The following is a 57,671-nucleotide window of genomic DNA, read 5'->3' on the forward strand; positions in this document are numbered from 1 at the left end:
TCCGGTCACTCCGGTCGAAGCCACGCTCGCGGTCGCGGTCACGGTCGAAGCCGCGGTCACGGTCGAAGCCACGGCCACCGCGGTCGCCACGGTCGCCACGGTCGTCGCGGCGGAAGCCGCCCCGGTCGCCACGGTCACTCCGGTCACTCCGGTCACTCCGGTCACTCCGGTCGAAGCCACGCTCGCGGTCGCGGTCACGGTCGAAGCCGCGGTCACGGTCGAAGCCACGGCCACCGCGGTCGCCACGGTCGCCCCGGTCGTCGCGGCGGAAGCCGCCCCGGTCGCCACGGTCACTCCGGTCGAAGCCACGCTCGCGGTCGCGGTCCCGGTCGCGGTTGAAGCCGCCCCGGTCGTCGCGCCGCTCGAAGGAACGGCCACCACGCTCACGGTCGCGGTCGAAGGAACGCTCGCGGTCGAACGTACGCCCGCCCCGCTCGTCCCGGCGGTCGCGGCGGTCGTACGACGACGCGGGCGCCGTACGCTCCTCACGCTCGCCGCGCTCGGCACGCTCCACGTGGTCGACGTCCTCGGCCGCCGGCTGCTCCGGCACCGACACCTCGGCCGTCCGCTCGGCCGCCGCCTGCGCCTCGGCCACCGCCGTCTCGGGGTCCTCGCCCCGCTCACGGGCGACCCGGGCGATCAGCCGGTCGGCCTCCTCACGCAGCTCGGACGCGCGCCGCTGGGCCCGCTCCAGCTGCTTGGTGAGGTGGGCGACCTCACGCTCGGCCTGCTGCGCGGCGTTGCCCGCGGACTCCGCCTGCACCTCGGTCATGGACCGGGCACCGGTGATCTCGGCGACCTCCGGGTCGAAGGCCGCGCCGCCCTGGATGATGTGGCGCGAGGCGTCCACGCCCGCGTCCTCCATCAGACGGAAGATCTGGCGCCGCTGGTGCGGCAGCGACAGGGACACGACCGTGCCGGTCCGGCCCGCGCGGGCCGTGCGGCCGGCGCGGTGCAGGTAGTCCTTGTGGTCGCCGGCCGGGTCGACGTTCAGAACGAGGTCGATGCCGTCGACGTGGATGCCGCGCGCGGCGACGTCCGTGGCGACCAGGACGTTGACGTACCCGTCCTTGAAGTCGGCCAGGGTCCGGGTGCGGGCGCCCTGGGTCATCCCGCCGTGCAGTGCGTCGGCCTTGGCGCCGGCGTCGCGCAGCTGTTCGGCCACGCGGTCGGCGCCGAGCTGGGTGCGCACGAAGATGATGGTGCGGCCCTTGCGGGAGGCGATGGCCGCGGTGACCGGCGCCTTGTCCTTGGGCTTCACGATCAGGATGTGGTGCGACATGGTCGTCACCGCGCCCTGCGCCGCGTCGACCTCGTGGCTGACCGGGTCGGTCAGGTAACGGTCGACGAGGGTCTTGATCTCGTTCTCCATGGTCGCGGAGAACAGCATCCGCTGACCGCCGGCCGGAACCTGGTCGAGCAGCTCGGTGACCTCGGGCAGGAAGCCAAGGTCGGACATCTGGTCGGCCTCGTCGAGGACCGCGATCCGCACGTCCTCGAGCGAGCAGGCGCCGCGGTTGATGATGTCGCGCAGCCGGCCCGGGGTGGCGACAAGGACGTCGACGCCCTTCTCCAGGGCGTAGATCTGGTTGCCCATCGAGGTGCCGCCGCAGACGACCTTCATCTTCAGGCCGAGGACGTCGCCGTAGGGCTGGAGGGCGTCCGCGACCTGCATGGCGAGCTCGCGGGTCGGGGTGAGGATGACGGCCCGCGGGCGCCTCTTCTCGGTGTGACCGCCGGCCAGCGTGGCCAGGGCCGGCAGGCCGAAGGAGAGGGTCTTGCCGGAGCCGGTGCGGCCACGGCCCAGGATGTCCTTGCCGGCCAGGGCGTCCGGAATGGTCGCGGCCTGGATCGGGAAGGGGGTGGTCACGCCGTTCTGCGCGAGCTTGCGGACGACGCCCTCGGGCAGGCCGAGGTCGGCGAAGCCGGGCTGAGGAGCCTCGGGGGCCTCCTCCGTCCCGCCGTTCTCGGGCAGGACGACGTGATCAGTACTGACAATGGACATGCGAATGCGAAACCTTCCGGAGTCTCGTCGGCACGCGCCCGTCAACTCCGTGTTTCGCACTACGACCGCCTCGATGCGGTCCGCCACGGCAAGGGAGAGTACGCGCCACACGGCGCGCTCTGCGTGGGCGCCGGGCAAATGGGATCAAACGATCTGCCACCATACGCACCCTCCGCCCCCGAAGGCAAACCGAGACCATACCCGCAGGTCATGACCTCGGTCACGTCCTCGGTCACGTCCTCGGTGCCGTCCTGGGTGCCGTCCTGGTCAGACCCGCGTCCCGCGCAGCCGGCCCGGCTACGGCGCCGGCCGCCGCCGCTCCAGCTGGGGCCCCGGGCCCGCGTGCGCCGAGGACGACGGCTCCGCCACCGTCGGATCCGGCGAGGCCGGCGGAGCGGGCGACGACGCAGGCGGCGGCTCCGGTGCGGCACTCGTCTGCGGCGGCACCGGCACCGCCTGCGTCGGCGTCGGATCGCCCGGCTTCGGCGGCACCCCGCGCTGCCCCGGCGGCGCCGCGGAGGCACTGCCCGCGGCCGACGGCGAGGCCGAGGCGGACGGCGACTCGCCGTGCCTGCCCTTGCCTCGGTGACCGTGTCTGCCGTCGCCGGCACCACCGGCGTGCCCGACGACGCCGCCGGACACCGCCGTTCCTCCCTGCGGGGCGTCACCGACCCGCTGTCCCGCGGAGTGCGACGGCCGGGCCCCGCCGTCGGAGGCCTCCCCCACGCTCACGCAGCCGGCGGCGACGGTCACAGCGGCGACCGCGGCAGCGAGACGGACGGATACGTACAAGGGGCGCACGGGCAGCCACCTCCGGGATGAAGAAGTCTCCGTGCCCAACTCCCCGCGCACGCAAGAAGACACGCGCCCGCCGTCCCCGGACCCGCCGAAGACAAACGCCCGCCGCCCCCGGACCCGCCCAAGACACGGTCCCGGCGGGCCCGGGCCTCAGCCGTAGCCCAGGGCGTGCAGACGGGCGTCGTCGATCCCGAAGTGGTGGGCGATCTCGTGCACCACGGTCACCTCGGCCTCCGCGACCACGTCCTCCCGCGTCCCGCACATCCGCAGCGTCGGCCCGCGGTAGATCGTGATCCGGTCCGGCAGCACACCCGCGTACCACTCGCCGCGCTCCGTCAGCGGGGTCCCCTCGTACAGCCCGAGCAGCTCGGGGTCGTCGGCGGGCGGTTCGTCCTCGACGAACACCGCGACGTTGTCCATCAGCCGCGTCAGTTCCGGCGGGATCCGGTCGAGCGCCTCGGCGACCAGTTCCTCGAACTCCTCGCGCGTCATCTCCAGCACACGGCCATTGTCCGGCACGATCCCCGCCCCCACCCCGTACCGATGCCCACCCCGTATCGGTGCCTCTTTCGCGCCGCGCATTTCCGGCTGCGGGCATACAGCGCGCCGCGCATGGGCATACGCGACCAATGGCCCGCGTCCCCGTCGCAGACCTGAACCGCCCGCACCGCATGCCCGGCATACGAAGGGCCGTACGCACCCTCGCCCGCCGCCACCGCGTCCACCGCCACGCCGACGGCCGGCGCCCACTCCGCCCGGACCCCGCCGCCCTGTCACCGGTCCCCGAGCCGCACCCCTGGGTCCGCGCCCTGGGCCTGGTGACCGTGGTGATCGTCGGCGCCTGGCTGGGCCTGCTGATCGTCGGCGACGTGCGGGTCCCGGTCGGCCCCATGAACACGACGATGACCCTGCGCCCGTCCCTCACCGGCGGCACGAAGATCAACGTGTCCCCGCTGGGCGCCCTGGAACTGAACAGCCATGTCGCGCCGGTCCGCCTGGATGTGAACGTCGACCAGCTCGACCCGGAGCGCTCCCAGGCACTGGTCGACCACCCCGAACGCCTCTCCGGTCTCCAGGACGAGGTGGTACGGGACGTCGAGCACGGCACCCTCGACCTGGCCGTACGGTCCTGCGTCGCCGTCGTCTCCGGGGCCACCGCCCTCGGCCTGGCCGTCTACCGCCGCCCGCGCCGCGCCCTGGCCGCCGGCGGCCTGGGCCTGGCCCTGCTCGCCGCGTGCGGGGCGACGGCGTACGCCACCTGGAACCCGAAATCCGTCCTGGAGCCGAAGTTCTCGGGCCTGCTGTCCTCGGCCCCCTCGCTCGTCGGCAACGCGCGCAACATCGTCACCGAGTTCGACGTCTACCAGAAGGAGCTGGCGCGCCTGGTCGCCAACGTGACGAAGCTCTACGACGTCACCTCCACGCTCCCCGCCTACCAGCCGGACCCCACGACCATCCGGGTCCTGCACGTCTCCGACATCCATCTCAACCCGGCAAGCTGGAAGATCATCGCCACGCTGGTGGAGCAGTACAAGGTGGACGTGATCGTCGACTCCGGCGACACGATGGACCACGGCACGGCGGCGGAGAACGGCTTCCTGGACCCGGTCGGGGACCTCGGCGTCGCGTATGTCTGGGTGCGTGGCAACCACGACTCCATGACCACCCAGCACTACCTGGAACGCATGAAGAACGTGCACGTCCTGGACGACGGCCGGGCCGAGACGATCGCCGGCCTGCGCTTCGCCGGCACCGGCGACCCCCAGTTCACCCCCGACCGCTCGGTCGCGGCCGGCGGCGACGCGGCGGAACAGCTGGCCGGCACCCGGCTGGCCTCGGCCCTGCGCGACCAGCGGGCCAAGGGCTCCCCGGTGGACGTCGCCATCGCCCATGAGCCCTCGGCGGCCCGCGAGACGGACGGCACGGTGCCCATGGTCCTGTGCGGACACCTGCACCACGAGGGCACGGAGATCCTGAAGTACGGCACCCGCCTGCGGATGGAGGGCTCCACGGGCGGCAGCGGCCTGCGGGCGGTCGAGCACCAGTCCCCCGCCCCGATCGAGGCGTCGATCCTCTACTTCGACCGGGACAGCCGCCGCCTCCAGGCCTGGGACGAGATCAGGCTGGGGGGCCTGGGCCAGACGACGGCCGAGGTCAGCCGCCACCTCCCGAAAGGATGAATCCGTCGGCGGCCGCGCCGCGTGCGGCCCGGCGGCACCCGGCCCCCCGCATCCCCTCCGCCGCGCCGACTCCGGACCGTAAACGGTTTTGGCGATACCCCCCGCCATCCCATATGCTTCTCACGTCCCCGACGCGCTGAGAAGCGCCCAGGCGGGCCGATAGCCCTCATCGTCTAGCGGCCTAGGACGCCGCCCTTTCAAGGCGGTAGCACGGGTTCGAATCCCGTTGGGGGCACGCAGTACGGTGTGCGACACTTGCTTTCGTAGGTTCGCACACAACCACATGGTCCTGTGGAGCAGTTTGGAGTGCTCGCCACCCTGTCAAGGTGGAGGCCGCGGGTTCAAATCCCGTCAGGACCGCTGAGGTTTCACGTGAAACCTCGCGGCTGGGTAGCTCAGTTGGTACGAGCGTCCGCCTGAAAAGCGGAAGGTCGCCGGTTCGACCCCGGCCCCAGCCACAACCGCCCTCGCCAGGGCACACGGCCCCACCGAAGATCGTTCGGCGGGGCCGCTTTCGTGCCCGTCACGCCCACCGCAACGCCGACTTGCCTAGTGTGCAGGCGTCGGCCCAGTCGGCGTGAGGCCCAGGGATCCGCACCAAGTGAACGGCCCCTGACCAGGTGAAACGATCAGGGGCCGTGGTGCTCCGCGGTGCCCGTTGCCCACCGACTGCCACGGCGATCGGGGAGGCCGTCGAGAGCAGGGTTCACCAGCTATGTCACGCGGACCCATTCGGGGGCGTGGGCATCTGCGTGAAGGTGCAGGGCACCGTGAGCGGCAGCGTCGACGTGCAGACGCCCTGCCACACCTCTCCTGTGTCAGTGAGTTCGGTGACCAGGAGTTCGTTGTCGAACACCGCCAGTGTGGCGTCGAATACGTTGGTCGGGCCTCCCACCAACTGCCAGCCGCCGACAGGGGTGGGCGGGTTCTGACCCGCCTCATTGACGGACAGGACGCGCACCTGCCCGTCACAGATCACCGAGACGTACTTGGTCATCCCCTGGACTGCCGAGTCGATGTCGTTACAGCCCGTGGGTGGCGGCGGCGTCGGTGTCGGCGTGGGCGTGGGCGTCTTGCACTCGTCCTTGCCGTGGTCACCCCCTCCGCCACCCGGGTGGTGACCCGGGTCGTTGTCGCACCTGGGGCCGTCGGCGTGGGTGACGCCCTTGTGGCCGGTCATGCCGTGCGCGAGGGCCGCGGCAGGGGTGACCAGACCGATCGCCACCACCAGCGCGACCGATGCGAGCCGACCGATCTTCTTGTGCTCGCCTCGCGCCGGCAGCCCGAGGGGCGAAGGTGTCCTGTCTTCAGGACTCATGTGTGCTCCTTGTTCAGCCTTCGGATGGCTCCTGCATCCGAGTGCGAGCTTGACCGGAACGTTCCGTAGCATTCTGAATGTTCGGCTTGAACACGCTTATATATCCACAAATCGGGCTAGTGATCCGGATCGGAGATCTGCCGGTGGACGACCCCGTCCGCCTGGCTGCGACCGTGACCCTCTGCCAGTGGTGACCAGCGGAAACAGGGCCGCCCACCTACGCCGCCCGCTAGGCACCCGCCGAAGGCCCGTCCAGCGGGACGGGCCTTCGCCTTGCGAGGTCACAAAAGCGGCGACCCGCCGGCAGCACCGTCAAATCATTCGCGCGCAATTTCCCAGAGGTGAGATCCTGGATCGCGTATGTCTACGCATCCCGCCCTCGGCGCCCTTGCCTCCCGTCTGGACGAGTTGTCGTTGCGCGACGCGCACCGGCTCGGTCGCAGGCTCGAAGGTGCGCGCAAGATCCGTAAGCCGGAGGCGCGCGACGCCGTTCTCGCCGAGATAGAGGGCGAGGTCGGGACGGCCGAGGAACGCATGGCCGCCCGGCGCCTGCGGCTTCCCGCGGTCAGCTATCCCCAGCAGCTGCCGGTCAGCCAGAGGAAGGCCGTGATCGCGGAGGCCATCCGCGATCACCAGGTCGTCATCGTGGCCGGTGAGACCGGGTCCGGGAAGACCACTCAGATCCCGAAGATCTGCATGGAGCTCGGGCGCGGTGTGCGCGGGATGATCGGGCACACCCAGCCGCGCCGTATCGCGGCCCGCACCGTCGCCGAACGGGTGGCCGAGGAGCTGGACACGCCGCTCGGCGAGGCCGTCGGCTGGAAGGTGCGGTTCACCGACCAGGTGGACCCGGACGCCACCTTCGTCAAGCTCATGACGGACGGCATCCTGCTCGCCGAGATCCAGACCGACCGCGAGCTGCGCGCCTACGACACGATCATCATCGACGAGGCCCACGAGCGGTCGCTCAACATCGACTTCCTGCTCGGCTATCTGGCGCAGCTGCTGCCGAGGCGGCCGGATCTCAAGGTCGTCATCACCTCGGCCACCATCGACCCCGAACGCTTCTCCCGGCACTTCGGCGATGCGCCGGTCATCGAGGTCAGCGGGCGGACGTATCCCGTACAGGTGCGCTACCGGCCGCTTCTCGAGGAGGACTCCGACGACGCCGACCGGGACCAGATCACCGCGATCACCGATGCCGTCGAGGAGCTGATGGCCGAGGGCCCCGGGGACATCCTCGTCTTCCTCTCCGGTGAGCGGGAGATCCGCGACACCGCCGACGCACTGCTGAAGAAGAAGTACACGTTCACCGAGGTCCTGCCCCTGTACGCGCGGCTGTCGCACGCCGAGCAGCACCGCGTCTTCCAGCCGCACACCGGCCGCAGGATCGTGCTCGCCACCAACGTCGCCGAGACCTCCCTCACGGTCCCCGGCATCAAGTACGTCATCGACCCCGGCTTCGCCCGGATCTCCCGCTACAGCCACCGCACCAAGGTCCAGCGACTGCCCATCGAGCCGGTCTCGCAGGCCAGCGCCAACCAGCGCAAGGGCCGCTGCGGGCGTACGTCCGACGGCATCTGCGTCCGGCTCTACTCCGAGGACGACTTCCTCGCCCGCCCGGAGTTCACCGACGCCGAGATCCTGCGTACCAACCTCGCCTCCGTGATCCTGCAGATGACCGCGGCCGGCCTGGGCGAGATCGAGAAGTTCCCGTTCATCGACCCGCCGGACCACCGCAACATCCGCGACGGCGTGCAGCTGCTCCAGGAGCTGGGCGCGCTCGACCCGGCCCAGAAGGACCCCCGCAAACGGCTCACTCAGACCGGCCGCAAGCTCGCCCAGCTGCCCGTCGACCCGCGCCTGGCCCGCATGGTCCTGGAGGCCGACAGGAACGGCTGTGTGCGCGAGGTCATGGTGATCGCCGCCGCGCTGTCCATCCAGGACCCGCGCGAGCGCCCCGCCGACAAGCAGGCCCAGGCCGACCAGCAGCACGCCCGCTTCCGGGACGAGACCAGCGACTTCCTCGCCTATCTCAACCTCTGGCACTACGTCCGCGAGCAGCAGAAGGAGCGGGGCTCCTCGTCCTTCCGGCGCATGTGCAAGCAGGAGTTCCTCAACTTCTTGCGCATCCGCGAATGGCAGGACATCTACACCCAGCTGCGCACGGTCGCCAGGCAGATGGGCATCCACCTCAACGACGAGGACGCCCCCGGCGACCGCATCCACGTCTCCCTGCTCGCCGGCCTGCTGTCGCACATCGGCATGAAGGACGTGAAGGAGTCCAAGGACTCCGGTCCGGGCGCCCGCAAGGACGGCGGCGGGCGGGGCGAGTACCTGGGTGCCCGCAACGCCAAGTTCGCGATCTTCCCCGGTTCGGCCCTGTTCAAGAAGCCTCCGCGCTTCGTGATGTCGGCCGAGCTCGTCGAGACCTCCCGGCTGTGGGCCCGGGTCAACGCGAAGATCGAGCCGGAGTGGGTAGAGCCGCTCGCCGGCCATCTGCTGAAGCGGACGTACAGCGAACCGCACTGGGAGAAGGACCAGGCGGCGGTGATGGCGTACGAGAAGGTCACGCTGTACGGCGTGCCGATCGTCGCCCAGCGGAAGGTCAACTACGGGCGGATCGACCCGGAGGTCAGCCGCGAGTTGTTCATCCGCAACGCGCTCGTCGACGGCGACTGGCGCACCCACCACAAGTTCTTCGCCGACAACCGCAGGCTGCTCAGCGAGGTCGAGGAGCTGGAGCACCGCGCCCGGCGCCGGGACATCGTCGTCGACGACGAGACCCTGTTCGACTTCTACGAGCAGCGGGTGCCCGAACACGTCGTCTCCGGCGCCCACTTCGACTCCTGGTGGAAACGCAAGCGGCACGAGCAGCCGGACTTCCTGGACTTCGAGCGGGAGATGCTCATCCGGGAGTCGGCGGAGGCGGTCACCAAGGCCGACTATCCGGACTCCTGGCGGCAGGGCAACCTGAAGTTCAAGGTGACGTACCAGTTCGAGCCGGGCGCGGACGCGGACGGCGTGACCGTCCACATCCCGCTGCAGGTACTGAACCAGGTCACCGACGAGGGCTTCGACTGGCAGATCCCCGGCCTGCGCGAGGAGGTCGTCACCGAGCTGATCCGGTCCCTCCCCAAGCCCATCCGCCGCAACTACGTACCCGCGCCGAACTACGCCAAGGCGTTCCTGGAGCGGGCGTCGTCCCCCCAGGAGGGGCACAGTCAAGCGCGGTCGCCGCAGGAGCCGCTGACCACCGCCATGGCGCGCGAGCTGAAGCGCATGGTCGGCGTGCCCTTCGAGGCGGACGACTTCGACTGGGCCAAGGTCCCCGACCATTTGAAGATCACCTTCCGGATCGTCGACGAGCGGCGCCGCAAGCTGGACGAGGACAAGGACCTGGAGGCCTTGAAGCTCCGGCTGAAGCCGAAGGCGCGCAAGGCCCTCTCCCAGGCCGCCGCGGCCACGGCCGAGCGCAGCGGCGGCGAGTCCCTGGAGCGCGGCGGCCTGACCGACTGGACGATCGGCACGCTCACCCGGGTCTTCGAGACCCGTCGGGCCGGCCAGCCGGTGCGGGCGTTTCCGGCGCTCGTGGACGACGGACCGACGGCGAACACGGTCTCGGTACGGCTCTTCGACACCGAGGCGGAGCAGACCGAGGCCATGTGGAAGGGCACGCGCCGGCTGATCCTGCGCAACATCCCGGTCAATCCGGCCAAGTTCGCGAGCGACCGCCTGACCAACCAGCAGAAGCTCGCCCTCTCCGCGAACCCGCACGGTTCCATCCAGGGCCTGTTCGACGACTGCGCCATGGCGGCGGCGGACAAGCTGATCGCGGACTTCGGGGGGCCGGTGTGGGACGAGGAGTCCTACCGGAAGCTGTACGACAAGGTGCGTGCCGAGATCGTGGACGTGACCGTGCGGACCGTGGGCCAGGTGCAGCAGGTGCTGGCGGCCTGGCAGGCCTGTGAGCGGCGTCTGAAGGGCGTGCGGAGCCCCGCGCTGCTGCCGAACCTGGCGGACGTACGGGCGCAGCTGGACGGCCTGGTGAAGCCCGGGTTCGTCACGGCGGCCGGGATACGGCGGCTGCCCGACCTGATGCGCTACCTGGTGGCCGCGGACCGCAGGCTGCAGCAGATGCCGACGAACGTGCAGCGGGACACCACGCGCATGGAGAAGGTCCATGAGATGCAGGACGAGTACGCGTGGCTGCTCGAGCAGATGCCACCGGGGCGTCCGGTGCCGTCGCCGGTCCTGGACATCCGCTGGATGATCGAGGAACTGCGGGTCAGCTACTTCGCCCACGCGCTGGGCACGGCGTACCCGGTGTCGGACAAACGCATCGTGAAGGCGATCGACGCGGTTGCCCCATGACGGTCGTGCCCGCCGTGACACCGGTGTCGCCGGTGACGCCCGTGAAAGCCGTGACGACTCGTGCACACCAGGTGAGTTCGACCGGGCGGCCCGGCTCCTGTACAGTCTCTTCTCGCAGCGCAACGCACGAATGGCACTGTGAAACCTGGTCCTGTGGAGCAGTTTGGAGTGCTCGCCACCCTGTCAAGGTGGAGGCCGCGGGTTCAAATCCCGTCAGGACCGCATAGAGAAAAGAGGGCCCGCATCCGGCGACGGATGGGGGCCTTCTTCGTGTCCGACGCAGCCCGCCGCGCCTTGACGGCGTCACATTCCCTCGGTACCCAGGGAACAGGGCCCGTTCCCGTACGGCCCACTGGAGGTGGCGTATGGCGGCATCGGCATCGGCCAGGCACGAGACACGGGCGTTGCTCCGTGCCCACCTCGCGGCCGCCTCGTCGTACCGCCATCTCACCCGTCACTGCCCCGTCTGCCACCACCTCCTGCGGCTGGTGATGGACGGCGCCCCACCGACGACGGCCCCGGGCACCCTGAACCTCCCGGGCCGCCCGAACGTCCCGGGCAGCCCGAACCTCTCGTGCCGCCCGAACGTCCCGGACGCCCCGGAGGCGCCGGCGAAGGTACTGGAGGCGCCGGACGCACTGGAGGGACTCGAGGCGCTGGAGGACGAGAGCCCGTCGACCGCGTGAACTTCCGCCCTCTGGTGGGGCGATGGGACCGGAACCTCCTCTAGCGCACAGGCGTCGCACGCAACAAGCGTCCCGGCATGTGACGGGTGTCACCGCATGAGTTTTTGAAAGCTCGGTACTTACACCCCTCCTACAAGGGGTCAATTTAATATGTGCAATTGCACCGCTCACCCCGGGGTGCCCCACGGGTGATCCGACAGCCTCCCCCAGACTCCGACAAGGCCGCTCACAGCGGCCTGCCCCCACGGACCCGCGGACCCCGGCCGACGCCCGCCGGCCCGGCACGGCCCTGGACCGACCGCACCCCGCCCCCGACCCGCCCCCGGCCGGCCCCCGACCGGCCCCCATCCGCGCACAAAAAAGATCGCGCTGGACCCGGCGGAGTCCAGCGCGATCGACGACGCACCCTATTCACATGCCTGAAGAGCTCTGACGGCTTGGGCGTGGGGCCTGTTGGGGCAGGACCCGCGTCGCTTGGAGCTGTGGTTCCGGACGCCTCGGCCGATTGGGGGACCAGCCGTTTTGCCCGGTTATGAAGTTGTTCAGGCCTCGCTGCGCTGCTGCGGGATGCCCGCGAGCAGAGCGCGGACCTCGGCCTCGCGGTAGCGGCGATGCCCGCCGAGCGTGCGGATCGACGTGAGCTTGCCGGCCTTCGCCCAGCGCGTGACCGTCTTGGGGTCGACGCGGAACATGGTGGCGACCTCAGCCGGGGTCAGCAGCGGCTCGGCATCAGGGGTGCGAGCGGTCATGAGCGGCCTCCTCGGGAGAACCGAACCTTCTCGGTTCTTTCCTCTAAATTCTGCACCTTGACCCGCGTTGCCCGAAATGGCGGACGCGAGTCGAGTCGGTTATAGGACGAACGGCTTGTCCTCGGCACTACAACTACACCATCTGTCCAGCCGCGTCGGCCAAACCGATGGAATTGCCCTCCCAGGTGTTCATCAGCGACGGAAGCCGATGGACCATGCCATAGCGGACAGTCACGCCACTGTGACGATCAGTCACAGTGGCGATCGGGAGTCACAAGGCCCCCCAAAGCGTGCAATGCTGAGAATCCGCCCAGAGCGGAGCATAGTTGGGCGGAAGGAGTCCTCCCCGGACTCCTTGTCCTATTTTGGCATGAGGAGGGGCAAGGGGCGCAAGGGTCGGGTAAGTGCCGTCCGTCACCCTTGACACATAAGCCCGGATGGGGATCTACGTCCCGTCAGCTCAGCGAAATGCCCCTGACCGTACGCCGTTCGAGGCCGTTCAGTCCGTGATCCAGGTCACAACTGTTGACTCGTCAGTTGGCGGACCTTCGGTCGCGCACCGTCCGCCACCGGTCGACCAGCCGCCCGTAGGCCTCGGCCGCGGCCGCCCCGTCGCCGTGGCGCAGCGCCTCGATCCCCTCGGCCACGTCCGCCGCCGAGTGGTCCCCCTCGAGTTCGCCGGCCGGAAGCACATGCACCAGCCCGCCGTAGTCCAGCTCCACCAGTGAGCGCGGATGGAACTCCTCCAGCCAGCGCCCGACGTCCACCAGGCCGTCGATCAGCGCCCCCTCGTCGATGGCGTCCCGCAGGGCCCGCAGCGCCCGCGCCACTCGCCGCCGGGCCTGCACCATCGGCGTGCGGTAGCGCAGCACCGGCACGTCGTCCCCGAAGCCGCCGGAGTCCGTGGCGCGCCCGGCGCCCTTGACGTACTCCCGCTCCTCGTCGGAGACCAGCACGAACCAGTTCAGCGGAACCTGCCAGGTCGCCGTGCGGATCCAGGGCCGGGCGTCCGGGTTGTCCGCCAGCCAGCGCTCGTAGTCCTGGGCAGCCTGGCGCCGTACGACCGGGGGCAGCACCGCGTCCAGGACCACCGCCGGAAGCTCCTCGGCCAGGTCGCCCAGGGCCTGCCAGCCGCGCAGCCGGGTGCGCCAGGGGCAGACGCAGACCACTCCCTCCACCTCGAGGACGAACGCGTCCCGGCTCTCGTGCACCGGCACGGGCACGGGCGGGGTGGGCAGCAGGTCGGCCAGCGAGCGGTGCAGTTCGTCCTGGTAGGAGGGGAGGTCGGGGCGGCGGGCATAGCGCGCCCAGTGGCTGCGCTCCGGCTCCGGGAAGGCGGCCAGCGGCTCGTAGACGCGCAGATAGGTCGCGTACGGGACGACCACGGAGGACACCTTGGGCACGCCTGCTCCCTCCCCACCGGACCGGACCCGAAACACGGCCGGCCCGCGCCCGGACGGACGAAAAACCACTGCAAATCGTCCCACGCCCGAGTGGGAACGTACCTCTGGGGAGGTGATCCCGACCACTGTGACCATGGTGGGCGGGGTCAGGGTCTAATCTCCTGGCACGGCCCCCGCCACCCCTACGGAGGCCCATCCCCACTCGCCGCTACTTACCTGGGAGTCACCACCGTGACCGACGTAACCGGCGCGCCTGCTGATGTACTGCACACCCTGTTCCACTCGGAGCAGGGGGGCCATGAGCAAGTCGTGCTCTGTCAGGACCGCGCCAGCGGCCTCAAGGCCGTCATCGCGATCCACTCCACCGCCCTGGGCCCCGCGCTCGGCGGTACGCGCTTCTACCCGTACGCGAACGAGGCGGAGGCCGTCGCCGACGCGCTGAACCTCGCGCGTGGCATGTCGTACAAGAACGCCATGGCCGGTCTCGGCCACGGCGGCGGCAAGGCCGTGATCATCGGTGACCCGGAGCGGGACAAGACCGAGGAGCTGCTGCTCGCCTACGGGCGGATGGTGGCCTCGCTCGGCGGCCGGTACGTCACCGCGTGCGACGTCGGCACCTACGTGGCCGACATGGACGTCGTGGCGCGCGAGTGCCGCTGGACCACCGGACGCTCGCCGGAGAACGGCGGCGCGGGCGACTCCTCCGTCCTCACCGCCTTCGGCGTCTACCAGGGCATGCGCGCCTCCGCCCAGCACCTGTGGGGCGACCCCTCGCTGCGCGGCCGCCGGGTCGGCATCGCCGGCGTCGGCAAGGTCGGGCACCACCTGGTCCGGCACCTGCGGGACGAGGGCGCCGAGGTCGTCATCACGGACGTGCGCGAGAGCGCCGTACGGCGGATCCTCGACCAGCACGCCGAGGGCGTGACCGCGGTCGCCGACACCGACGCGCTGATCCGCGTCGAGGGCCTCGACATCTACGCCCCCTGCGCGCTGGGCGGGGCCCTGAACGACGGCTCCGTGCCGGTGCTGACCGCCAAGGTGGTGTGCGGCGCGGCCAACAACCAGCTCGCCCACCCGGGTGTCGAGAAGGACCTCGCCGACCGCCAGATCCTCTACGCGCCCGACTACGTGGTGAACGCAGGCGGTGTCATCCAGGTCGCCGACGAGCTGCACGGCTTCGACTTCGACCGGTGCCGGGCGAAGGCGGCGAAGATCTTCGACACCACGCTGACCATATTCGCACGTGCGAAGGAAGACGGGATTCCGCCGGCCGCCGCGGCCGACCGGATCGCCGAGCAGCGGATGGCGGACGCGCGGACGGCGGCGGCGCACACGCGGTGACGAACGCCGTGACGGGCCGGTGACACCGCGCCCATCACACGTTTGACCGGTACCTGCCGGTGGGCAGTTGGAGAGAACTCTCACTTCCACCGGCGGGTCGTCCGCCAATAAGTGGTTAAAATCGCCATTGACCAGCGAGGACGGGGCGCCTCGACGGTCCTGCGCACACGCGCTTCCTGCGGGCGACGTACCGTATGGGCGCGGGCTCAGGTACCGTGGAAGCCCTACGGACCGGTCTCTCCGAGGAGAGTCCGTTCCGGATCATGAACGCGTGTCAGACTCTGGGGCCGTTGAGCCCCGTCGTTGAGGGGGTCGAGCCATGGGGCGCGGCCGGGCCAAGGCCAAGCAGACGAAGGTCGCCCGCCAGCTGAAGTACAACAGCGGTGGGACGGATCTCTCACGCCTGGCCGAGGAGCTGGGCGCATCGACGTCGAATCCGTCGCCGAACGGCGACCGCTTCGAGGACGATGAGCACGACGACGACCTGTACGCACGGTACGCCGACCTGTACGAGGACGACGGCGAGGACGAGGACGACAACTCCTCGCACCAGCGTCGCCGCGGCGCTTGACCTTGCTCTGACCACTGCCCGGTCCGTGGATTTCCACGGACCGGGTTCTGTGCTGTCAGCACTGTCCGCGCTGCTGGTCGGGGTACCTGCCGTGCCGTCCGGGACTCAGACGGCGTAGTCGCCCACCAGTTCCGCGCCCGTGGCGTGCTCGCCGCGGTCGGTGAGCTCACCGGCCACCCATGCGTCGACCCCGCGGTCGGCCAGGGTGGCGAGGGCCACGTCGGCCGACTCCTGGGGCACGATCGCGATCATGCCCACGCCCATGTTGAGGGTCTTCTCCAGCTCCAGCCGCTCGACGTCACCGGTCCTGCCGACGAGGTCGAAGACCGGGGCCGGGGTCCAGGTGGTCCGGTCGACCACGGCGTGCAGTGTGTCCGGGATCACCCGGGCCAGGTTGGCGGCGAGTCCGCCGCCGGTGACGTGGCTGAAGGCGTGCACATCGGTGGTGCGGGTCAGCGCCAGGCAGTCCAGCGAGTAGATCTTGGTCGGCTCCAGCAGCTCCTCGCCGAGCGTGCGGCCGAACTCCTCGATGTGCGCGTCCAGCGACAGTCCGGCCCGGTTCAGCAGGACGTGCCGGACCAGTGAGTACCCGTTGGAGTGAAGACCGGAGGCCGCCATGGCGATCACCGCGTCACCCGTACGGATGCGATCGGCGCCGAGCAGCCGGTCGGCCTCCACGACGCCCGTACCGGCGCCGGCGACGTCGAAGTCGTCCTCGCCGAGCAGGCCCGGGTGTTCGGCCGTCTCACCGCCCACCAGGGCGCAGCCGGCCAGCACACAGCCCTCCGCGATGCCCTTGACGATGGCGGCGACCCGCTCGGGGTGGACCTTGCCGACGCAGATGTAGTCGGTCATGAACAGCGGCTCGGCGCCGCACACCACGATGTCGTCCATGACCATGGCGACCAGGTCGTGGCCGATGGTGTCGTAGACGCCCAGCTGCCGGGCGATGTCGACCTTCGTGCCGACGCCGTCCGTGGCGGAGGCGAGCAGGGGGCGCTCGTAGCGCTTGAGGGCGGAGGCGTCGAAGAGGCCGGCGAAGCCGCCGAGGCCGCCGAGGACCTCGGGGCGGCGGGTCTTCTTCACCCACTCCTTCATCAGCTCGACGGCGCGGTCGCCCGCCTCGATGTCGACGCCCGCGCTCGCATAGCTGGCACCAGTGGTCTCAGAAGACATGACCTTGAGAACTTTCGTGTCGTACTGCTCGAACAGCGGGGCTTACGGGCGGCGGATCGCGTCGGCCGCGGCCGTGGCGGCGGGGCCGGCGGCCAGCTCGGTCTCCAGGAGCTGCTTGCCGAGCAGCTCGGGGTCCGGGAGCTCCATCGGGTACTCGCCGTCGAAGCAGGCGCGGCACAGGTCCGGCTTGGCGATGGTGGTCGCCTCGATCATGCCGTCGATGGAGATGTACGCCAGCGAGTCGGCGCCGAGCGAGGTGCCGATCTCCTCGATGCTCATGCCGTTGGCGATGAGCTCGGCGCGGGTGGCGAAGTCGATGCCGAAGAAGCAGGGCCACTTCACCGGCGGGGACGAGATCCGGATGTGGACCTCGGCGGCGCCGGCCTCGCGCAGCATCCGGACCAGGGCCCGCTGGGTGTTGCCGCGCACGATCGAGTCGTCCACGACGACCAGCCGCTTGCCCTTGATGACTTCCTTCAGCGGGTTCAGCTTCAGCCGGATACCGAGCTGGCGGATGGTCTGCGAGGGCTGGATGAAGGTGCGGCCGACGTAGGCGTTCTTCACCAGGCCGCTGCCGAAGGGGATGCCGGAGGCCTCCGCGTAACCGATGGCGGCGGGGGTACCGGACTCGGGAGTCGCTATGACGAGGTCGGCCTCGGCAGGGGCCTCCTTCGCCAGCCGGCGGCCCATCTCGACGCGGGAGAGGTAGACGTTGCGGCCCGCGATGTCGGTGTCGGGGCGGGCCAGGTACACGTACTCGAAGACACAGCCCTTGGGCTTCGCTTCCGCGAACCTGGAGGTGCGCAGGCCGTTCTCGTCGACGGCCACGAACTCGCCCGGCTCGATCTCGCGGACGAAGCTGGCGCCGGTGATGTCGAGCGCCGCAGTTTCGGAGGCGACGACCCAGCCGCGCTCCAGCCGGCCGAGGACCAGCGGGCGGATGCCCTGCGGATCGCGGGCGGCGTAGAGCGTGTGCTCGTCCATGAAGACCAGGCTGAATGCGCCCTTGACCTGGGGGAGGACGGTGTGGGCCGCCTCCTCGATGGTCAGCGGCTTGCCGTCGGCGTCGACCTGGGCGGCCAGCAGGGCCGTGAGCAGGTCGGTGTCGTTGGTGGCCGCGACCCGGGTGGACCGGCCGCCCGTGTCCTTCGGCAGCTCGGCGACCATCTCGGCGAGCTGCGCCGTGTTGACCAGGTTGCCGTTGTGGCCGAGCGCGATGGAGCCGTGCGCGGTGGCGCGGAACGTCGGCTGGGCGTTCTCCCACACGGAGGCGCCGGTGGTCGAGTAGCGGGCGTGACCGACCGCGATGTGACCCTGGAGCGAACCGAGCGAGGTCTCGTCGAAGACCTGGGAGACGAGGCCCATGTCCTTGAAGACGAGGATCTGGGAGCCGTTGCTGACCGCGATTCCCGCGGATTCCTGGCCCCGATGCTGGAGGGCGTAGAGCCCGAAGTACGTGAGCTTTGCGACCTCTTCGCCCGGAGCCCAGACACCGAAGACGCCGCATGCGTCCTGGGGGCCTTTCTCACCGGGGAGCAGATCGTGATTGAGTCGACCGTCACCACGTGGCACGGCTCCGAGTGTAGGCGAGGTCGACCACTGGTCCGAATTGGGGATGCGCGGCCGAAGTGGATCACTCGCCCGGGAGTGCCGGCACGTCCTCGGCGTTTTGGCAGGTCAGCTCGGTGGGATGGGGTGGCGTCCGGTGCGTGGCCGGGTCATCGCCGGGGCGCCGGGGACCTTTGTGTGCTGGACATGAGTGAGGTGTCGCACACCAATCGGGCGGCGAATGCCGTACACGCCGTACACCTCGTACACACGTGCCCGCAGGCGGCTCACGCCATCAGCGGCAGCAGCGCTCCGAGATCGGCCCGCTCCCCGCTCGCACTGACTTCGGCGTCCGCCACGGCCTTCTGCCAGGACAGCCGCCCGGTGGCCAGCCGGATCCAGGTCAGCGGGTCGGTCTCGACGACGCTGGGCGGGGTGCCGCGGGTGTGCCGGGGACCCTCGACACACTGCACGACGGCATACGGCGGAATGCGCACCTCGGTGGACCCACCGGGCGCCTTCACGGCGAGGGCGTCCGCGAGGAGCCGGGTGCAGGCGGCGAGCGCCTGGCGGTCGTACGGGACGCCGAGGCCCGGCACGGCGGCGTTCAGGTCGTCGGTGTGGACGACGAGTTCGACGGTGCGGGTGACGAGGTAGTCGGCGAGCGGCAGCGCGCCCGCGTTGGTCTGGAGCGTCCGGGTCCCGGGGTGTGCGTCGAGCTGCCGGGTCAGGCTCTGCTCGACGTCGGCGAGATAGGCGTCGAGGTCGGGGTGCTCCCCGGCGAGCCGCCGGGTGAAGTCGTCGATGGCCGAAGAACTGGCCGAGGTCGCGAACGGCCAGTCGAGCAGCACGGCGTCCGGGCGCGCCGGCTCCGGCAGGTCCAGGGACCGGCCGACGGCGGTGACCGCCATCCCGATGTGTGCGACCAGTTCCCGCACCGTCCAGTCTCCCAGCCTTGTGGGCAGGGCGAGTTGCTCGGGCGTCAGGGTGCGCACGGCCTCCCGTACGCTGCCGAGCTGGGCGAGGACCGCCGCGCGGATCTTCGCCGGGTCGTAGGTCCGAGTGCGCTTCCTGGCCGGTGGCATGGCGGTGAGCCTAATGGCCGCGGAGGGTGCACAACTCGGCGGAGGCAGAGGCGGAGGCAGAGGCGAGGGCGGAGGCAGAGGCAGAGGCGAGGGCGGAGGCAGAGGCGAGGGCGAGGGCCGGGTCAGGGCCCGGGTCAGAGCTCGGGTCAGGGGCGGCCCTCGCCTCCTGCGGGGCGTCGGCGCACGCAGGCGGTTGGCACGGCCCGCGGCCCGTCGTCGCCCGGGCCGTCGTGGTCCGGCCCGTCGTCGCCCGGGCCGTCGTGGTCCGGCCCGTCGTGGTCCGGGCCGTCGTCGCCCGGGCCGTCGTCGCCCGGGCCGTCGTCACCTGCCGGTTGTCGGCGCCCGCCGGCCGTCGGCGCCTGCCGGTTCTCCCAGCCCGCAGGGCAGTGGCGCGCCAGCGGTCCGTCACGGCCTGCGTGCGTAGTCCCGCAGGCCGTTCTCCGCCAGGGCGAAGGCGCGGTGGGCGCGTTCGGTTGCGTCGGCGGCGACCTCGTCGGGCGTCTCACCCTCCGCGATACGGCGGTGGAACTCCTCGATCAGGGCGTTGCGGGCGGAGCTCAGCATGGCGGCGGCGACCGTGGCGAGCATCGGATCACCGGTCTCCTCGGCGAGGATGGCGGCGAGGCCCCGGGTGGCCTTCTGGAAGGAGACGAAGGCGCGTTCGACCAGGACCGGCGTGTCGGCGACGAGCCGCCGCACCTGGCGGGAGAGCGGTTCGCTGTTCAGGCCGACCGACGGGTCCCGCGCCTCGATCATCTCCAGGAACTGCCTGCGGACGGCTTCCACCGCGGACTCCCCGGGCCCGCGTTCGCGCACCGCGCGGGCCACGTCGCCGAAGTGCTCCTTCGCGGGGGCGAGGACCAGATCCTCCTTGGACCCGAAGTAGTTGAAGACCGTCATCTTCGAGACCTCGGCCGCGTCGGCGATCTCCTGCACGGAGACGTTGTCGAACCCGCGCTCGACGAACAGGGCGATCGCCGTCCGGTAGATCCGCAGTGCCGTCTCCCGCTTCTTGCGCTCCCGCAGTCCCATCGCCTCGGCCATGACAGCACTGTACCAAGGCGAACTTTAGCCCCGGATTAAATATGTGCCAAGATGAAACATTGACTCAGTACATAAAGTCAGGGCATGGTGGTGCCCATGACCAAGACCCAGCGCGACATCGCCTTCCTCGTCTGCCTCGTCACGATCGTCCTGGCCCTGCTGGACCTGCAGATCGTGTCCGCGGCCACGGTCCCGATCGTCCGGGACCTCGACCCCGGCCACGGCATCGACAAGATCCCGTGGCTGGTCAGCGCCTACGCGCTCGCGTCGGCCGCGATGCTGCCGCTGTACGGCAAGCTCTGCGACGTCCTGGGGCCCAAGCGGGTCTTCACCGGCGCGCTCACCACCTTCCTGCTCGGCTCCGCCCTGTGCGGCGCCGCCCGGTCGATGGGTGAGCTCATCGCGGCCCGCGCCCTGCAGGGTCTGGGCGGCGGCGGGCTGATGAGCGTGACGATGGTGGTGATCGCCCATCTGCAGGGCCCGGGCGAGAAGAAGGGATCCGACCGGGGCGGCAATGTCGGCGGCCTGGTCGCCGGCGGCGCCATGGCGGTCGGCCCCTGGATCGGCGGCCTGCTGGCCGACCACGCGAACTGGCGCTGGATCTTCTACGTCAACCTGCCCGTCGGCCTCGTGGTCCTCACCGCCGCAGCGCTCGTTCTGAAACTCCCCGGGCACCCGGTGCGCCGCCCGATCGACTACGCGGGCGCCGGGCTCGCGGCCGCCTTCTCCAGCGCGCTGCTGCTGGTGACCGACTGGGGCGGCAAGCGGTACGCCTGGTCCTCCCCGGTCGTCCTGGGACTTGTGGTGGCGGCCGCGGTGGCGCTCGCCCTCTTCCTGTGGCGGCAGCTGCGGGCGCCCGAACCGGTGCTGCCGCTGTCCCTGTTCCGCGTCCGCGAGCTGCGCCTCGGCTTCGCCGTCCAGGCCATCACGGGCAGCGCCATGATGTGCGCGATCTACTACGTCCTGATCTATCTGCAGGTGGCGCGCCACGTCGCCAGCTCCTCGGCCGGGCTCTACCTCGTGCCGATGGCGGTCGGCCTGACCGCGGCCGGTCTGCTCACCGGCCCGCTCACCGCGCGCGGCTGGACGGCGCGCACCTTCACCGTCTGCGGCGCCGCCACCGGCGCCCTCGCCTTCGCCCTGCTCGCCACCACGACCGGCCCGCACACCTCGCTGTGGCTGATCCGCGGCGAGCTGCTGCTGGCCGGCGCCGGCTTCGGTCAGCTGATCGGTCAGCTGATCCTGCTGGTCCAGAACACCGCCCCGCGCCATCAGCTGGGCGTCGCGACCACCGGCATCCGCTTCTTCCAGACCCTCGGCAACGCCCTGGGCACCGCCGTGTTCGGCACCGTGCTGGCCCGTCTGTACGCCGCCCACGGCCCCGGCGGTGACGTCAGCACCCTGGCCCGGCTGACCGGGACGGCCCACATGGACGGGGTGCGCGCCTTCGTCGACGCCACGCAGGTGGTGTTCTGGGGTGGGGCCGCGCTGATGACGGTGGCCGCGCTGCTGGCGCTGCGGCTGCCCAGGACCCGCCGTCTGCCCATGCCGACCACGCCTCGGCGGGACTCCATCCCGGCCTGACCTGCATGTACATCTGCCACATTCGTAACGCTCGAGGAGATGGCCGCCCTGCTCCGGGCCCGGCAGGGCCGACCCCATGGGGCACGTCACACGCTTCACACCGCATGCCCAGCGAGACCTTCCCAAGATCCCGCGCCCGGACGCCCTCCGCGTCCTGTACCGCCTGACCGAACATAGGTGGGGGCCGGCCGTCGAAGCGGCCGGCCCCCACTGTCACGCACGGCGGAAACTACGCGAGCAGCGCCGGGATCGTGCTCTCGTGGGCCTCGCGCAGCTCGGCCAGGGTCAGCTCGAACTCGCCCTGGACCTCGATCGTGTCGCCGTCGACGACACCGACGCGGGTGGCGGGCAGGCCCCGCGCGCCGCACATGTCGTTGAAGCGGACCTCCTCGGAGCGCGGCACCGCGACGATCGCGCGGCCCGCCGACTCGGACAGGAGGAAGGTGAACGCGTCCAGGCCGTCCGGTACGACCAGACGCGCGCCCCGGCCACCCAGCAGCGCGGACTCCACGACCGCCTGGATCAGACCGCCGTCGGACAGGTCGTGCGCGGAGTCGATCATGCCGTCGCGGGAGGCGGAGATCAGGATCTCGGCCAGCAGGCGCTCCCGCTCCAGGTCGACCTTCGGAGGCAGACCGCCGAGGTGGTCGTGGACCACCTGCGACCAGGCCGAACCACCGAACTCCTCGCGGGTGTCGCCGAGCAGGTACAGCAGCTGGCCCTCCTCCTGGAAGGCGATCGGGGTGCGGCGGGCCACGTCGTCGATCACGCCGAGGACGGCGACGACCGGCGTCGGGTGGATGGCGGCCTCGCCGGTCTGGTTGTACAGCGAGACGTTGCCGCCGGTCACCGGCGTACCGAGCTGCTGACAGCCGTCCGCCAGACCGCGCACGGCCTCCGCGAACTGCCACATGACCGCCGGGTCCTCGGGCGAGCCGAAGTTCAGGCAGTCGGAGACCGCGAGCGGCTTCGCGCCGGTCGTGGCGACGTTGCGGTACGCCTCCGCCAGCGCCAGCTGCGCGCCCGTGTACGGGTCGAGCTTGGCGTAGCGGCCGTTGCCGTCGGTGGCGAGGGCGACGCCGAGGCCGGTCTCCTCGTCCACGCGGATCATGCCGGAGTCCTCGGGCATGGCCAGGACGGTGTTGCCCTGCACGAAGTGGTCGTACTGCTGGGTGATCCACTTCTTGGACGCCTGGTTGGGGGACGCCACCAGCTTCAGGACCTGGGCCCTCAGTTCCTCGGCCGTCTGCGGGCGCGGGAGCTTGTTCGCGTCGTCGGCCTGGAGGGCGTCCTGCCACTCCGGGCGCGCGTACGGGCGCTCGTAGACCGGGCCCTCGTGCGCGACCGTGCGCGGGTCGACGTCGACGATCTTTCCGCCGTGCCAGTAGATCTCCAGGCGGTCGCCGTCGGTCACCTCGCCGATGACGGTGGCGATGACGTCCCACTTGCTGCAGATCTCGAGGAAGCGGTCGACCTTCCCCGGCTCGACGACCGCGCACATGCGCTCCTGCGACTCGCTCATGAGGATCTCCTCGGGCGAGAGCGTGGAGTCGCGCAGGGGGACGTCGTCCAGGGTCACGCGCATTCCGCCGGAGCCGTTCGAGGCCAGCTCGCTGGTCGCGCAGGACAGGCCGGCCGCGCCCAGGTCCTGGATGCCGACGACCAGCTTCTCCCTGAACGCCTCCAGGGTGCACTCGATGAGCAGTTTCTCCTGGAATGGGTCGCCCACCTGGACGGCCGGGCGCTTGGACGGCTTGGCGTCGTCGAAGGTCTCGGAGGCCAGGATCGACGCACCGCCGATGCCGTCGCCGCCGGTCCGGGCGCCGTAGAGGATGACCTTGTTGCCGGCGCCGGAGGCCTTGGCGAGGTGGATGTCCTCGTGCCGCATCACGCCGATGCAGCCGGCGTTGACCAGCGGGTTGCCCTGGTAGCAGGCGTCGAAGACGACCTCGCCGCCGATGTTGGGCAGACCCAGGCAGTTGCCGTAGCCGCCGATGCCCGCGACCACGCCCGGCAGGACGCGCCTGGTGTCGGGGTGGTCGGCCGCGCCGAACCGCAGCGGGTCGACGACCGCGACCGGGCGCGCACCCATCGCGATGATGTCGCGCACGATGCCGCCGACGCCCGTGGCCGCGCCCTGGTAGGGCTCGACGTAGGAGGGGTGGTTGTGCGACTCCACCTTGAAGGTGACCGCGTAGCCCTGGCCGACGTCCACGACGCCGGCGTTCTCCCCGATGCCGACGAGCAGGGCGTCGTTCTCGGGGGCCTTCTCGCCGAACTGGCGGAGGTGGACCTTGGAGGACTTGTACGAGCAGTGCTCGGACCACATCACGGAGTACATGGCGAGCTCGGCGCCGGTCGGGCGGCGGCCCAGGATCTGCACGATCCGCTCGTACTCGTCCTTCTTCAGGCCGAGTTCGGCCCAGGGCAGCTCGACGTCGGGGGTCGCGGCCGCGTGCTCGACCGTGTCCAGAGGCGTCCTGCTCATACGTTGACCAGCTTCTTGAGGATCGAGGTGAAGAACGGCAGGCCGTCGGTACGACCGGTACCGATCAGCGGCTCGACGGCGTGCTCCGGGTGCGGCATGAGGCCCACGACGTTCCCGGCCTCGTTGGTGATGCCGGCGATGTCCCGCAGCGAGCCGTTGGGGTTACCGCATCCGTCGGCGGCTTCGCCGCGGGTGACGTAGCGGAAGGCGACCCGGCCCTCCGCCTCGAGCTTGTCGAGCGTGTACTCGTCGGCGACGTACCGGCCGTCCATGTTCTTCAGCGGGATGGAGATCTCCTGGCCGGCGGTGTAGTCGCTGGTCCAGGAGGTCTCCGCGTTCTCCACCCGCAGCTTCTGGTCGCGGCAGATGAAGTGGAGGTGGTCGTTGCCGAGCATCGCGCCCGGGAGGAGGTGGGCCTCGGTGAGGATCTGGAAGCCGTTGCAGATGCCGAGGACCGGCAGACCGGCCCTCGCCTGCTCGATGAGGGGCTCCATCACCGGCGAGAAGCGGGCGATGGCCCCGGCCCGCAGGTAGTCGCCGTAGGAGAAACCACCGCACAGGACGACCGCGTCGACCTGCTTGAGGTCCTTGTCCTTGTGCCAGAGCGCCACGGGTTCGGCGCCGGCGACCCGGATCGCGCGCTGGGTGTCCCGGTCGTCGAGGCTGCCCGGGAAAGTGACGACGCCAATACGAGCGGTCACTTCACGGCCCCCGCGACTACGTCATCGGACTCGACCTTGACGGTGAAGTCCTCGATCACGGTGTTGGCGAGGAAGGATTCGGCAAGATCGTGAATGCGGGCGAGCGCGGCCTCGTCGACCGGTCCGTCCACTTCCAGTTCGAATCGCTTTCCCTGACGGACGTCGGAGATGCCTTCGAAACCCAGGCGCGGCAGTGCGCGCTGCACCGCCTGGCCCTGGGGGTCGAGGATCTCCGGCTTGAGCATGACGTCGACTACGACGCGTGCCACTGGCACTCCCGGTGTGTGGTGCTGAGCAGGTCCCTTCAGACTACCCGCACAAAATTTCTACGCGAGTAGATTCGTAGGAAACTACGTGACGGTCATCACGATCCGGCATCGACGCGTGATCTGCGTGAAAAGTTCTGGGAAAGTTCGGCGATCCGCCCCGGATCCGGTATTGCACCGGGACACGCGGACAGATTTAGTCGGGCTTCACTTTGCAATGCCCGGCACTGTACAAATGAATTGGCAGCAGCCGATACTTTTCCCGATAACAGGCGGACAGCCGACATCTCCGAACATCTCAGTACGTCCCGCAGGTCATGGCGGAGCAGGTGCTCGCAGAGGTGTCGCACGAAGGGACCGATATTCGTGGCGCAGCGTGTCGTGGTCACTCTCTTTGACGACATCGACGGCTCGGAAGCGGCGGAGACGATCGCCTTCGGACTCGACGGCAAGTTCTACGAGATCGACCTGAACCAAACCAACGCCAAGAAACTGCGCAAGGCGCTCGAGCCGTACGTGGAGGCCGGGCGCAAGCGGTCGAAGTCGGGCAGGACCTACCGGCAGACGGAGGTCGCCCCCGCCCCCGCGGCCGTCCGGGCCTGGGCGCAGGCCAACAAGATGGAGGTGCCGGCCCGCGGCCGTATCCCCAAGAAGGTCTACGAGGCGTTCAGCGCCGCCCAGTGACGGGCGGGCGCGGTCCGGCTCGGGGCCGCCGGGGTGGTCCCAGGGTCCGTCAGCGGGCCCTGGGGACAACCGACTTGCGCAACCCCCCTGCTGATCAGCTAATGTCTGCAGCACGCCGAGGGGCGCGGCCGAAAAGCCGGAACCCACGGAGTACATGCGGGTGTAGTTCAGTAGCAGAACATCCCCCTTCCAGGGGGAAGGCGCAGTGTGCGATTCCTGTCACCCGCTCTGCACCGCCGGTCCCGACCACTGATGTGGATCAGGTAGGCTGGTGCTCGCACCGATCGGTGGGAGCCGATCGGAGGCAGTGCGGACGTAGCTCAGTTGGTAGAGCGCAACCTTGCCAAGGTTGAGGTCGCGAGTTCGAGCCTCGTCGTCCGCTCCAGTGAAGCCCCGGTCATCATGGCCGGGGTTTTTTCGTGTCTCCATGGGCTTCTGACATTTGTCATGCCGAGCGATGACACCGCGCACTGCTGCCCGCCCCCGCCCGCCGGGACGCTGAGGTCATGGACATCAACGAGCACGTGATCGAGGTCATGGACCTCCGGCGTGTCTACGGGGGCGGGTTCGAGGCGGTGCGCGGAATCAGCTTCTCCGTGGGCCGCGGCGAGATCTTCGCACTGCTGGGCACCAACGGCGCGGGCAAGACCTCGACGGTCGAGCTGCTGGAGGGGCTCGCGGCACCGGCCGGCGGCCGGGTGCGGGTCCTCGGTCACGACCCCTGCGTGGAGCGCGCCGCCGTACGACCGCGCACCGGCGTGATGCTCCAGGAGGGCGGATTCCCCTCGGAGCTGACCGTCGCCGAGACCGCCCGGATGTGGGCCGGGTGCACCAGCGGGGCCCGGCCCGAGGGGGAGTCGCTGGCGCTGGTGGGACTCGCCGGGAAGGCCGGTGTGCGGGTGAAGCAGCTCTCCGGGGGTGAGCGTCGGCGCCTGGATCTGGCGCTCGCGCTGCTCGGCGAGCCCGAGGTGCTGTTCCTGGACGAGCCGACGACCGGGCTCGACGTCGAAGGCCGCCGGGCCACCTGGGAGTTGGTACGGGAGCTGCGCGACACCGGCACCACCGTGCTGCTGACCACGCACTACCTGGAGGAGGCGGAGGGCCTCGCCGACCGGCTCGCGATCCTGCACAAGGGGCGCATCGCCGTCTCCGGAACCCCCGCCGAGGTGACCGTGGGCCGGCCCTCCCTCATCTCCTTCGAACTGCCCGAGGGGTACTTCGTCGGCGACCTTCCGCCGCTCGCCGGACTGGGGGTGTGCGGGCACGAGGTGGCGGGCAGGACCGTACGGCTGCGCACCCGGGAGCTCCAGCGGGCGGCCACCGGGCTGCTGGTGTGGGCCGAGCGGGCCGGGGTCGAACTGGGTGGCCTCGACGTGCGGTCGGCCTCGCTGGAGGAGGCGTTCCTGGAGATCGCCCGGGAGCAGGAGCCTGCGGCAGGAGCGGTGGCATGAGCGCCCTCACCCGGATGAGCGCCCCGGCGTTCGCCCCCACGGCCCGGCGGCTGCGCGCCCTCGCCCGGGCCGAACTCACCCTCCTCGGCCGCAACCGGAGCGCCGTCCTCACCGCGTTGCTCGTGCCGCTCGCGCTGCCGTTCAGCGTGCGGCCCGCGATCGACCAGATGGACCTCAGGGCCGAGGGGCTGACCGTCGGCACGGTGATGCTGACGGCCGCGACCGGCTTCTCCTTCCTCTTCGCCGTGTACACCTCCCTGGTGGGCGCCTTCGTCGCCCGCCGCGAGGAACTGGTCCTCAAGCGGCTGCGCACCGGCGAACTCGGCGACCTGGAGATCCTCGTGGGCACGTCCCTGCCCGTGGTGTGCGTCGGGCTCGCCCAGACGCTGGTGCTGTCCGTGGGCTGCGCGGTGCTCCTCGACACGGGGGCTCCCCAGGCGCCGTACCTGACCGTCCTCGGGGTGCTGTCGGGCCTGGTGCTGTGCGCCGCGCTCGCCGCCCTCACCTCGGCCTTCACCAGGACCGCGGAGAGCGCCCAGGTCACCGCGCTGCCACTGGTGTTCGTGTCGATGATCGGCTCGGGCATGGCCATCCCCACCGAGGTCCTGCCCGGCCGGCTCGCCTCCGTCTGCGAACTCCTCCCGCTCTCCCCCGCCATCCGGCTGGTCCACGCCGGCTGGACCGGCCGGTTGAGCGCCCACGAGACACTCGGCGCCCTGGCGACCGCCCTCGCCTGGACCGTCGTGGCGGTGTTTGCTGTACGGCGGTGGTTCCGGTGGGAACCGCGGCGCTGAGGTGCGGGGGTGCGGGGGTGCGGGGGTGCGAGGGGATGAGCGGAACGGGCGGCTGGTGGCGGCGCAAGAGCACACCGGCGAAGGTCGAGACGTACACGCGCTGGTCGTTCCACTTCTTCGGTCTGATCGAGGTCGCGGCGATCGGGCTGCCGGTGTTCGGCCAGGTGGGGGTGGGGCTCGCGGGCTGGATGATGGCGATGGTGGTCGTCCATGCGCTGGTCGGCTGCGTGACCGCCTCCCGGGCGCTCGACTGGACGCGCGGTCGCCGCGGCCGCCCCCTGCGGCTGCTGTGGGTGCTCGGCGCGGTCACCTGCGCGTTCGCGATCGTCACGCTCGTGGTGCAGGAGTACGGGCCGCGCGGCGACGCGGTCGACGCGGCCACGGCCATGGTGTTCTGGGGCGTGCTGAGCTTCGGCGCCGGCACCATGGCGCTCGGCGTCCGCAGCCGTCGGCGCGTGCTCGCGCTCGTGGCCGGCTTCGCGTTCGGGACGGGGGTCGTGTCCGTCCTGCTGGGCGTGCCCGGCCCCGCCACGCTGGTCGCGGCGGTCATGGTGCTCCTCAGCGCCGGGTTCCTCGCCTTCACCTCCAGGTTCTCCGTGTGGCTGCTCGACGCCGTCTACGAACTCGACGAGGCCCGCGAGACCCGCGCCCGGCTGGCCGTGGCCGAGGAGCGGCTGCGGTTCGGGCGGGACCTGCACGACGTACTGGGCCGGAACCTGGCGGTGATCGCGCTGAAGAGCGAGCTGGCCGTGCAGCTCGCCCGGCGCGGGCGGCCGGAGAGCGTGGAGCAGATGATCGAGGTGCAGCGCGTCGCGCAGGAGTCGCAGCGGGAGGTGCGGGACGTCGTACGGGGGTACCGGGAGGCCGACCTCGGGGTCGAACTGACCGGTGCGCAGGGAGTGCTGAAGGCCGCCGGGATCGACTGCGAGGTGAACGGCGAGGCCGAGGCCGCCGTGCTCCCGGGTGAAGCGCAGTCCGCGCTCGGCTGGGTGGTGCGGGAGGCCACCACCAACGTGCTGCGGCATGGGAACGCCGGGCGGTGTGCCGTGAGTCTGCGGGTGCTGGAGGGACGTGTGGTGCTGACGGTGGAGAACGACGGAGCGTCCGGAACCGCCGGCGGGGGTGGGGGTTCCGGGCTCGCGGGGCTGCGGGAGCGGCTGGCCGTGGTGGACGGAACCCTGAACGCGGGAGCCGTCGGGGAGCACGGGTTCAGGTTGGTGGCCGAGGTGCCCTTGGCCGGTGTGAGTGGAGTCATGTCATGAGTTCCCCGGTACGGCTGCTGCTCGCCGACGACGAGCATCTGATCCGCGGGGCGCTGGCCGCGCTGCTCTCCCTGGAGGACGACCTCGTCGTGGTCGCCGAGGCGGCGACCGGGCCCGAGGCGCTCGCCATGGCACGGGCCCACGAACCCGATGTGGCCGTCCTGGATCTTCAGATGCCGGGCGCCGACGGTGTGAAGGTCGCCACGTCCCTGCGGGCCGGACTGCCCGGCTGCCAGGTGCTGATCGTCACCGGTCACGGGCGGCCCGGCCATCTGAAACGGGCCCTTGCCGCGGGTGTGCGCGGGTTCGTCCCGAAGACGGTCAGTGCGCAGCGGCTCGCGGAGATCATCCGTACCGTGCACGCCGGAAACCGTTACGTCGACCCCGAGTTGGCCGCCGACGCGATCTCCGCCGGGGACTCTCCGCTGACCGCTCGCGAGGCTGAGGTCCTGGAGCTGGCCGCCGACGGGGCGCCGGTCTCGGAGATCGCCGAGCGGGCCGCGCTGTCGCCGGGGACCGTGCGGAACTACCTCTCGTCGGCGGTGACGAAACTCGGGGCGGAGAACCGTCATGCGGCGGTGCGCCTCGCTCGGGAGCGAGGTTGGGTATAGTTGCTCTCGCGCCACGGCGCAAGGCGGACGTAGCTCAGTTGGTAGAGCGCAACCTTGCCAAGGTTGAGGTCGCGAGTTCGAGCCTCGTCGTCCGCTCCACTTCGCCAAGGGCCCCGGTCATCGACCGGGGCCCTTGGCGTGCGCGCAGTGCGCTCGCTGCGCTCAGCTCCAGCTCGTGCCCGTCAGCCGCTCGTACGCCTCCGCGTACTTCGCGCGGGTCGCCTCCACGACCTGCTCGGGCAGCGGCGGCGGGGGCTGCTCGCTCCTGCGGTCCCAGCCGGACTCGGCGGAGGTCAGCCAGTTGCGGACGAACTGCTTGTCGTACGACGGCTGGGCGCGGCCCGGCTGCCACCGGTCGGCCGGCCAGAAGCGGGAGGAGTCCGGGGTGAGGACCTCGTCGGCGAGGACCAGCGTCTCCCCGTCGAAGCCGAACTCGAACTTGGTGTCGGCGAGGATGATCCCCCGGTCCCGGGCGATGTCGCGGGCGCGGCCGTAGACGGCGAGGGTCGCCTGACGCAGCTGGGCGGCCGTCTCCGCACCGACCTGGCGGGCCACCTCCTCGTAGGAGACGTTCTCGTCGTGCTCGCCGACCTCGGCCTTGGTGGCCGGGGTGAAGATCGGGGCGGGCAGCTCGGAGCCGTCGACCAGCCCCTCGGGCAGGGCGAGGCCGCAGACCGTGCGGGACTCCTCGTACTCGGCGAGGCCCGAGCCGGTGAGGTAGCCACGGGCCACGCACTCCACGGGGACCATCCGCAGCGACTTGCAGACCAGGGTGCGGCCGGCCCAGTCGGCGGGGGCGCCCTCGGGCAGCTCGGTGCTGATGACGTGGCCCGGGACCAGGTCGGAGAGCCGGTCGAACCACCACAGGGACAGCTGCGTGAGGATGCGGCCCTTGTCTGGGATCTCGGTGGGCAGCACCCAGTCGTAGGCGGACATGCGGTCGCTGGCGACCATCACGAGGTCGCCCGCCTCGTTCTGGTACAGCTCGCGCACCTTGCCGGTGTGCAGATGCACCAGGCCCGGAACCTGGATCGGCTCGGGCTTTTCGACGAATCCGGACACGGTTCCTCCCCGTGGTTCTGTCCAATGGCTCGATTCTCCCGTATCGGACATCGGCCGGGGACGGCGGGTCAGTCGCGCTTGCAGATGCGGTCCAGGAGGTTGGCGGTGGCGCGCTGGACGCGGGCGTCGACATGGCCCGGGCGGTCCAGGGCCGGGGACCAGGCGAACGTCCCGGAGGCGAAGACCAGGGCGCCGGAGGGAGCGCGGTACAGGGACGTCTCCTGGTGGCGCAGAACGCCTTCGCCGTCGGTGTACGGGGAGTGCGCGAGCAGGATGCGGTCCTGGTGGTCGGGGAGCGGGGTGCGCGGGAAGTAGCGGTCGGCCTCGCCCGCGACCATGCCCGCGATCTCCTCGCCCTCCTGCGCCCCGGTCGACTCCCACAGCCAGTGGCCGGCGTTGCGGACGATCAGGGGGTGCGGCTCGGGGACGCGCCCGGCGTACTGGATGCCGACCAGCTGCTGCTCGGGGCGGTCGATCTCCCGCCACAGCACCGGCCGGCCCGGGCCCTTGCGCTTGCGGCAGGTGAGGAGGCGGTCCGGGACCCCGGACGGGGACGGGCCGAGCTCCACCTGCCAGTACATGGTGTTGGCGGAGAGGAACACCAGGGACGTGCCGTGCTCGCGGGCGAGCTCGACGGTGCGGCGCATGCTGACCGACCAGTACTCGTCGTGGCCGGGGAAGACCAGGCCGCGGTAGCGCGTGGGGTCGATCCGGCCGGCGTGCAGGTCGCGGGCGTCGGCGTAGGCGATGTCGTAGCCGTAGCGCTCGGCCCAGCGGATGAAGTCGTAGGCGTGGCCCACGTGCAGGGGCAGGCCTGCGCCCGCGTACGGCCGGTCGAAGGAGACGGTGGTCGCGGCGTCGGCCTCGCCGAGCAGCCGGCCGTACTCGTCCCAGGCGTGGTAGAGGCTCGCGCCGGTGTGGCCGTCCTCCGGGTAGAGGTTGTAGGCCTGCCAGGTGATGTCGGGCAGGAGCAGGAGCAGGTCCGCGGGATGGTTGTCGCGCACGGTGAACGGCACATGGGAGCGGTAGCCGTCGTCCGTGGTCAGGACGGCCACGTACGCGCCGATGCTCCAGTACGACGGGATCTGCAGCCGCCAGGACAGCCACCAGTGGTGGCAGGAGACGGTGCGGTCGGCGGTCAGCGGCGGGGGCTGGACGATGCCGGACAGCCGAGGGCTGGTGGTGATCTTCGCGGCGCCGTCGCCGCCGTAGTGGCCGATGCGGTAGACGTCCACGCCGAACTGCTGGGGCGGGTCGACCGTGATGTGGAAGTCGATCGCCTCGCCGGGCGTGACCGCGCCGGTGGAGACGAAGCCCTTGATCTGACGGCGGACGTCGTCGGCCGAACGCGGGCCGCCGCCGGAGGCGCGGGGGGCCGGGACCCGGGGGGCGGTGGCGGTCGCGCCGGACGCCGCGCCGGCCGTCGGCTGCGGGGGCGGGTCCACATACCAGGGGACGACGTGGCCGGTGTCGTCGAAGTACGTCTCGCTGCCGCGCAGCCAGGGGACGGGGCCCTGGCCGAAGGGGTCCGTCACGGCGTGCGCGAGTGCTCCCGACTCCCAGCGGCGGATCTGCTCCGATCCCATGGCCGTTCCCCTCCCTCGTGCCCCCCGTGCTCTGTCGTGCGGTGGTGCGGGTCTCCCGGTCGCTTTCGATCCGGCGGCGGCTGTCGTATGTCGCGAGCGTTTGCCACGTGCTCGATCGGTCCCAGCACATCACATTACGCACGCGTCCTGTCACTATTCGTTGTGAATTGGCCGAAAGTGGAAGCAGGGGATCCGGTAGCGCGGCCGTCGGCTCGGCATCGGCCGAGGTCAGACCAGCCGTACCGGCTTCTCCGGACGTATGCCCGAGTCGACCAGCCAGGTCCGCAGCGGGACCGGATCGCCGTCCTCGACCAGTGCCATGACCTTGGGGGTGAGGTCCTTGGCTCTCTCGCCGTTGATGAGGAGGGAGGGGCCGTCGAGCCAGTCGAGACCCGGGATGGCGCCGGCCGTGTCCATGGCCGCACAGCAGACCATCGCGGTGACGTGGTCGGCCAGCAGTTCCCGGCCCGTGCGGGGCGGCTGGAGGGGGAACAGGGGCAGCGAGCCCTCGTCCCACGGGAGCGTGCCGGGGGCCTGGCCGGCGGCTTCCGCCGGGGCGGCTGCCTCCTCACGCGCGAGCTCGGCACTGATACCCGCCGCGAGGGCGGCACTGCGCTCGTTGTCGAGGTCGGCGCCATCGTCGTCACCGTCGACGGCCACGGAGCTCGCCGCCGATCCGGCCGCCGGGCCGGTTTCCCGGTTGGCTGCCGGGCCGGTTTCGCGATTGGCTGCCGGGCCGGTTTCGCGATTGGCTGCCGGGCCGGTTTCCCACACGGTCGCCGGGCCCGTTTCCCACCCGGCTCCCGGGCCGGTCTCCGCCGCGGCTGCCTTGGCTGCCTCCGAAGGGGCTGCCGGGTCGGTCTCCGAAACGGTCGCCGTTCCAGCCTCTGCAGGTGTCGCCATGTCGGCCTCCGGCCCGGCTTTCGATGCGTTCGGCGTCGTAGGCACGGGTCCGGCTTCCGCCGAGGGCGCCACTCCGGCTTCGGTTTCGGCTGCCGGTCCGGCCTCGGAACCGGCCGCCGTTCCAGCCTCCGCCCCGGTCGCCGGACCGACCCCCGTGGCCGTCTCCGGACCGGCCGTCGTCACCGTCTCCGGACCGGCTGCCGGGCCGGCCGATGCGGCAGTCGGTGGGGTGGAGAGGTGGTCCAGGACGCGGGCCAGGGTGGGTCCGTGCGGGTCCGTGGCCGTCGCGGGGCCGTGGGAGCGGCGCACGCCCAGGGCGTCCAGGACGCGATGGAGGCGGGCGGCGTCCGTACGCCACTTGCGGTCGACGACCTCCTCCGGATACTCCTGCCAGTCGACCGGGGCCCAGTCCGGGCCGCGCTCGGCCGGGCCGCCGTGGAAGAGGCGGGCCGCCAGCAGCGAGGCGGCCTCGTCCATCGCGCCGGGCTCCTCGAGCAGGTCGCAGGCGGGACGCTCGCCGAGCCGGGAGGCGAAGCCCTCGGCCAGCCGGTCCCGCCGGGACAGCTCCGTGAGGGCCGCGACCACGCCCGCGTCCAGCCGGGACGGCCAGCGGCCCATGCGCCAGGCGGGAAGGGCGACCCGGGTCAGCAGCCGGTCCCAGCCCGCGTAGGCCAGGCCCACCTGCTCCTGGGCGACGATTCTGAGGCCGTAGTCCACAGCCTGTGCACGCTCGGCGGCCGCCGCGGCCACTCCGCGCTCCATCTCCGCCGCGTGGTCCCGGCAGCCGCGCAGCAGCAGCCGGGCGACCCAGCCCAGACCCGCGCAGACCGAGCGGGACAGCGCACAGCGGGCCGACGAGGAGGCGACGGCCACCGTCGCGTCCAGGCCCCGTACGAAACGGCGGGCCGCGGCTATGTCCGGGTGTGCCGAGGGGCCCGTACCGGCGACGACCGGGGCGAGGACGGCCCGCAGCTCGCCGACGCGCATCCACCACAGGAACGGGGAGCCGATGACGAGGACGGGCGCCGCCGCCGCACGGTGCGGGCGGGCGGCGGGAACCCCGCGCAGGCCGTCCGGCTCGTCGTGGTCCTCCGGCTCGGGCGGGCCGTGGGCCGGGTGGGTGCGGTCCTCCAGCCAGCTGTCGCAGTCCGGAGTGAGCGCTATGGCGGACGGGGCGGGGACGTCGAGCCGGTCCGCGAGGTCCCGCACCAGGCGGTACAGGTCCGGGGCCGACTCCTCCGGGACCGGGACCGTCGGGCTCATGGCGGGGCGGGCGCGGGCCACGACCAGCCCGATACCGGCGGCCAGCAGCAGGACGACGGCCGCGACACCGCCCAGCACCCAGCGGGCGAGGTCCCAGCCCCGGCCCACGAGGTGGCCGGTGGAGCCGCCGGCGAGCAGGATCACCGCGACGGCGGCGGGCAGCAGGGCGACGGCCAGCGCCCGGCTGCGGATGCGCAGCACGGCGAGGGCCCGGGAGCGCGCGGCCTGCGCCCCGATCTCCACACCCATTCCGGTCACGACCGGACGTCACCCCCTCCCGACTGTCCTGGCGATGCTCACTCCCCCACTGTGGCACCCGTCGCTGACATCGCAATGCCGGTGGGCCAAGTGCCGGAACGCTTGCGCCGCACCCTAGTTGGGGCTCCGCTCCACGTCAGCCGGATAGGGCATTGCTCACTCGATGGAATGGCTTTGGTCAGAGGTGGGCGACGGGCAGCAACGAAAAGGCCCCGGATCTCGTCCGGGGCCTGTTTCTGGTGGGGCGTCTGTTTCTTCCAGGAGTGTCGTGCCACTTCTCCAGGAGTGTCGCGCCGCTTCCCCAGGAGGGCGGTGCCGCTTCCCCAGGAGGGCGGCGCTACGCGCCCGCCGCCGCCTTCGCCGCGATGTCCGTGCGGTGCTGGGAACCGTCGAGGCGGATGCGGGAGAGCGCCGTGTACGCGCGGTCGCGGGCCTCGGTCAGGTCCTTGCCGGTCGCCGTGACGGACAGCACCCGGCCGCCCGCGCTCAGCACGGCGTCGTCCTCGCGCCTGGTGCCCGCGTGCAGGACGTAGGCGTGCGGCGCGTCCTGGGCGGCCACCTCGTCGAGACCGGTGATCGGGTCGCCGGTACGCGGCGTGCCGGGGTAGTTGTGCGAGGCGACGACCACCGTGACGGCCGCGTCGTCGCTCCAGCGAAGTGGCTCCAGGTGGGCGAGGTTGCCGGTGGCCGCGGCCATCAGCAGGCCCGCCAGCGGGGTGCGCAGGCGGGCGAGGACCACCTGGGTCTCGGGGTCGCCGAAGCGGGCGTTGAACTCGATCACCCGCACCCCGCGGCCGGTGATCGCCAGGCCGGCGTAGAGCAGGCCGGAGAACGGGGTGCCCCGGCGGCGCATCTCGTCGACGGTGGGCTGCAGCACGGTCTGCAGGACCTCGTCCACGAGCTTGGGGTCGGCCCAGGGCAGCGGGGAGTACGCGCCCATGCCGCCGGTGTTCGGGCCCTTGTCGCCGTCCAGGGCGCGCTTGAAGTCCTGGGCGGGCTGCAGCGGCACGACCGTCTCACCGTCGGTGACGGCGAACAGGGAGACCTCGGGGCCGTCCAGGTACTCCTCGATCACCACACTCCCCCGCTGCCCGGACGGCGCGGGAGGTACCCCCATGCAGCCTGCCGCGTGCGCCCTGGCCACCTCGATGTCGTCGGTGACGACGACGCCCTTGCCTGCGGCGAGACCGTCGTCCTTGACCACGTACGGGGCGCCGAAGGCGTCGAGGGCCGCGGCGGCCTCCTCCGCCGTCGTGCAGACGTACGACCGGGCGGTGGGTACGCCCGCGCCGGCCATCACGTCCTTGGCGAAGGCCTTGGAGCCCTCGAGCTGCGCGGCCTTTCCTGAGGGGCCGAAGACCGGGATGCCCACCTCGCGCACGGCGTCGGCGACCCCGGCGACCAGCGGGGCCTCCGGGCCGACGACCACGAGGTCGGCGCCGAGCCCGGTGGCCAGCGCGGAGACGGCCGCGCCGTCGAGGGCGTCGACCTGGTGCAGCTCGGCGACCTCGGCGATGCCGGCGTTGCCGGGCGCGCAGTGCAGCGCGGTGACGTCGGGGTCGAGGGACAGGGAACGGCACAAGGCGTGCTCGCGGGCGCCGCTACCGATGACGAGGACCTTCACGGGGCCAGCCTAACGGCAGCGGGCCGGTGGGGTTTGTGCGGGTTGCCGAGGGACCGGCCGCGGGGTGTTCGTGTGTTCCTCCGAGCAGGCGGTGCGGGTCCTACTCCGTCGTGTACTCCTCCACCACCGTGGCGCCCAGCTCCCGCACGATCAGCTCGTGGCCGGAGAGGGCCGACTCGTCGAGGTCCGGGTCGTCGTCCTCGGGAATGTCGTCCTCGGGGGCGACCGGGGTGGGCTCGGGCGCGGCGGGCCGGTGTGCGGGGGCCGTCGCGGACGCGGGGCCCGCGGGCGCGCCACCGGCCGCCGCGGACGAGTGGGCCGGGGGCGCGTTGGGCGCGGGGGCCGGAGCGGGGGACTGAGGGGCCGCCGCCGTACGCGGCGCGGCCGCACCTCCGCCGTAGCCGCCCCCGCCGCCGTAGCCGCCGCCTCCGCCATGGCCGCCGGCGACCGGGGGCGCCGAGCCACCGCCCGCCGGGTCCACGATCGCCTCGATCTTCCACTGGACGCCGAACTGCTCGGTCAGCGCCTGGCGCAGCACGTCCTCGCTGCCGCTGCTCGCGAAGTTGTCGCGGGCGCCGGCGTTGACGAAGCCGAGTTGGAGGGTGGTGCCGTCGAAGCCGGTGACCTGGGCGTTCTGGCTGAGCAGGATCCAAGTGAAGCGGCGGCGGTTCTTCACCGCCTCCAGAATGTTCGGCCAGAGCGTGCGGGGGTCCAGGCCGCCGGCCGCGGGGCCCGGCGCAGCGGGCGAGGCGGCAGGCGCCGGCTGGGCCGCCGGCCGCGCGGGGGCCGGCGCGCTCGGCGCGGCCGGTGCCTGCCCGCCGCCCGGAGCCGCCGCGGTGGGCCACCCACCGGGCCGCCGGCCACTGCCCACGGTGGCCGTGGTGGGCCAGGCACCAGGGGCGGCGGCAGGTGCTGCTCCGGTGGCCGGGGCGGCGGATGCGGGCGCGGAGGCGGCGGGCGGCTCCTCGGGGCGGTCTGCCCCGGGGGTGGTGCCGGGCGGCGCGGAGGGACCGGACGGCGCGGGGGCGCTCCCCGGTCCGTTCGCACCGCCCTGCCCCGGACCGGCACCGTGCCCCGGACCACCGCCGGACACCGTGGACTCCGCAGGAGCCTCCACCCCGGAAACCGCGGGCACACCCGCGGGCCCCGGCACACCCGGGGTCCCTGCCGGACCCGGCGTACCCGAAGCCCGTACCGCCGCCCGGGCGGCCGCCGCCCCGCCGCCCGGTCCCACCACCGGAGCCTGCGACGCCACCGGAGCCTGCGGAACCGCCGAGACCGGCGCACCCACGCAGCCCCCGGTCACCGCCGCACCGCCGTGGGCCTCCGGGCCCGGCACGTACCCCATCGCGGGCGCACCCGCTCCCGCGGAGAAGCTCACGCCCCGCTCGAGCCGGTCGAGGCGGGCCATGACCGACCGCTCGTCGCCGTAGGCGGCGGGCAGCAGCACGCGGGCACAGATCAGTTCGAGCTGGAGGCGGGGCGAGGTGGCGCCGCGCATCTCGGTCAGCCCCTGGTTGACGAGGTCGGCGGCGCGGCTCAGCTCGGCGGTGCCGAAGGAACGCGCCTGGGCCTGCATCCGCTCGACGACGTCGGCGGGGGCGTCGATGAGTCCCTTCTCGGCGGCGTCCGGGACGGCGGCCAGGATCACCAGGTCCCGCAGCCGCTCCAGCAGGTCGGCGACGAAACGGCGAGGGTCGTTGCCGCCCTCGATCACACGGTCGACCACCTCGAAGGCGCCGGAGCCGTCCCCGGAGGCGAAGGCCTCGACGACGGAGTCGAGCAGCGAGCTCTCGGTGTACCCGAGGAGCGAGGTGGCCATGGCATAGGTCACACCTTCCTCGCCCGCTCCGGCGAGCAGCTGGTCCATGACGGACATGGAGTCACGCACGGACCCGGCGCCGGCGCGCACGACGAGCTGCAGCACCCCGTCCTCGACGGGGATCTCCTCCTTCTGGCACACCTCGCCGAGGTAGTCCCGCAGGGTGCCCGGCGGCACCAGCCGGAAGGGATAGTGGTGGGTGCGCGAGCGGATGGTCCCGATGACCTTCTCGGGCTCGGTGGTGGCGAAGATGAACTTCAGGTGCTCCGGCGGTTCCTCGACCACCTTCAGCAGCGCGTTGAAACCGGCCGACGTGACCATGTGGGCCTCGTCGATGATGTAGATCTTGTACCGGCTGCGGGCGGGCCCGAAGAAGGCCTTCTCCCGCAGGTCACGGGCATCGTCCACACCACCGTGCGAAGCGGCGTCGATCTCGATGACGTCGATGGAACCCGGCCCGTTGCGGGCGAGGTCGCGGCACGAGTCGCACTCGCCGCACGGTGTGGGCGTGGGCCCCTTGTCGCAGTTCAGGCAGCGGGCCAGAATGCGCGCGCTGGTCGTCTTGCCGCATCCGCGCGGACCGCTGAACAGGTACGCGTGATTGACCCGGTTGTTCCGCAGCGCCTGCTGCAGCGGGTCGGTGACATGCTCCTGCCCGATGACCTCGGCAAAGGACTCCGGGCGGTAGCGGCGGTACAGCGCGAGAGACGACACGCATACGAGGTTATAGGCGCCCACCGACAACGGGCCCGGCCCGCGAACGGGAGCCGGAGGAACAGGAGCCGCAGAAACGTGACCGGGAACGCAGGCGCCCCCCACGCACCCGCCAGAGCCAACCTACCCTTGCTGCCTTCCGGCCCTGGGGGAGTTCAGTCAGATAGCGCCGCGTGAGGGGCTGCCGAAAGACTACCCGATCCCGGGGGCCGGGAACGAGTTCGCGAGCACTCCTCTCGGTCATGTAATGTTTCCGGCGGAGGATTCGCCTAGAGGCCTAGGGCGCACGCTTGGAAAGCGTGTTGGGGGCAACCCCTCACGAGTTCGAATCTCGTATCCTCCGCAGCCGCCCAGCAAGGGCAGACGCAAGGCCCCGACCGTTCGCCGGTCGGGGCCTTGCGTCGTACTCGGGGCCTTCGCCGTACTCGGTCTCGCGCCGAATCCCATCCCGCTTCCGATGCCGGTTTCCCGTCCCGCATCCGGCGCCGCTTCCGGCGCCGCTTCCGGTCCCGCTCTCCGGCGCGTCGGTGCGTCGGCCGGGCTCGGCCCGGGAGTGTTATGAAGGGTACGTGAAGGTGCCTTTCGGGCGATATCGGACTCGGTTGCGTGATCCGCACGCCGGACGCTCGCGCGGTCGGAGCCTGCTCCTGCTCGACCGCCGCACCTCGGCCGGGCAGGTGTTCCTTCTCCAGGTCGTGATCGTGCTGCTGCTGGTCCTGGCCGCGGTGGCGGCCCTGGTGATCCAGGCTGCGCGCGACGCTCTGCGGCAGGGACGGCGGGAGTCCGTCGTCGCGGCCCAGTCGTTCGCGAGCGCCCCCGGGGTGGCCCGGGCCCTGCAGAGCCCCGACCCGACCGCGCTGCTGCAGCCGCGGGCCGAGGAGGCCCGCAGGAAGGCGGGCGTGGACTTCGTCGTCGCCATGAGCACCCAGGGGATCCGGTACACCTATCCCTATCCGCGCGAGATCGGGAAGAAGTTCGTCGGCACCATCGAACCGGCCCTGCACGGGCGTACCGTCGTGGAACAGGCCGGTGGACCGCCCCTGCCGGCCGGACGTGGTACGGACGTGCAGGCCGTGGTCCCGGTGACCGACGCGCGCGGCAGGATCGTCGGGCTGGTCTCCGCCGGGCTCACGGTCAAGAACGTGGCGCGGCTGTGGGTGCCGCAGCTGCCGATCGCCCTCGGCACCGGCGCGGCCGCGCTGCTGCTGGCCGGGGCCGGGACGACACTGGTGGCCCGGCGGCTTCTGCGGCAGACGCACGGCCTGGCCCCGGCGGAGCTCGCGGAGATGTACGAGCACCACGACGCCGTTCTGCACGCGGTGCGCGAAGGTGTGCTCATCACCGACTCCGAGGGGCGTCTGGTGCTGGCCAACGACGAGGCGCGGCGGCTGCTCGGTCTGCCGGAGGACGCCCGGGGCTCCCCCGTGCAGGAGCTGGGGCTGCCGGAGCAGATCACGCGGCTGCTCGCGTCACGGGAGGCGATCACCGACGAGGTGCATCTGGCGGAGGACCGGCTGCTGGCGGTGAACAAGCGGCCCACCTTCCCGGACCGGGGCCGGGGCGGCAGCGTGGTGACCTTGCGCGACACCACGGAGCTGGCGGCGGTGTCGGGGCGGGCCGAGATGGCGCGGGAGCGGCTGAAGCTGCTGTACGAGGCCGGAACGCGGATCGGGACGACGCTGGATGTGCGGTGCACGGCCCAGGAGCTGTCCGAGGCGGCGGTGCCGCGGTTCGCCGACGTCGTCACGGTGGATCTGCTGGACTCGGTGCTGCGCGGGGGGGGAGCCGACGGCGGAGGGATGGCGGCGGCTGCGGCGGGCGGCGATCGGTGGCGAGCAGGGGATGATGCCGCTGTATCCGCTGGACGAAGTGATCACCTTCTCGCCGGGGACCCCGCAGATGCTGGCGATGCGGCAGGGGCGGGGTGTGCTGGAGGCGGACCTGCGGCAGGCGCGCGGCTGGCGCGAGCAGGATCCGGACCGGGCCCGCAGGGCGCTGGAACGCGGGATGCACTCGCTGGTGACCGTGCCGCTGCGGGCGCGGAGCATGTCGCTGGGCGTGGCGAACTTCTACCGGACGAGGAACTCCCCGGCGTTCGAGCCGGAGGACCTGTCCTTCGCGGAGGAGCTGGCCGCGCGGGCGGCGGTGGCCGTGGACAACGCCCGGCGGTTCACCCGCGAGCACGCGATGGCGGTGACGCTGCAGCGCAGCCTGCTCCCACGGGGGCAGCCGGAGCAGGACGCGCTGGAGGTGGCCTGGCGCTATCTGCCGGCCGAGGCGGGGGTGGGCGGGGACTGGTTCGACGTCATCCCGCTGCCGGGCGCGCGGGTGGCGCTGGTGATGGGCGACGTCGTCGGTCACGGGCTGCACGCGGCGGCGACGATGGGGCGGCTGCGCACCGCCGTGCACAACTTCTCCACGCTGGACCTCCCCGTGGACGAGGTGCTCGGGAACCTGGACGACCTGGTCGCCCGCATGGACGACGAGGAGAGCGTCGGCGAGGCCGCCGAGAGCCACGAGGGGGAGGGGGTGACGGGGGCGACGTGTCTGTACGCGATCTACGAGCCGGCGACCGGAGCGTGCACCATCGCCAGCGCGGGACATCCCAGCCCGGTCGTGGTCCTGCCGGACGGCACCGTCTGGTGCCCCGACGTGCCCGCCTCGGCCCCGCTCGGACTGGGCGGCTACCCCTTCGAAACGGCCGAGCTGCACCTGCCGGAGGGCTCGCAACTGGTGCTGTACACCAACGGCCTGGTGAAGGACCGCACCCGCGACCTCGACGTGGGTCTCGACGCGCTGCGCTCGGCACTGGCCGGAGCCGGAGGGCGTGCCCCGGACGAGACGTGCCAGGCGGTGATCGATGCCGTGAAGCCGGCGCACCCCGCCGACGACATCGCGCTGCTGGTGGCGCGCACCCGGCTGTTCGCGGGTTCGCACGTGGCCGAGTGGGAGGTGCCGGCGGACCCGGCGGTGGTGCCCTCGGTGCGCGGCCGGTGCAGGGAGCAGCTGCGGAAGTGGGGGCTGGAGGAGGTCGGCTTCACCACGGAACTGATCCTCAGCGAGCTGGTCACGAACGCGATCCGCTACGGTTCGCCGCCGGTCGGCGTCCGTCTGCTGTACGGGCGTTGCCTGATCTGCGAAGTGGCGGACGCCAGCAGCACCTCGCCGCGGATGCGGCGGGCGGCGACCATGGACGAGGGCGGCCGGGGGCTGTTCCTCGTGGCGCAGTACGCCCAGCACTGGGGAACGCGGTACACGCCCCGCGGCAAGGTCATCTGGGCCGAACAGACGCTGCACGACGGCGTGTCCGCCGCCCCGGCCCACACCCCGGTCGACATCCTCCTCGAGCAGTTCGGCGACCCCACGATGTGACCCCGGGCAGCCGCCCCCGGCGTCGTTGCGGCGGGCCGCGGGTTCCCTCCTGTGATGCCGCGATTACGCCGCATTGAGGAGCGTGTCGTAGGGTGGCCGTCGTATTAACTGACTGATTCCATACCGGTGTTGATGGTTGGTCCGCGCTGCGCGCCGTGTGTCCGAGCTGCTTGACCGAGAGGACTCCGATGCCCGAAAGCCCGACTTACGCAGTGCGTTCGGAGCCCGGTCGGGTGACGGCCACGAACTCGTCACGTAACAGACACGCAAGACCCCCGGCTCAGGACAAGCCGACGAATTCGGCCATTCGCTCCCACATGGTTCGCGTCGCCGTGTTTCCCGCGGCCCTCATGGCGGTCCTCGCCACCGTTGTCGTCCTCTTCGTCCTGCGCACCCAGGAGGGCACCGCCGACGCGGCGACCTGGGCCGTGCTCACCAGCGGCGCCGTACTCGGCTGCGGTGTGCTGGCCGGTGCCGCGCGCGCCGGCCGCGCCGAGGAGCGGGAGACGTCGCGGCGGTACGCGGCGCTGCGCCAGGTGGTCACCACCGGCCAGGCCGAACTGCAGGAGGTGCTGCGGCGGCTGGAGCAGGGCGAGCAGGTGGAGCAGCTGCCGTTCACCCAGCACGCCCCGCCCCCGGCGGACGTCCTCGGCCGGCTCGCCTACGAGCTGAGCGTCGGCATGTGGCAGGCGCGGACGGCGCTGGTGCAGACGGCACAGTCCTCCCGCGCGGTCGCGCCGGACAGCGAGGAGAAGGTCGAGGTCTTCGTCAACCTCGCCCGCCGGCTGCAGTCGCTCGTGCACCGTGCCATCAACATGCTCGACCAGCTCGAGAACGAGGTCGAGGACCCGGAACTGCTCAAGGGACTCTTCCACGTCGACCACCTGGCCACCCGCATCCGCCGCCACGCGGAGAACGTCGCCGTGCTCGGCGGCTCGGTCTCCCGCCGGCAGTGGACCCGCCCGGTGACCCTGACCGAGGTCCTGCGTTCCTCGATCGCCGAGGTCGAGCACTACTCGCGGGTGAAGCTGGTGCCGCCGATCGAGGGCACGCTGCGCGGCCACGCCGTCGCCGACGTCATCCACCTGCTGGCCGAACTGGTCGAGAACGCGACGATGTTCTCCGAGCCCCAGACCCAGGTCCTGCTGCGCGCCCAGCGGGTGACCGCCGGGCTGGCCATCGAGGTCGAGGACCGCGGCCTGGGGATGCCGCTGCAGGAACAGGCACGGATCAACGCGCTGCTCGCCGAGCCGGACCACATCGACCTCGGCAAGCTGCTCGCCGACGGCCGCATCGGCCTGTACGTGGTCTCCGCGCTGGCCCGCCGCCACGGCATCGCGGTCCGGCTGCAGACCAACATCTACGGCGGTACGCAGGCCGTCCTGGTCGTCCCGCGCGGCCTGATCGGCGACGAGCCGGCCGAGCCCTCCGCGCAGCCGGCCACCGAGGCGCCCCGGCCGGCCCCGGTCCCCGCGGCCCAGGCCCCCGCGACCCAGGTCGCCCCGGCCCATTACCAGCCCGCGCCCGCGCATTCGGCCCAGGCCGCCGCGGGCGCCCCCCGTCCCGCCCAGGCCACCGCGGCGCACTACCAGGCCCCCCAAGCGGCCCCGGCCCAGCCCGTGACCACGCAGTCGGCGCCGCGCCAGCCGCTGCCGCCGGCCCGGACCGTGTCCACGTCGGCGCCGGCGCCGGTGTCCGCGCCGGCGCAGCAGCACGCCCGGGGCGCGGAGGCGACGGCACCGCACGGCCACGCGTCCGCGCACGGCGCCGCCCACGGAGCCACGCACGGCCCCGCCCACGGGTCTCTCCACGGCGCCGGGCCCGGCGCCGCCCAGGGGTCCCACCTCGACAGCGGCTCCCGGGACGAGCGGCCCCGGCTGCCGCAGCGGCGCGCCCAGGAGCACCTGGTGCCGGAGCTCCGCAACGGTCCCGTCCCGCGCCAGGCCGAGGACCGGGAGGTCGAGCACGACCCGGGACTGATGGCCAGCTTCCGCCGCGGTGTCGGCCTCGCCGACACCGAACCCGACGGTCCCCCCACCGACAGCACTCGCTGACCTCAGGCCCGTATTCGTAACAAGGAGAAGAACGCCACCGTGAGCGACATGCATGCCGGCCAGCCCAAGAACCTGGACTGGCTCCTGGCCGGACTCGTCCAGAGGGTCCCCCACACCCGCAGCGCGCTGCTGCTGTCTTCCGACGGACTCGCGAAGGCCTTCGACGGGCTCGAGACGGCAACCGAAGCAGAACACCTGGCCGCCCTCGCGTCCGGACTCCACTCGCTCGCCCGCAGCGCGGGCATGCAGTTCGCGCAGGGGTCCGACGTACGGCAGGTGGTGGTCGAGCTGGACACCGCGCTGCTGTTCGTGTGCGCGGCCGGCTCCGGCGCCTGCCTGGCCGTACTGGCCGACCGGGAGGCCGACGCGGCCGTGCTCGGCTACGAGATGGCCATGCTGGTCAGGAGTGTCCGCCCGTACCTCGCCACCCCGGCCCGGCAGCAGCCGGCCGGTGCGTCGATGGACCCGAGGCGCTGAGGATGACGGACGCGGAGGACGGGTCGTGGCTCGATGACGAGGCCGGGCGATTAGTACGGCCCTACGCCGTCAGCAACGGCCGCACCCGGCCCTCGGCCCACTTCGACCTCCTCACCCTGGTGATGGCCACCGGCAACCGGCCGCAGACCTATCTCGGCCCCGACTACGACCAGGTGCTGGCGCTGTGCGACGCGCCCGTCTCGGTCGCCGAGGTGGCCGCCCATCTGCGGTTGCCGGCCGTGATCACCAAAGTTCTGCTCTCCGACCTCGTGACGCACAAGGCGCTCACCACCCGGGCGCCGCGTGCCGTCGAGGCGGCCTCCCCGACCGACCGAAACCTCCTGGAGGCGGTGCTGCGTGGCCTTCGCAAGCGGCTCTGACCCCTTCCCCACCGCCCTGAAGATCCTCATCGCCGGGGGCTTCGGGGTCGGCAAGACCACGTTCGTCGGAGCGGTCAGCGAGATCGAGCCGCTGAGCACCGAGGAGCTGCTGACCCAGGTCAGCGCCCGCACGGACAGCCTGGTGGGCATCGAGGACAAGTCGACGACGACCGTGGCGATGGACTTCGGCCGCATCACGCTGGACCAGGACCACGTGCTGTACCTGTTCGGCACGCCCGGGCAGGAGCGGTTCTGGTTCATGTGGGACGAGCTGTCCAACGGGGCGCTGGGCGCCGTGGTGCTCGCGGACACCCGCAGACTGGACCACTGCTTCGCCGCCGTCGACTTCTTCGAACGGCGCGGCATCGCCTTCATCGTGGCCGTCAACGAGTTCGACGGCGCCTATCACTACGAGTCCGAAGAGATCCGCACGGCCCTGGACCTCAAGCCCGACGTACCCGTCGTGATGTGCGACGCGCGGCAGTGCAACTCCGGAACCGGCGTGTTGATCGCCCTCGTCCAGCACCTGCTCACCTCGACTCCCGGCACCTCGCCCGTGGAGCCCGACCCGTCGCGCTGAGCCGGCTCGGCGCGACCGAATGGAGCCTGCATGTCAGCCCCGGTTCCCTACGACCACCAGTACGACCCGACCAGCCACCTGCTGCTGACCCCCGAGGACCGGGACGCACCCGCCCGGGTGGCCAGACTGCGCGAACTCGGCATCGGGGACGCGCCCGTCCCGGAGTTCGACGAGTTCGCGCGCAACCTGGCGCACGTCACCGGCGCGCCGTTCTCGATGGTCAACTTCATCGACGAGAACCGCCAGTACTTCGCCGGCCTCTACGCGGCCGGACGGCCGGGGGTGCAGCTGGACGCGGCGCCGCAGCAGCAGAACCAGGTCGGCCGGACCATGACGCGCGACCAGGGCTACTGCCCGCATGTCGTCGTGCGCAAGAAGGCGCTGGTGCTGGAGGACGTCTGCGACTACCCGCGGTTCGCCGGGAACCGGGTCGTGGACGAGATCGGCATCCGCTCGTACATGGGCGCGCCACTGATCGACTGGAAGACGGGAACGGCCCTGGGCACGATCTGTGTCGTGGACACGGACACCCATCCGTGGGGGCGGGAGGGCCTGGCGACCATCAAGTCGCTGGCGCAGCAACTGGTCGACCGGATTCGTGAGCTGGAGGACCGGGGCGGGTTCTGAGCGGACCCGGGCGGCTCGCCCCGTGCCGGGCGAGGAGCGTGGACCAGATGCGGGAGCCGCGGGCACGGCGTTGTGTCCGTGGCTCCCTGTCGTTCAGCCGGCGCGGCCGACCGTCTCCAGCTGCTCCTCCCGGGCCTGCGGCCAAACGGTCCGGACCAGGCCGGACAGCCGCTCGGACCACTGGCCCCTGGCCGTGCCGAGGGCGACCTCGCCCAGTCGCAGCAGCTGGATGTCGGAGGTGCCGGCGGGCGCGTAGACGTGGTGGGCGTCGCGCAGATAGCGCTCGACCGGGCGGTCGGTGAACAGGCCGCTCGCGGCGTGGATCTCCATGGCGTCGCGCGCCGAGTCGACGGCGGACTCGTGGTTGAGCAACTTGGCGTTCATCAACTCGGCGTCGCACGGCAGCCCCTGGTCGAGCAGGTGCACGGCGTGGTAGGCGGCCAGCCGGGCCGTCATCAGCCGTGACTTCATCCTGCCCAGCTTGAGCTTGATGCTGTTGAGCTCGCCCAGCGGTGCGCCGTACCGCTCGCGCTCGATGCACAGGGCGGTGGTCTCCTCGAAGACGGCCTGGTGGATGCCGAGCGAGACGGCGGTCAGGTTGGGCCGGCCGTAGAGCACGCTCGACGAGTAGGCGACGGCCAGGCCCTGGCCCTCCTCGCCGAGCCGGTTCGCCGCCGGCACCCGGCAGTTGTCGAAGATCAGCTCGCCGAAACTGAAGCCGTGCAGCCCCATGGCGGGGCGCAGCTCGCCGAGCGAGAAGCCGGGGCGGTCGGACTCGACGAGGAAGGCGGACAGTCCCCTGGACCCCTCACCGGTGCGCACGACCACCCCGTGCAGGTCGCCGACGTGGCTGTTGCCGACGAAGACCTTGCGGCCGTTGAGGACGTAGTCTTCGCCGTCGCGGACGGCGGTGCTGCCCATGCCCAGGACATGACCGCCCGACTCCGGCTCGGTGACGGCGATCGTCGGCAGGCACTCGCCCGCGGCGATCCGCGGCAGCCACGTTCTCTTCTGCAGCGGGCTGCCGAAGTGGATGATCTTGGCGACTCCGAGCTGGGAGGCCTGCACCATGGCCCCCATGGCCCCGCTCACGCGGGCCAGTTCCTCGATGGTGATGGTCTTGGCCCGGTGCCCGGCCCCCATCCCGCCGTACTCCTTGCCGATGGTCACACCGATCCAGCCCTGCCGGGCGATGAGCCCGGACAACTCGTGCGCCACGGTTCGCGAAGTCTCCATCTCCGCTATCCGCGGACGCACCTCCCGCTCGGCGAACTCGCGCACGCGACCCCGCAGGTCCTCGTGCCATCCACTGGTGAAATAGCGTTCCACAACCCCTCCTGCACGCTGCCTCCGAGTCCGGCCGGATCCGGAGGTCGTTCGTCGGCAGTGGTTCTCGCCCGGGCTGTCCGCCCGCAACAGTGTCTACTTATCGATCCATCTCAGCCAAGATCGCCTTCCGATGTTGGCCGAAACACGGCATCTTGCGATCTGTCTCAACTGCACGTTATGGAACGGCAGTTGCGTCACCCGCACACACTACGGAGAGATACCGCTCAAGCCTGGACACGCTCTGTCGCTTACCAACACCTGGCCTGCCCACCAGGCAATTGCCCGGCGGCCAGGCAGTGGCATCCGGCGACAACCGGTCACGTTCCGTCTGGCCGATAAGGGGCCGGTTCCAGCACATCCAGGACGTCCACCGGCGCAGATCGGCCATCGCCGTGCGCCGGCGCGCCCCGGTGGGCCCGGCGGCGGCACTACGATCCCCGGTCATGGACTGGCTCGAACGGGCGGCGGGGCTCAGGCAGTGGAGCAGGAGCGGGACCCGCGGATGCGGGAACTGGTGCTGACCGCCTACGAGTACCGGTGCGCCTTCTGCGGCTACGACGGCCGGATCGGCGCGGTGCCCGTCGGGCTGGAGGCCGCCCATGTGCGGTGGTGGGCGTTCGGCGGCCCGGACGCCGTCGACAACGGGATGTGCCTGTGCTCGTTGCACCACAGGCTCTTCGTCAAGGGCGTCCTGGGCGTCGGCGACGGTCACCGCGTCCTCGTGTCGCAGCGCTTCGCCGGCAGCAGTCCCGCCGCCCGCGACCACGTCCTCGCCCTCGCCGGCCGGCCGCTCACCGGCCCCCGGCCGGGCACCCGTCCGGTCGCCGCCGACCACCGCTCCTGGCACACCAGCCAGGTCTTCCACGGCGCCCCGCGCCCCGCCACCGCCGCCTGACCGGCCCCCGGAGGATCACCGGGACGACGACGGGCGCGTGGAGGAGTGCGACGACGAAAACGACGGGCGCGAGGAGAAGCGCGACGACGAAGACGGCGACGGAGCAGACGAAGCCGGACGGCGTACGGAAGACGGGGGAGAGGACGGTGCCGTGTCGTCCGTGAGGGCGTCCGGTGGCGCGACCCGGCCCAGGCGGTGCCGCGGAGACGTCCGGCGCGGTGGTCGGGTGAGGGTGATCTGGCGTACGACCTGCTGGAAGCAGGCCAGGGAAGCCAGGCCCGGCAGGGCGGCCGCCGAGGCGTCGACGATGGTCTTGGGCGCCTGGACGACGCACAGCAGCATCGCGATGGACGAGAAGAGCAGCACCACGCACCAGGAGTGGACGGCGCGGCGCTGGTGCAGGGCGGCCCGCAGCACGGACAGCGAGGCGACCAGCCAGGGGCCGTAGACCAGCAGGGGCCACCAGGACGCGACGCCGTTCTCCATACGCGCGACGGCCACGATGCGGAGGGGATCGTAGGCAACCATTCCGCCGAAGAAACTCACCGTGGAGGCGATCACCGCGGCCAGCGCGGCAATGAGATGGCTGGCGGTGCGGATACCGGACAGGGGTCTGCGTTCCCGGACCTTTCGATGGCCGCGGGAGACCTCTCTGATGGGCGGGAGTTCCGCCGTGATCTCCTGCAGGTTCTCCAGGGTGGAACCGGGGTCGGACGCGGCGGCCGAAGGCTCTTCGCGGACCATCGGGATATGCGGCCGCTGAGCCTCCTCCATCGCGTCCTGAAGCATGAAGGCCAATTCCTCGGCGGGGTCCCAGGCCGAGTCGGGTGGCACCAGGGGAGCCGAGAAGAAGGGGTTCGGGGCACGGTGCCGACCGGTGCCGGCCTCGTGGTACTCGTTCGAGTCACTCGGATAATCGCCCGAATAGTCGGTGGAATATCCAGAACGGCGGTCAATACGTTCGTCGTACATGCCGCGACCCGACTATTCCGCTCCCGAGAAGGCGGGCCGGCCCGCCGCACGGACCCAGCGGCGGGCGAGATCGGCCTCCAGCGCGCTCATCGAGTCCAGGAAATCCCGCAGCAGTGGCTCGGTCACCTTCAGCGGGACCGGAAGTCCGCCCCTGGTCAGGGTGCCGCTGATGCTGACCGGCGAGTGCACCGGGGCGGGAAAGTAGGTGTAGGGGCCCAGCGCCACCGCGCGTCCGGCACTCGCGTCCTCCCGGTCTCGATCCCCGAGCAGACGTGCGTACCCTTCCCTGGTTGCCTTAGTCATATCCCGACTAACGCCGCCCAACTTCCCCGGATGCGCGGCAAACGGGTGAAGGAATTCCCCGACCAGCCGTATATGTGCGATCGGATGTTTCGTCCGTCTAGCCGACGAGATGGGCGGCCGCGCAGGGCGGCCGGAGCGCGCCCCTCACTCGGCCGGGGCCGAGAGCTCCTCGGGAATCGGGTCGACGACCTGAAACGGGCGAGAGTTGCGCTGCAGCACGTCTACCATATGCCGACGACGACGCAATTCCGCGGTATCGACCCGCCACATCCTGCACTGGTACGGCGGTACGAAAATTGACCAGACGGTACACCCGGAGGCACACACGATCAACGTCCAGACAGTGACATTCCACATTATTCTCTCCGGGGCCCGGCAGCGTGATACCGGCATAACGCAACCGAATATGCGAGGTTACGGAGTATGCGTGCTACGAGGTGCCGCGATCCGGGTAACCGCCCGCCATGGGCGAGATCCTGGTCGGTGCGTGTTCGTGGACGGATCCGATGCTGGTGCGCAGCGGGTGGTATCCGGTGGGGTCACGGGACGCGGAGGGGCGACTGCGGTACTACGCCGGCCGGTTGCCGGTCGTCGAGGTCGACTCCGGCTACTACGCCCTGCCCAGCGAGCGGAACAGCCGGCTGTGGGTCGAGCGGACGCCGGACGGATTCGTCTTCGACGTGAAGGCCTTCTCGCTGCTCACCGGACATCCGGCCCGGCGCGGTGCGCTGCCCGGGGAGCTGCGCGGCGAGGGGCCCGCGGTGCTGGATGCGGTGTGGGAGCGCTTCACCGAGGGAATCGGGCCGCTGCGGCGCGGCGGGCGGCTGGGCAGCGTGCTGTTCCAGTTCCCGCCGTGGTTCCGTCCGGGGGCGCGGGCCGGCGCGTTCCTCGCGGAGTGCGCCGAGCGCACCGCCAAGTGGCCCGTCGCCGTGGAGTTCCGGCATCCCGCGTGGTGGCGGGAGGAGCAGGCGGACGCGACCGCCGCCCTGCTGCGCCGCCTCGGGTTCGCCGCCGTCGCCGTGGACATGGTGCAGACGCTGCCCTCCTCCATCCCGCCCGTCACTCCGGTGACCTCGCCCCGGCTGTCCGTCGTCCGCTTCCACGGGCGCAGCACGGCGTGGGGCACGGGGAGCAAGGAGGACCGGTTCCGGTACGACTACGCCGACGGGGAGTTGGCGCAATGGGTGCCCCGGCTGCGTGCTCTCGCCGGGCGGGTGGAGCGGCTCCACGTCCTGTTCAACAACTGCTGCGGTGACGCGGCGGTCCGGGCCGCCGAGCGGATGCGCGCGCTGCTGGACGGCCGCGGCCCGCTCGGCCACGCAGCCGGCCCTCTCAACTAGCCGGCCGGCCCTCTCAACCAGCCCGCCGGCCCTCTCAACCAGCCCGCCGGCCCGCTCAACCAGCCCGCCGGCCCGCTCAACCAGCCCGCCGGCCCGCTCAACCAGCCCGCCGGCCCGCTCAACCAGCCCGCCGGCCCGCTCGGCCGCCCGGTCCGCTCGGCCGCTTCTCCTGCCGGCCGAGTACAACTAGCGCAGGATCCGGACCGTCTTCGACTCGCTGACCTGGTCCAGTTCCGAGACCCGTACCGTCGCCTTCATGGTCCAGGTGCCGGGGATCGGGAGGTTCAGGGAGTCGGTGCCCCAGTAGCCGCCCTTGTCGGTGAGCCGGGCGTCGATCGGGCCGATCCGCTGGGCCGGCAGGGAGAGGGAGAGCCGGAGTTCGGGAACGGTGGCCAGACCGCCGTCCGGGCCGAAGACCACGGCCTCCACCGCGTTCTGGCCGACGCGGCCCGGCTCCAGGGTGATCTGAACCTTGCCGCGGCCGCCCGTGGTGCCGACGTCGAACGGGATCACCGTGACGGAGGCGCCCGGCCCGCCGGCCACGGGCCCCGCCTCGGCCGCCTCGGCGGCGGCACGACCCGGCAGTGTGCCGGTCAGCACCGTGGTGACCACCAGTACCGCGATCCCCACGGCGACTTCGGCCAGAACCGAGCGGCGCAGCCGGCGACGGTGGGCGTCCGGCGCCGCCGACCAGGCGGGTTCCTCCGCCGTGGGCGTGGGCGCCCCTCCGACCGGCTCCTGGGCCCCTTCCCGCGCCGCCGGCTTCCGCATCCCGCCCCGTACGGCGGCCTCCGCCTCTGCCGTCACCAGCCGGGCCGTCCAGCGCCGCGAACGACCGGCGACGGCCAGCAGCAGGGCCACGGCCGCGAGTTTGGCCAGCAGGAGCCGCCCGTACTCCGTGTCGGCCAGCGCGGCCCACGAGCCGAGCCCGCGCCAGGACTGGTAGACACCGGTGACCACGAGGACGCTGACTGCGGCGAAGGCGATCCGTGAGAAACGGGCGACGGCCGGCGTCAGCCCGGGCCCGGCGCCGGCCGAGGTCGCCGGCGGCTGGGAGACGTCGGCTGTTGCGGTCGCGGAGCCCGGAGCCGCTGCCGTCACGGAGACGGGGGCCGCCGCGGGCCCGGGGGCATCGGCCGTGACCGCCGGAAGCCGGGCGCCGCCCGCGCCGGACGGCGCCCGGGCACCGTCCGTGCCCTCCGTGCCCTCCATGCCCTCCATGCCGTCCATGCCAACCGCGCGGCCCGTGCCGCCCGCGCCGCCCGTGCCGCCTGTCGGCTTGTTCCGCCCCGTGGCGGTCGCCGGTGCCCGGTGCAGCGTGGCCAGAAGGGCCATCAGGCCGCCCAGCCACACGGCCATCGCCAGCAGGTGCAGTACCGAGGACGTCATCGCCAGCGGAACCTGGATGCCGGCCGAGGCGTGCTCGGACGCGGCCCAAGTCAGTGCGAGCGCCAGGGCGAGGGCGGCGCCCGCCACCAGAGCCGGGCGCGACGGCCCGCGGTCCGCACGCGCACGCTCCGCCTCCCCGTCCCGGCGCCCGAAGAGCCGTACGAGGAAGACGGCCGTCGGCGCGAGCAGGGCCAGGCGGGCCAGCAGGACCAGGCCCGAGCGGCCGGTCAGGGTGCGGGACAGGGCCCCGGGGCCGAAGGCCGACGCCGGGCCCGTGCCCGTCTCGTAGGGCGCGCGCAGCACCAGCAGAACGACCGTGGCCGCCAGCAGCGCCCACCACCCCGCCGCCAGCGGCCGGCGCAGCGGGCCGGTGTCCGGCGGCCGGCAGAGCAGGGCGAAGGCGGCGGTTCCGATGAGCAGGGCCGCGGCGCCGTACGCGGCATAGCGGGCGAGGTCGTAGAGGCTGCCGGTCGTGGGGTCCTCGGCCCGGCCCGTGTCGATCGCGGCCGCCGTCGCGGACGGTTTGCCGACCGAGAAGGTGAAGGCGCCGGAGACCGGGTGGCTGTCCGCCGACACCACCCGCCACGCCACGGTGAAGGTGCCCTCGCCCAGACCGGCCGGGAAGGCCACCCGGGCGGTGTCCGGGTGGCCCGGCGCGTGCTGCGCCTCGCCGGTGTGCACCCGGTGGCCCTCGGGGTCGAACAGGCGGAAGGAGCCGTCGAGCAGGCCGATGGACTCGGTGAAGGTCAGCGTGAGGGAGCGGGGCGCGGACTTGAGCACGGTCCCGTCGGCCGGGTCGCCGGAGCGCAGCGCGGCATGGGCCGAGGCGGGTCCGGCACCGCCGAGCAGGATCAGGACCAGCAGGGCGCCGAGCAGTGCCGGCCACCGGAGCAGTCGCCGCCCGCGCGGTTCGCCGGAGCGCCCGCCGCGCGCACCGCCGTCACACCCATGCCCTTCGCACCGCCGTAGGGTCACGTCACTTCTCCGTCTTGGGACTTGCCGGCCTCTGGAAAGGTACGCACGCGGGCGGTGCATCACTCACCGCGGGGGTGGACGGACACGGGGTGATGGGGATGTGACTGCCGCGGCACGGCAGCACCGCAGCACGGGGGGAGGGTGCGCCCGGTTCAGCAGTCGGCCGGGAAGGCCGTCTCCCGGGCCAGGAAGGCCAGCTGGGCACGCTTCTCGGGCAGCAGGACGTCGGGCAGGTCGACTGCCGGGAGGAGGACGGCCGGCCCCCGTTCGAAACCCTGCCGGAGGAAGCGGGCGACCGCCTTGCCGTTGCGGACGTCCGGGTCCACCACGACCCGGCGACGGTCCAGGCCCAGCAGTGTGTACGACAGCAGGACGCCCAGCAGCGCGGACGTCCAGCCCCGCCGGTCGCCGGCCGGGCCGGCCGGTGCCAGCAGCAGGTGGATGCCGATGTCACCGGAGCGGACCTCGTAGCACTCGCTCACGCGGTCGGCCCGCGGTTCGTACGTCTGCAGCAGGGCGGCCGGTGTGCCGTCCTTCTCCACGAGGAAGGCGTGGTGGGTGTCGAGGCCCGCCATGTGGGCGTACACCTCGGCCACCTGTTCCTGCGTCAGGCCCCGCATGCCCCAGAAGACGGCGCGTTCCTCGCTCACCCAGCGGTGGACCGTCCCGGCGTCGGCGTACGGGTCCAGGGGCAGGACGCGGACGGTGCCGAAGCCGTCGACGACCTGCTCGTGCACGGGCTCGCGGGCAGGCTCGTGGGCAGACTCGCGGCCGGATTCGCGGGTGCGCTCGCGGCCGGACTCGTACGGCTCGGGCATCAGTCGCCGGTCTCCTTCTCCAGACGGGCCCAGTCGGTGACGACCGGGACGAGGTCTCCCGCGGTCCACAGGGGAAGCTGGTCGCGGTGGTGGGGCGCGCCGGGGACGCCGTCGGCGCCGAACGGCACCACCCAGCGGCTGTCCTCACGGCGAGCCAGGTCCCACACGTAACGGGCCACCGGGCCGCGCGCGGCGAGGTCGGTCAGCCCCGGCACCGCCGAGGTGCACAGCACGCAGTCGTGATCGCCGGCCAGGCCCGGTTCGCCGGGCGGGCCCGGTTCATCCGGTTCATCGGGCGGGCCCGGCGCATCCGGCGGGCTCGGCGCATCCGGCGGCCCGGGTTGCTCGTACGGCGTCCCGCTCAGCGCCCGCCATGGCGCGAGGCGGTGCCGGTCGCCCCAGGTCACGGCCGACCGGGTGGCCGCCACCTCCTCGACGGCCGCCCGCACGATCGCCGGGCGGTCGATGCCGTACAGCGCCTCGGCGCCCAGCAGGTTCCCGAGGGCGTAACCGACGCGCGGGAGGAGGGCGAGCCAGGGGAGGAAGACCTCCGGGTAGGCGGGCGGTTCGGCGAGCGGGGCGAACACCGGGTGGGCGGCGAGCCGGCGTACGACGGCCGTGCGTACCGCAGCGAACGCCCCCGCGTCCACGCTGTCCGCGTCCATACGGCGGTTCCAGCGCAGGAGGCGTTCCCTGAGGCCGGCGGCTTCGGGGGTCAGGCCGTCGTCCAGGGCCGCCAGGTGGTCGAGCAGCGGTGCGGCGGAGGCGAGATGGGTGTCCGTGTGGATCGCGGGCATGTCAGCGGCGGACCACTCGGCGCGCTCGCCGAGGAGCGCGTGGATGCGGTCGGCGCGGTGCGGCGGGGCGAACTCGACGCCGAGCGGGGTGGCGGGGCCGCGCTGGTTGGCCATCACGGCGACGCCGTCGGTGAGTCCGGCGCGTGGCGGCTCGTGCCAGCCCTGCCAGGCGTGGCCGGGTTCCCAGGCGGGAACCAGGCGCACGCGGTTGCCCTCGGCGCGCAGCGGCACCCGGCCCGCGACCCGGTGCAGTACACCGCCGTCGGTGTCGGCGGCCAGGACGACGTTGACCGGCTCGGCCCAGGCGTCGAAGGCGCGGTCCACGTCATCTGCGCGACGGGCGCGCAGCAGCGGCAGCAGGGCGCCGAAGCCGAGGTCGCCGGTCACGCGGGGCGGGTAGCGGAGGCTGAGCGCGACGGGGACCTCGGGTCCGGGAGCATCGGGGAACGCATGAGCGCCGGATTCGCCCGCGGTCGGCCAGGCGCCCCCGCCCCGCCCGCCTCCGCTCAGCGAGCCGGGCCCGCCCTCGAAACCGAGCCCTGGCCCGCTCCCGCCCCGACTCCGGTTCCGGCTCCGGCTCCGGCTCCGGCTCCGGTTCCGGCTCCGGTTCCGGTTCTGGCTCCGGTTCCGGTTCTGGCTCCGGTTCTGGCTCCGGCTCCCGCTCCCGCTCGGCGAGCCGAGCCCGCCGAACTCGTCCGCACCGCCGGTCCCTTCCAGCCCGTCCGGGCCGCCGGCGATCACCGGCCCCCGGTCGGTCTCGACGATCTCGACCTCGACCGGCTCCTCGCCCGCCACCTCGACGATCTCCGTGTGCCGGGCGGCGCGGTGCCAGGCGCCGTCGGGACCGAGCGCCTCGACCCCCGCGCCGGTCCGGCGCAGCCGCTCGCGGTAGAGGTCCTGGTAGTCGGCCATGGCGTTGGTGATGGCCCAGGCGACCGTGCCGGTGTGACCGAAGTGGGCGATGCCGGGGACACCGGGCACGGCGAGGCCGACGACGTCGAACTCCGGGCAGGCCAGCCGGATCTGCTGATAGACGCCGGGGTCCTCGACGAAGCGGTGCGGGTCGCCGGCGATCAGCGCCTGCCCGGTGACCGTGCGGTCGCCGGTCACCAGCCAGCCGTTGCTGCCCGAGGTGCCGGGGCCGTCGGTGGCGAACAGGGCGACGGCCCCGGGGCCGAGATGGCGTACGACCTGCTCGCGCCACAGCTTGGCGGGGAAGCCGGCGAAGAGGATGTGCGTGCCGAGCCAGACACCGAGCGGGTGCCATGGCTCCCAGCGGCCGGGGACGAGGCCGGTCCTGGCGAACTCGGGGGTGCGGCGGGCGCCCTCCGCGAGACCCTCGTTGACCCCCTCGGTGTACGCCCGGACCCAGTCCGCCGTCTCCGGGTCCTGTGTCTCCAGGGCGGTGAAGCAGCCTCTGGCGGTGTCGTCGAGGCGGGCGCGGCGGGCGAGGACGTCCCAGGCGAGGGCGGATGGGCCGAGGAAGGAGGCCGAGGTGCCCTGCGCGCGGTGCCGTTCGACCTCCAGCTGCCAGGCCCGGTCCAGCGCCGTGACGCGGCCCTGGACGCGGGCGAGCCCGAGGACGCCGCCGGCCCGCAGGTGCGGGATGCCCCAGGCGTCGCGGTAGATATCGGCGGTCACGAGTCCCTCCCCTCACTTCAGCCCATCCTCCAGATAAGGTTAGGCTAACCTAATTCAATCTCCTCGCATGCATCGTATGCCGGGGCTCGCGGGGCCGCCCGGCTGCGTCCTGCCGCCCGACGGGCGATCATCGGGGACATGGACGTCACACTTCACCTCGCCCAGGACCCCGACGCCGACGCTCTCCTCGGCCGCAGTCCGCTCGCCGCGCTGATCGGGATGCTGCTGGACCAGCAGATTCCGATGGAATGGGCGTTCAAGGGGCCGGCGACGATCGCCCGGCGCATGGGCACCGACGACCTGGACGCCCACGAGATCGTGGCGTTCGACCCGGAGACCTTCGTCCGGCTCCTGTCGGACAAACCGGCCGT

At 71.9% G+C, this 57,671-nt stretch carries 42 protein-coding genes, 8 tRNA genes, 1 other RNA gene and 2 pseudogenes (1 of these 53 running past the window's edge); 29 read left to right on the plus strand and 24 right to left on the minus strand.

The annotated features are described in order from the left end of the window. Positions 1 to 2,005 (minus strand): DEAD/DEAH box helicase (locus ACH4UM_RS14135; RefSeq protein WP_398177729.1); only part of this gene is annotated, 2,005 nt, incomplete at its 3' end. A 585-nt stretch (positions 2,006 to 2,590) separates the two neighbouring features. On the opposite strand from ACH4UM_RS14135, the gene ACH4UM_RS14140 reads away from it, so the two are divergent. Further along, complete coding sequence (locus tag ACH4UM_RS14140; protein ID WP_398177731.1) at positions 2,591 to 2,827, plus strand: hypothetical protein; 237 nt, start codon at positions 2,591 to 2,593, stop codon at positions 2,825 to 2,827. Positions 2,828 to 2,953: 126 nt separating this feature from the next. Here ACH4UM_RS14140 and ACH4UM_RS14145 read toward each other — a convergent pair whose 3' ends face one another. Continuing rightward, positions 2,954 to 3,304: a metallopeptidase family protein gene (locus ACH4UM_RS14145; protein WP_398177734.1), complete on the minus strand. Its 351-nt coding sequence runs from the start codon at positions 3,302 to 3,304 to the stop codon at positions 2,954 to 2,956. A gap of 128 nt (positions 3,305 to 3,432) precedes the next feature. Between ACH4UM_RS14145 and ACH4UM_RS14150 the strand changes: the two genes are divergently transcribed. From ACH4UM_RS14150 to ACH4UM_RS14165, 4 genes are all read left to right on the plus strand, one after another. Next, the gene (locus tag ACH4UM_RS14150; protein ID WP_398177737.1) at positions 3,433 to 4,983 is read left to right on the plus strand and encodes a metallophosphoesterase; all 1,551 of its coding nucleotides are present in this window, start codon (positions 3,433 to 3,435) and stop codon (positions 4,981 to 4,983) included. Between the two features lie 162 nt (positions 4,984 to 5,145). Continuing rightward, positions 5,146 to 5,218: transfer RNA gene (locus ACH4UM_RS14155), tRNA-Glu, on the plus strand. Between the two features lie 50 nt (positions 5,219 to 5,268). Beyond that, positions 5,269 to 5,343 (plus strand) — tRNA-Asp (locus ACH4UM_RS14160). 24 nt (positions 5,344 to 5,367) lie between these two features. Beyond that, positions 5,368 to 5,441 (plus strand) — tRNA-Phe (locus ACH4UM_RS14165). Between the two features lie 260 nt (positions 5,442 to 5,701). Here the strand turns inward: ACH4UM_RS14165 and ACH4UM_RS14170 are convergent. After that, a complete protein-coding gene (locus tag ACH4UM_RS14170; protein WP_398177739.1) occupies positions 5,702 to 6,301 on the minus strand; it encodes a hypothetical protein in 600 nt (199 codons plus the stop codon). A 360-nt stretch (positions 6,302 to 6,661) separates the two neighbouring features. Here ACH4UM_RS14170 and hrpA point away from each other — a divergent pair, with 360 nt between their 5' ends. The 3 genes from hrpA (at position 6,662) to ACH4UM_RS14185 (ending at position 11,361) form a co-directional block, all read left to right on the plus strand. Continuing rightward, on the plus strand, positions 6,662 to 10,675 hold the full coding sequence (gene hrpA, locus ACH4UM_RS14175) for an ATP-dependent RNA helicase HrpA (RefSeq protein WP_398177741.1): 4,014 nt from the start codon (positions 6,662 to 6,664) through the stop codon (positions 10,673 to 10,675). Between the two features lie 147 nt (positions 10,676 to 10,822). After that, a tRNA-Asp gene (locus tag ACH4UM_RS14180) sits at positions 10,823 to 10,897 on the plus strand. 143 nt (positions 10,898 to 11,040) lie between these two features. Beyond that, positions 11,041 to 11,361 carry a DUF6274 family protein gene (locus ACH4UM_RS14185; RefSeq protein WP_398177743.1) on the plus strand — a complete coding sequence of 107 codons (321 nt, stop codon included), beginning with the start codon at positions 11,041 to 11,043 and terminating at the stop codon, positions 11,359 to 11,361. A gap of 542 nt (positions 11,362 to 11,903) precedes the next feature. On the opposite strand, the gene bldC is transcribed toward ACH4UM_RS14185, so the two are convergent. Further along, positions 11,904 to 12,110, minus strand: a complete 207-nt coding sequence (gene bldC, locus ACH4UM_RS14190) for a developmental transcriptional regulator BldC (RefSeq protein ID WP_003949541.1) — start codon at positions 12,108 to 12,110, stop codon at positions 11,904 to 11,906. A gap of 533 nt (positions 12,111 to 12,643) precedes the next feature. Next, a complete protein-coding gene (locus tag ACH4UM_RS14195; RefSeq protein WP_398177746.1) occupies positions 12,644 to 13,513 on the minus strand; it encodes a hypothetical protein in 870 nt (289 codons plus the stop codon). Positions 13,514 to 13,744: 231 nt separating this feature from the next. Between ACH4UM_RS14195 and ACH4UM_RS14200 the strand changes: the two genes are divergently transcribed. Both ACH4UM_RS14200 and ACH4UM_RS14205 read left to right on the plus strand, forming a co-directional pair. Further along, the gene (locus tag ACH4UM_RS14200) at positions 13,745 to 14,854 is read left to right on the plus strand and encodes a Leu/Phe/Val dehydrogenase (protein WP_398177749.1); all 1,110 of its coding nucleotides are present in this window, start codon (positions 13,745 to 13,747) and stop codon (positions 14,852 to 14,854) included. A gap of 319 nt (positions 14,855 to 15,173) precedes the next feature. Then, positions 15,174 to 15,425, plus strand: a complete 252-nt coding sequence (locus ACH4UM_RS14205; protein WP_398177751.1) for a DUF3073 domain-containing protein — start codon at positions 15,174 to 15,176, stop codon at positions 15,423 to 15,425. A gap of 105 nt (positions 15,426 to 15,530) precedes the next feature. Here ACH4UM_RS14205 and purM read toward each other — a convergent pair whose 3' ends face one another. From purM to ACH4UM_RS14225, 4 genes are all read right to left on the minus strand, one after another. Further along, complete coding sequence (gene purM, locus ACH4UM_RS14210) at positions 15,531 to 16,601, minus strand: phosphoribosylformylglycinamidine cyclo-ligase (RefSeq protein WP_398177754.1); 1,071 nt, start codon at positions 16,599 to 16,601, stop codon at positions 15,531 to 15,533. 42 nt (positions 16,602 to 16,643) lie between these two features. Continuing rightward, entirely contained in the window at positions 16,644 to 18,173 is a 1,530-nt protein-coding gene (gene purF, locus ACH4UM_RS14215) for an amidophosphoribosyltransferase (RefSeq protein WP_398177757.1), read from the minus strand. A gap of 263 nt (positions 18,174 to 18,436) precedes the next feature. Further along, positions 18,437 to 19,234, minus strand: coding sequence for a sterol carrier family protein (locus tag ACH4UM_RS14220; protein ID WP_398177760.1), 798 nt, complete (start codon positions 19,232 to 19,234; stop codon positions 18,437 to 18,439). 405 nt (positions 19,235 to 19,639) lie between these two features. Beyond that, positions 19,640 to 20,278, minus strand: coding sequence for a TetR/AcrR family transcriptional regulator (locus ACH4UM_RS14225; protein WP_398177763.1), 639 nt, complete (start codon positions 20,276 to 20,278; stop codon positions 19,640 to 19,642). A 96-nt stretch (positions 20,279 to 20,374) separates the two neighbouring features. On the opposite strand from ACH4UM_RS14225, the gene ACH4UM_RS14230 reads away from it, so the two are divergent. Further along, positions 20,375 to 21,862, plus strand: coding sequence for an MFS transporter (locus tag ACH4UM_RS14230; RefSeq protein ID WP_398177765.1), 1,488 nt, complete (start codon positions 20,375 to 20,377; stop codon positions 21,860 to 21,862). A gap of 229 nt (positions 21,863 to 22,091) precedes the next feature. On the opposite strand, the gene purL is transcribed toward ACH4UM_RS14230, so the two are convergent. The 3 genes from purL to purS are packed head-to-tail and all read right to left on the minus strand — an operon-like array spanning position 22,092 to position 25,320. Further along, positions 22,092 to 24,350: a phosphoribosylformylglycinamidine synthase subunit PurL gene (gene purL, locus ACH4UM_RS14235; protein ID WP_398177766.1), complete on the minus strand. Its 2,259-nt coding sequence runs from the start codon at positions 24,348 to 24,350 to the stop codon at positions 22,092 to 22,094. Further along, positions 24,347 to 25,051, minus strand: coding sequence for a phosphoribosylformylglycinamidine synthase subunit PurQ (gene purQ / locus ACH4UM_RS14240; protein ID WP_398177769.1), 705 nt, complete (start codon positions 25,049 to 25,051; stop codon positions 24,347 to 24,349). Before purQ ends, purL begins: the two co-directional genes overlap by 4 nt. After that, the gene (gene purS, locus ACH4UM_RS14245; RefSeq protein ID WP_356199156.1) at positions 25,048 to 25,320 is read right to left on the minus strand and encodes a phosphoribosylformylglycinamidine synthase subunit PurS; all 273 of its coding nucleotides are present in this window, start codon (positions 25,318 to 25,320) and stop codon (positions 25,048 to 25,050) included. Before purS ends, purQ begins: the two co-directional genes overlap by 4 nt. Before the next feature lie 363 nt (positions 25,321 to 25,683). Here purS and ACH4UM_RS14250 point away from each other — a divergent pair, with 363 nt between their 5' ends. From ACH4UM_RS14250 to ACH4UM_RS14285, 8 genes are all read left to right on the plus strand, one after another. Beyond that, positions 25,684 to 26,001, plus strand: a complete 318-nt coding sequence (locus ACH4UM_RS14250; RefSeq protein ID WP_398177772.1) for an Lsr2 family protein — start codon at positions 25,684 to 25,686, stop codon at positions 25,999 to 26,001. 156 nt (positions 26,002 to 26,157) lie between these two features. Then, positions 26,158 to 26,229: transfer RNA gene (locus ACH4UM_RS14255), tRNA-Gly, on the plus strand. 81 nt (positions 26,230 to 26,310) lie between these two features. After that, positions 26,311 to 26,386 (plus strand) — tRNA-Gly (locus ACH4UM_RS14260). A 121-nt stretch (positions 26,387 to 26,507) separates the two neighbouring features. After that, positions 26,508 to 27,452 carry an ABC transporter ATP-binding protein gene (locus ACH4UM_RS14265; protein WP_398177774.1) on the plus strand — a complete coding sequence of 315 codons (945 nt, stop codon included), beginning with the start codon at positions 26,508 to 26,510 and terminating at the stop codon, positions 27,450 to 27,452. Continuing rightward, entirely contained in the window at positions 27,449 to 28,246 is a 798-nt protein-coding gene (locus ACH4UM_RS14270) for an ABC transporter permease (RefSeq protein ID WP_398177777.1), read from the plus strand. The genes ACH4UM_RS14265 and ACH4UM_RS14270 overlap by 4 nt, the downstream gene beginning before the upstream one ends. A 35-nt stretch (positions 28,247 to 28,281) precedes the next feature. Further along, positions 28,282 to 29,508 carry a sensor histidine kinase gene (locus ACH4UM_RS14275; protein ID WP_398177780.1) on the plus strand — a complete coding sequence of 409 codons (1,227 nt, stop codon included), beginning with the start codon at positions 28,282 to 28,284 and terminating at the stop codon, positions 29,506 to 29,508. Further along, a complete protein-coding gene (locus ACH4UM_RS14280) occupies positions 29,505 to 30,119 on the plus strand; it encodes a response regulator (RefSeq protein WP_398177783.1) in 615 nt (204 codons plus the stop codon). Before ACH4UM_RS14275 ends, ACH4UM_RS14280 begins: the two co-directional genes overlap by 4 nt. Before the next feature lie 23 nt (positions 30,120 to 30,142). Beyond that, positions 30,143 to 30,218 (plus strand) — tRNA-Gly (locus ACH4UM_RS14285). Positions 30,219 to 30,281: 63 nt separating this feature from the next. Here ACH4UM_RS14285 and ACH4UM_RS14290 read toward each other — a convergent pair. The 6 genes from ACH4UM_RS14290 to ffs form a co-directional block, all read right to left on the minus strand. Next, entirely contained in the window at positions 30,282 to 31,181 is a 900-nt protein-coding gene (locus ACH4UM_RS14290) for a phosphoribosylaminoimidazolesuccinocarboxamide synthase (RefSeq protein ID WP_398177786.1), read from the minus strand. A gap of 68 nt (positions 31,182 to 31,249) precedes the next feature. Beyond that, positions 31,250 to 32,767 carry a N,N-dimethylformamidase beta subunit family domain-containing protein gene (locus ACH4UM_RS14295; protein ID WP_398177788.1) on the minus strand — a complete coding sequence of 506 codons (1,518 nt, stop codon included), beginning with the start codon at positions 32,765 to 32,767 and terminating at the stop codon, positions 31,250 to 31,252. A gap of 228 nt (positions 32,768 to 32,995) precedes the next feature. Then, positions 32,996 to 35,191 carry a hypothetical protein gene (locus ACH4UM_RS14300; protein WP_398177791.1) on the minus strand — a complete coding sequence of 732 codons (2,196 nt, stop codon included), beginning with the start codon at positions 35,189 to 35,191 and terminating at the stop codon, positions 32,996 to 32,998. 337 nt (positions 35,192 to 35,528) lie between these two features. After that, positions 35,529 to 36,815: a phosphoribosylamine--glycine ligase gene (purD, locus tag ACH4UM_RS14305; protein ID WP_398177793.1), complete on the minus strand. Its 1,287-nt coding sequence runs from the start codon at positions 36,813 to 36,815 to the stop codon at positions 35,529 to 35,531. A 100-nt stretch (positions 36,816 to 36,915) separates the two neighbouring features. Beyond that, positions 36,916 to 39,351 (minus strand): DNA polymerase III subunit gamma and tau, encoded by a 2,436-nt coding sequence (locus ACH4UM_RS14310; protein WP_398177796.1) that lies wholly within the window; start codon positions 39,349 to 39,351, stop codon positions 36,916 to 36,918. Positions 39,352 to 39,441: 90 nt separating this feature from the next. After that, an RNA gene (gene ffs / locus ACH4UM_RS14315) (signal recognition particle sRNA small type) lies at positions 39,442 to 39,536 on the minus strand. A 73-nt stretch (positions 39,537 to 39,609) separates the two neighbouring features. Between ffs and ACH4UM_RS14320 the strand changes: the two genes are divergently transcribed. The 7 genes and pseudogenes from ACH4UM_RS14320 to ACH4UM_RS14350 all read left to right on the plus strand — a co-directional run bounded on the left by ACH4UM_RS14320 (position 39,610) and on the right by ACH4UM_RS14350 (position 46,841). Then, positions 39,610 to 39,694: transfer RNA gene (locus ACH4UM_RS14320), tRNA-Ser, on the plus strand. 304 nt (positions 39,695 to 39,998) lie between these two features. Continuing rightward, positions 39,999 to 42,723 (plus strand): annotated as a pseudogene (locus ACH4UM_RS14325) (SpoIIE family protein phosphatase). Positions 42,724 to 43,040: 317 nt separating this feature from the next. After that, positions 43,041 to 44,777 (plus strand): sensor histidine kinase, encoded by a 1,737-nt coding sequence (locus ACH4UM_RS14330; RefSeq protein WP_398177799.1) that lies wholly within the window; start codon positions 43,041 to 43,043, stop codon positions 44,775 to 44,777. 48 nt (positions 44,778 to 44,825) lie between these two features. Then, positions 44,826 to 45,254 carry a roadblock/LC7 domain-containing protein gene (locus ACH4UM_RS14335; RefSeq protein ID WP_398178631.1) on the plus strand — a complete coding sequence of 143 codons (429 nt, stop codon included), beginning with the start codon at positions 44,826 to 44,828 and terminating at the stop codon, positions 45,252 to 45,254. Between the two features lie 2 nt (positions 45,255 to 45,256). Then, positions 45,257 to 45,634 carry a DUF742 domain-containing protein gene (locus ACH4UM_RS14340; RefSeq protein ID WP_398177802.1) on the plus strand — a complete coding sequence of 126 codons (378 nt, stop codon included), beginning with the start codon at positions 45,257 to 45,259 and terminating at the stop codon, positions 45,632 to 45,634. Beyond that, a complete protein-coding gene (locus ACH4UM_RS14345; protein WP_398177805.1) occupies positions 45,612 to 46,214 on the plus strand; it encodes a GTP-binding protein in 603 nt (200 codons plus the stop codon). Before ACH4UM_RS14340 ends, ACH4UM_RS14345 begins: the two co-directional genes overlap by 23 nt. Positions 46,215 to 46,244: 30 nt before the next feature. After that, complete coding sequence (locus ACH4UM_RS14350) at positions 46,245 to 46,841, plus strand: GAF domain-containing protein (RefSeq protein ID WP_398177808.1); 597 nt, start codon at positions 46,245 to 46,247, stop codon at positions 46,839 to 46,841. 93 nt (positions 46,842 to 46,934) lie between these two features. Here ACH4UM_RS14350 and ACH4UM_RS14355 read toward each other — a convergent pair whose 3' ends face one another. Beyond that, positions 46,935 to 48,170, minus strand: coding sequence for an acyl-CoA dehydrogenase family protein (locus ACH4UM_RS14355; RefSeq protein WP_398177810.1), 1,236 nt, complete (start codon positions 48,168 to 48,170; stop codon positions 46,935 to 46,937). Between the two features lie 484 nt (positions 48,171 to 48,654). Between ACH4UM_RS14355 and ACH4UM_RS14360 the strand changes: the two are divergent. Then, positions 48,655 to 49,065: pseudogene (locus ACH4UM_RS14360) on the plus strand (HNH endonuclease); the annotation flags it as partial. Positions 49,066 to 49,080: 15 nt separating this feature from the next. On the opposite strand, the gene ACH4UM_RS14365 reads toward ACH4UM_RS14360, so the two are convergent. Further along, the gene (locus ACH4UM_RS14365; RefSeq protein WP_398177813.1) at positions 49,081 to 50,037 is read right to left on the minus strand and encodes a DUF2637 domain-containing protein; all 957 of its coding nucleotides are present in this window, start codon (positions 50,035 to 50,037) and stop codon (positions 49,081 to 49,083) included. A gap of 12 nt (positions 50,038 to 50,049) precedes the next feature. Beyond that, positions 50,050 to 50,340, minus strand: coding sequence for a hypothetical protein (locus ACH4UM_RS14370; protein ID WP_398177815.1), 291 nt, complete (start codon positions 50,338 to 50,340; stop codon positions 50,050 to 50,052). 464 nt (positions 50,341 to 50,804) lie between these two features. On the opposite strand from ACH4UM_RS14370, the gene ACH4UM_RS14375 reads away from it, so the two are divergent. Continuing rightward, positions 50,805 to 51,680, plus strand: a complete 876-nt coding sequence (locus ACH4UM_RS14375) for a DUF72 domain-containing protein (protein ID WP_398177818.1) — start codon at positions 50,805 to 50,807, stop codon at positions 51,678 to 51,680. 186 nt (positions 51,681 to 51,866) lie between these two features. Here the strand turns inward: ACH4UM_RS14375 and ACH4UM_RS14380 are convergent, their stop codons facing one another. The 3 genes from ACH4UM_RS14380 to ACH4UM_RS14390 form a co-directional block, all read right to left on the minus strand. Continuing rightward, the gene (locus tag ACH4UM_RS14380) at positions 51,867 to 53,945 is read right to left on the minus strand and encodes a copper resistance protein CopC (RefSeq protein WP_398178634.1); all 2,079 of its coding nucleotides are present in this window, start codon (positions 53,943 to 53,945) and stop codon (positions 51,867 to 51,869) included. A gap of 251 nt (positions 53,946 to 54,196) precedes the next feature. Continuing rightward, a complete protein-coding gene (locus tag ACH4UM_RS14385; protein ID WP_398177821.1) occupies positions 54,197 to 54,862 on the minus strand; it encodes a GNAT family N-acetyltransferase in 666 nt (221 codons plus the stop codon). Next, on the minus strand, positions 54,862 to 57,300 hold the full coding sequence (locus ACH4UM_RS14390) for a penicillin acylase family protein (protein ID WP_398177824.1): 2,439 nt from the start codon (positions 57,298 to 57,300) through the stop codon (positions 54,862 to 54,864). The genes ACH4UM_RS14385 and ACH4UM_RS14390 overlap by 1 nt, the downstream gene beginning before the upstream one ends. A gap of 138 nt (positions 57,301 to 57,438) precedes the next feature. Between ACH4UM_RS14390 and ACH4UM_RS14395 the strand changes: the two genes are divergently transcribed. Beyond that, positions 57,439 to 57,671, plus strand: partial view of an HhH-GPD-type base excision DNA repair protein gene (locus ACH4UM_RS14395; RefSeq protein ID WP_398177826.1) — the start only. Its footprint extends 370 nt past the window's final position; the window shows 233 of its 603 coding nt (coding positions 1-233); it begins with the start codon at positions 57,439 to 57,441; the stop codon falls past the right edge of the window.

This window comes from Streptomyces sp. NPDC020801, assembly GCF_044334385.1.
Classification (GTDB): Bacteria; Actinomycetota; Actinomycetes; order Streptomycetales; family Streptomycetaceae; genus Streptomyces.

What these genes read in the sequence shown, in the direction of transcription:
- ACH4UM_RS14225 (WP_398177763.1), bottom strand. Translation starts at nt 20,278, where the DNA reads ATGGCCGAGGCGATGGGACTGCGGGAGCGCAAGAAGCGGGAGACGGCA.
- ACH4UM_RS14350 (WP_398177808.1), top strand. Translation starts at nt 46,245, where the DNA reads ATGTCAGCCCCGGTTCCCTACGACCACCAGTACGACCCGACCAGCCAC.
- ACH4UM_RS14170 (WP_398177739.1), bottom strand. Translation starts at nt 6,301, where the DNA reads ATGAGTCCTGAAGACAGGACACCTTCGCCCCTCGGGCTGCCGGCGCGA.
- purM (WP_398177754.1), bottom strand. Translation starts at nt 16,601, where the DNA reads ATGTCTTCTGAGACCACTGGTGCCAGCTATGCGAGCGCGGGCGTCGAC.
- ACH4UM_RS14205 (WP_398177751.1), top strand. Translation starts at nt 15,174, where the DNA reads ATGGGGCGCGGCCGGGCCAAGGCCAAGCAGACGAAGGTCGCCCGCCAG.
- purL (WP_398177766.1), bottom strand. Translation starts at nt 24,350, where the DNA reads ATGAGCAGGACGCCTCTGGACACGGTCGAGCACGCGGCCGCGACCCCC.
- ACH4UM_RS14150 (WP_398177737.1), top strand. Translation starts at nt 3,433, where the DNA reads ATGGCCCGCGTCCCCGTCGCAGACCTGAACCGCCCGCACCGCATGCCC.
- ACH4UM_RS14375 (WP_398177818.1), top strand. Translation starts at nt 50,805, where the DNA reads ATGGGCGAGATCCTGGTCGGTGCGTGTTCGTGGACGGATCCGATGCTG.
- ACH4UM_RS14385 (WP_398177821.1), bottom strand. Translation starts at nt 54,862, where the DNA reads ATGCCCGAGCCGTACGAGTCCGGCCGCGAGCGCACCCGCGAATCCGGC.
- ACH4UM_RS14185 (WP_398177743.1), top strand. Translation starts at nt 11,041, where the DNA reads ATGGCGGCATCGGCATCGGCCAGGCACGAGACACGGGCGTTGCTCCGT.
- ACH4UM_RS14270 (WP_398177777.1), top strand. Translation starts at nt 27,449, where the DNA reads ATGAGCGCCCTCACCCGGATGAGCGCCCCGGCGTTCGCCCCCACGGCC.
- ACH4UM_RS14335 (WP_398178631.1), top strand. Translation starts at nt 44,826, where the DNA reads ATGCATGCCGGCCAGCCCAAGAACCTGGACTGGCTCCTGGCCGGACTC.
- ACH4UM_RS14275 (WP_398177780.1), top strand. Translation starts at nt 28,282, where the DNA reads ATGAGCGGAACGGGCGGCTGGTGGCGGCGCAAGAGCACACCGGCGAAG.
- bldC (WP_003949541.1), bottom strand. Translation starts at nt 12,110, where the DNA reads ATGACCGCTCGCACCCCTGATGCCGAGCCGCTGCTGACCCCGGCTGAG.
- ACH4UM_RS14265 (WP_398177774.1), top strand. Translation starts at nt 26,508, where the DNA reads ATGGACATCAACGAGCACGTGATCGAGGTCATGGACCTCCGGCGTGTC.
- ACH4UM_RS14370 (WP_398177815.1), bottom strand. Translation starts at nt 50,340, where the DNA reads ATGACTAAGGCAACCAGGGAAGGGTACGCACGTCTGCTCGGGGATCGA.
- ACH4UM_RS14295 (WP_398177788.1), bottom strand. Translation starts at nt 32,767, where the DNA reads ATGGGATCGGAGCAGATCCGCCGCTGGGAGTCGGGAGCACTCGCGCAC.
- ACH4UM_RS14280 (WP_398177783.1), top strand. Translation starts at nt 29,505, where the DNA reads ATGAGTTCCCCGGTACGGCTGCTGCTCGCCGACGACGAGCATCTGATC.
- ACH4UM_RS14230 (WP_398177765.1), top strand. Translation starts at nt 20,375, where the DNA reads ATGACCAAGACCCAGCGCGACATCGCCTTCCTCGTCTGCCTCGTCACG.
- ACH4UM_RS14365 (WP_398177813.1), bottom strand. Translation starts at nt 50,037, where the DNA reads ATGTACGACGAACGTATTGACCGCCGTTCTGGATATTCCACCGACTAT.
- ACH4UM_RS14330 (WP_398177799.1), top strand. Translation starts at nt 43,041, where the DNA reads ATGGTTCGCGTCGCCGTGTTTCCCGCGGCCCTCATGGCGGTCCTCGCC.
- ACH4UM_RS14340 (WP_398177802.1), top strand. Translation starts at nt 45,257, where the DNA reads ATGACGGACGCGGAGGACGGGTCGTGGCTCGATGACGAGGCCGGGCGA.
- ACH4UM_RS14220 (WP_398177760.1), bottom strand. Translation starts at nt 19,234, where the DNA reads ATGCCACCGGCCAGGAAGCGCACTCGGACCTACGACCCGGCGAAGATC.
- hrpA (WP_398177741.1), top strand. Translation starts at nt 6,662, where the DNA reads ATGTCTACGCATCCCGCCCTCGGCGCCCTTGCCTCCCGTCTGGACGAG.